The organism is Halalkalibacter alkalisediminis, assembly GCF_028610705.1.
In the GTDB taxonomy this organism is placed as follows: Bacteria; Bacillota; Bacilli; order Bacillales; family Bacillaceae_D; genus Halalkalibacter; species Halalkalibacter alkalisediminis.
On record NZ_JAQQWT010000024.1, the window covers coordinates 1 to 46,911 of the forward strand.

Annotated in this window: 44 protein-coding genes and 1 pseudogene; 19 read left to right on the plus strand and 26 right to left on the minus strand. The window is 37.3% G+C overall.

Features of this window, described 5'->3' with window-relative positions; translation table 11 throughout:
* The 7 genes from PQ474_RS20175 to PQ474_RS20205 all read right to left on the minus strand — a co-directional run.
* Window positions 1-293: aldehyde dehydrogenase family protein (locus PQ474_RS20175; RefSeq protein ID WP_273847214.1), on the minus strand; the 293-nt coding region annotated here is incomplete at its 3' end.
* A 162-nt stretch (window positions 294-455) separates the two neighbouring features.
* Entirely contained in the window at window positions 456-980 is a 525-nt protein-coding gene (locus PQ474_RS20180; protein WP_273847215.1) for a 3-phenylpropionate/cinnamic acid dioxygenase subunit beta, read from the minus strand.
* Window positions 977-2,329 (minus strand): aromatic ring-hydroxylating oxygenase subunit alpha, encoded by a 1,353-nt coding sequence (locus PQ474_RS20185; protein ID WP_273847217.1) that lies wholly within the window; start codon window positions 2,327-2,329, stop codon window positions 977-979. The genes PQ474_RS20180 and PQ474_RS20185 overlap by 4 nt, the downstream gene beginning before the upstream one ends.
* Before the next feature lie 236 nt (window positions 2,330-2,565).
* Window positions 2,566-3,348 (minus strand): IclR family transcriptional regulator, encoded by a 783-nt coding sequence (locus PQ474_RS20190; RefSeq protein WP_273847218.1) that lies wholly within the window; start codon window positions 3,346-3,348, stop codon window positions 2,566-2,568.
* A 146-nt stretch (window positions 3,349-3,494) separates the two neighbouring features.
* Window positions 3,495-4,802, minus strand: coding sequence for a TRAP transporter large permease (locus PQ474_RS20195; protein ID WP_273847220.1), 1,308 nt, complete (start codon window positions 4,800-4,802; stop codon window positions 3,495-3,497).
* Window positions 4,792-5,364 carry a TRAP transporter small permease gene (locus PQ474_RS20200; RefSeq protein ID WP_273847221.1) on the minus strand — a complete coding sequence of 191 codons (573 nt, stop codon included), beginning with the start codon at window positions 5,362-5,364 and terminating at the stop codon, window positions 4,792-4,794. The genes PQ474_RS20195 and PQ474_RS20200 overlap by 11 nt, the downstream gene beginning before the upstream one ends.
* A 31-nt stretch (window positions 5,365-5,395) precedes the next feature.
* Window positions 5,396-6,499 (minus strand): TRAP transporter substrate-binding protein, encoded by a 1,104-nt coding sequence (locus PQ474_RS20205; RefSeq protein ID WP_273847223.1) that lies wholly within the window; start codon window positions 6,497-6,499, stop codon window positions 5,396-5,398.
* 401 nt (window positions 6,500-6,900) lie between these two features.
* On the opposite strand from PQ474_RS20205, the gene PQ474_RS20210 reads away from it, so the two are divergent.
* Window positions 6,901-7,827, plus strand: a complete 927-nt coding sequence (locus PQ474_RS20210; protein WP_273847225.1) for a ketopantoate reductase family protein — start codon at window positions 6,901-6,903, stop codon at window positions 7,825-7,827.
* Window positions 7,828-8,097: 270 nt separating this feature from the next.
* On the opposite strand, the gene PQ474_RS20215 is transcribed toward PQ474_RS20210, so the two are convergent.
* On the minus strand, window positions 8,098-8,823 hold the full coding sequence (locus PQ474_RS20215) for an HAD family hydrolase (protein ID WP_273847227.1): 726 nt from the start codon (window positions 8,821-8,823) through the stop codon (window positions 8,098-8,100).
* 464 nt (window positions 8,824-9,287) lie between these two features.
* Between PQ474_RS20215 and PQ474_RS20220 the strand changes: the two genes are divergently transcribed.
* From PQ474_RS20220 to PQ474_RS20230, 3 genes are read left to right on the plus strand one after another with little or no spacing between them, the layout of a single operon-like run.
* Window positions 9,288-9,746 (plus strand): RNA polymerase sigma factor, encoded by a 459-nt coding sequence (locus tag PQ474_RS20220; RefSeq protein WP_273847229.1) that lies wholly within the window; start codon window positions 9,288-9,290, stop codon window positions 9,744-9,746.
* Window positions 9,743-10,945 carry a hypothetical protein gene (locus PQ474_RS20225; protein WP_273847231.1) on the plus strand — a complete coding sequence of 401 codons (1,203 nt, stop codon included), beginning with the start codon at window positions 9,743-9,745 and terminating at the stop codon, window positions 10,943-10,945. The genes PQ474_RS20220 and PQ474_RS20225 overlap by 4 nt, the downstream gene beginning before the upstream one ends.
* A 21-nt stretch (window positions 10,946-10,966) precedes the next feature.
* Window positions 10,967-11,104, plus strand: coding sequence for a hypothetical protein (locus PQ474_RS20230; RefSeq protein ID WP_273847233.1), 138 nt, complete (start codon window positions 10,967-10,969; stop codon window positions 11,102-11,104).
* A 75-nt stretch (window positions 11,105-11,179) separates the two neighbouring features.
* On the opposite strand, the gene PQ474_RS20235 is transcribed toward PQ474_RS20230, so the two are convergent.
* The 4 genes from PQ474_RS20235 to PQ474_RS20250 all read right to left on the minus strand — a co-directional run bounded on the left by PQ474_RS20235 (window position 11,180) and on the right by PQ474_RS20250 (window position 16,715).
* Window positions 11,180-12,907, minus strand: a complete 1,728-nt coding sequence (locus PQ474_RS20235) for a DEAD/DEAH box helicase (RefSeq protein WP_273847234.1) — start codon at window positions 12,905-12,907, stop codon at window positions 11,180-11,182.
* Window positions 12,908-13,201: 294 nt separating this feature from the next.
* On the minus strand, window positions 13,202-14,032 hold the full coding sequence (locus PQ474_RS20240; RefSeq protein ID WP_273847236.1) for a DUF2935 domain-containing protein: 831 nt from the start codon (window positions 14,030-14,032) through the stop codon (window positions 13,202-13,204).
* A gap of 227 nt (window positions 14,033-14,259) precedes the next feature.
* Window positions 14,260-15,627 (minus strand): MATE family efflux transporter, encoded by a 1,368-nt coding sequence (locus tag PQ474_RS20245; RefSeq protein WP_273847237.1) that lies wholly within the window; start codon window positions 15,625-15,627, stop codon window positions 14,260-14,262.
* 275 nt (window positions 15,628-15,902) lie between these two features.
* Window positions 15,903-16,715 carry a hypothetical protein gene (locus PQ474_RS20250; protein ID WP_273847239.1) on the minus strand — a complete coding sequence of 271 codons (813 nt, stop codon included), beginning with the start codon at window positions 16,713-16,715 and terminating at the stop codon, window positions 15,903-15,905.
* Window positions 16,716-17,375: 660 nt separating this feature from the next.
* Here PQ474_RS20250 and PQ474_RS20255 point away from each other — a divergent pair.
* Entirely contained in the window at window positions 17,376-17,462 is an 87-nt protein-coding gene (locus PQ474_RS20255; protein ID WP_273847287.1) for a YjcZ family sporulation protein, read from the plus strand.
* 80 nt (window positions 17,463-17,542) lie between these two features.
* Here PQ474_RS20255 and pdxR read toward each other — a convergent pair whose 3' ends face one another.
* Window positions 17,543-18,958 carry a MocR-like pyridoxine biosynthesis transcription factor PdxR gene (gene pdxR / locus PQ474_RS20260; RefSeq protein ID WP_273847241.1) on the minus strand — a complete coding sequence of 472 codons (1,416 nt, stop codon included), beginning with the start codon at window positions 18,956-18,958 and terminating at the stop codon, window positions 17,543-17,545.
* Window positions 18,959-19,111: 153 nt separating this feature from the next.
* Here pdxR and PQ474_RS20265 point away from each other — a divergent pair, with 153 nt between their 5' ends.
* Window positions 19,112-20,011: a DMT family transporter gene (locus PQ474_RS20265; protein WP_273847243.1), complete on the plus strand. Its 900-nt coding sequence runs from the start codon at window positions 19,112-19,114 to the stop codon at window positions 20,009-20,011.
* Window positions 20,012-20,296: 285 nt separating this feature from the next.
* Complete coding sequence (locus tag PQ474_RS20270) at window positions 20,297-21,562, plus strand: L-lactate MFS transporter (protein ID WP_273847245.1); 1,266 nt, start codon at window positions 20,297-20,299, stop codon at window positions 21,560-21,562.
* A gap of 75 nt (window positions 21,563-21,637) precedes the next feature.
* On the opposite strand, the gene PQ474_RS20275 is transcribed toward PQ474_RS20270, so the two are convergent.
* Both PQ474_RS20275 and PQ474_RS20280 read right to left on the minus strand, forming a co-directional pair.
* Window positions 21,638-21,778 (minus strand): hypothetical protein, encoded by a 141-nt coding sequence (locus PQ474_RS20275; protein WP_273847248.1) that lies wholly within the window; start codon window positions 21,776-21,778, stop codon window positions 21,638-21,640.
* 666 nt (window positions 21,779-22,444) lie between these two features.
* Window positions 22,445-22,618 carry a hypothetical protein gene (locus PQ474_RS20280; protein WP_273847250.1) on the minus strand — a complete coding sequence of 58 codons (174 nt, stop codon included), beginning with the start codon at window positions 22,616-22,618 and terminating at the stop codon, window positions 22,445-22,447.
* A 388-nt stretch (window positions 22,619-23,006) separates the two neighbouring features.
* Here PQ474_RS20280 and PQ474_RS20285 point away from each other — a divergent pair, with 388 nt between their 5' ends.
* From PQ474_RS20285 to PQ474_RS20300, 4 genes are read left to right on the plus strand one after another with little or no spacing between them, the layout of a single operon-like run.
* Window positions 23,007-23,132, plus strand: coding sequence for a hypothetical protein (locus tag PQ474_RS20285; RefSeq protein ID WP_273847252.1), 126 nt, complete (start codon window positions 23,007-23,009; stop codon window positions 23,130-23,132).
* Between the two features lie 2 nt (window positions 23,133-23,134).
* Window positions 23,135-24,694, plus strand: coding sequence for a spore germination protein (locus tag PQ474_RS20290; protein WP_273847289.1), 1,560 nt, complete (start codon window positions 23,135-23,137; stop codon window positions 24,692-24,694).
* A 30-nt stretch (window positions 24,695-24,724) separates the two neighbouring features.
* Window positions 24,725-25,828: a spore germination protein gene (locus PQ474_RS20295; protein ID WP_273847290.1), complete on the plus strand. Its 1,104-nt coding sequence runs from the start codon at window positions 24,725-24,727 to the stop codon at window positions 25,826-25,828.
* On the plus strand, window positions 25,812-27,011 hold the full coding sequence (locus PQ474_RS20300; protein ID WP_273847253.1) for a Ger(x)C family spore germination protein: 1,200 nt from the start codon (window positions 25,812-25,814) through the stop codon (window positions 27,009-27,011). The genes PQ474_RS20295 and PQ474_RS20300 overlap by 17 nt, the downstream gene beginning before the upstream one ends.
* A 566-nt stretch (window positions 27,012-27,577) precedes the next feature.
* Here PQ474_RS20300 and PQ474_RS20305 read toward each other — a convergent pair.
* The 4 genes from PQ474_RS20305 to PQ474_RS20320 form a co-directional block, all read right to left on the minus strand.
* Window positions 27,578-27,832, minus strand: a complete 255-nt coding sequence (locus PQ474_RS20305; RefSeq protein ID WP_273847255.1) for a biotin/lipoyl attachment domain-containing protein — start codon at window positions 27,830-27,832, stop codon at window positions 27,578-27,580.
* A 42-nt stretch (window positions 27,833-27,874) separates the two neighbouring features.
* The gene (locus PQ474_RS20310; RefSeq protein WP_273847257.1) at window positions 27,875-29,167 is read right to left on the minus strand and encodes a Glu/Leu/Phe/Val family dehydrogenase; all 1,293 of its coding nucleotides are present in this window, start codon (window positions 29,165-29,167) and stop codon (window positions 27,875-27,877) included.
* Between the two features lie 83 nt (window positions 29,168-29,250).
* Window positions 29,251-30,219, minus strand: a complete 969-nt coding sequence (locus PQ474_RS20315; protein WP_273847259.1) for a glutaminase — start codon at window positions 30,217-30,219, stop codon at window positions 29,251-29,253.
* Window positions 30,220-30,539: 320 nt separating this feature from the next.
* The gene (locus PQ474_RS20320; protein ID WP_273847292.1) at window positions 30,540-31,961 is read right to left on the minus strand and encodes an alanine/glycine:cation symporter family protein; all 1,422 of its coding nucleotides are present in this window, start codon (window positions 31,959-31,961) and stop codon (window positions 30,540-30,542) included.
* A gap of 390 nt (window positions 31,962-32,351) precedes the next feature.
* Here PQ474_RS20320 and PQ474_RS20325 point away from each other — a divergent pair, with 390 nt between their 5' ends.
* From PQ474_RS20325 to PQ474_RS20335, 3 genes and pseudogenes are all read left to right on the plus strand, one after another.
* Window positions 32,352-33,656 (plus strand): sensor histidine kinase, encoded by a 1,305-nt coding sequence (locus tag PQ474_RS20325; protein ID WP_273847294.1) that lies wholly within the window; start codon window positions 32,352-32,354, stop codon window positions 33,654-33,656.
* Window positions 33,656-34,588, plus strand: a complete 933-nt coding sequence (locus PQ474_RS20330; RefSeq protein ID WP_273847261.1) for a response regulator — start codon at window positions 33,656-33,658, stop codon at window positions 34,586-34,588. Before PQ474_RS20325 ends, PQ474_RS20330 begins: the two co-directional genes overlap by 1 nt.
* 495 nt (window positions 34,589-35,083) lie before the next feature.
* Window positions 35,084-35,212: pseudogene (locus tag PQ474_RS20335) on the plus strand (IS256 family transposase); the annotation flags it as partial.
* Window positions 35,213-35,445: 233 nt separating this feature from the next.
* Here the strand turns inward: PQ474_RS20335 and PQ474_RS20340 are convergent.
* The gene (locus PQ474_RS20340; RefSeq protein ID WP_273847263.1) at window positions 35,446-36,237 is read right to left on the minus strand and encodes a Cof-type HAD-IIB family hydrolase; all 792 of its coding nucleotides are present in this window, start codon (window positions 36,235-36,237) and stop codon (window positions 35,446-35,448) included.
* Between the two features lie 255 nt (window positions 36,238-36,492).
* On the opposite strand from PQ474_RS20340, the gene PQ474_RS20345 reads away from it, so the two are divergent.
* Window positions 36,493-36,939, plus strand: coding sequence for a universal stress protein (locus PQ474_RS20345; protein ID WP_273847265.1), 447 nt, complete (start codon window positions 36,493-36,495; stop codon window positions 36,937-36,939).
* A 167-nt stretch (window positions 36,940-37,106) separates the two neighbouring features.
* Window positions 37,107-37,352: an HPr family phosphocarrier protein gene (locus tag PQ474_RS20350; RefSeq protein ID WP_273847267.1), complete on the plus strand. Its 246-nt coding sequence runs from the start codon at window positions 37,107-37,109 to the stop codon at window positions 37,350-37,352.
* Window positions 37,353-37,397: 45 nt separating this feature from the next.
* On the opposite strand, the gene PQ474_RS20355 is transcribed toward PQ474_RS20350, so the two are convergent.
* The 5 genes from PQ474_RS20355 to PQ474_RS20375 form a co-directional block, all read right to left on the minus strand.
* Window positions 37,398-37,712, minus strand: coding sequence for a transposase (locus PQ474_RS20355; RefSeq protein ID WP_273847269.1), 315 nt, complete (start codon window positions 37,710-37,712; stop codon window positions 37,398-37,400).
* A gap of 133 nt (window positions 37,713-37,845) precedes the next feature.
* The gene (locus PQ474_RS20360; protein WP_273847271.1) at window positions 37,846-38,454 is read right to left on the minus strand and encodes a Phr family secreted Rap phosphatase inhibitor; all 609 of its coding nucleotides are present in this window, start codon (window positions 38,452-38,454) and stop codon (window positions 37,846-37,848) included.
* Between the two features lie 223 nt (window positions 38,455-38,677).
* The gene (locus tag PQ474_RS20365) at window positions 38,678-38,971 is read right to left on the minus strand and encodes a hypothetical protein (protein WP_273847273.1); all 294 of its coding nucleotides are present in this window, start codon (window positions 38,969-38,971) and stop codon (window positions 38,678-38,680) included.
* A 252-nt stretch (window positions 38,972-39,223) separates the two neighbouring features.
* A complete protein-coding gene (locus PQ474_RS20370) occupies window positions 39,224-42,316 on the minus strand; it encodes an AAA family ATPase (protein WP_273847275.1) in 3,093 nt (1,030 codons plus the stop codon).
* On the minus strand, window positions 42,313-43,470 hold the full coding sequence (locus PQ474_RS20375; RefSeq protein WP_273847277.1) for an exonuclease SbcCD subunit D: 1,158 nt from the start codon (window positions 43,468-43,470) through the stop codon (window positions 42,313-42,315). The genes PQ474_RS20370 and PQ474_RS20375 overlap by 4 nt, the downstream gene beginning before the upstream one ends.
* A 199-nt stretch (window positions 43,471-43,669) precedes the next feature.
* Here PQ474_RS20375 and PQ474_RS20380 point away from each other — a divergent pair, with 199 nt between their 5' ends.
* The 3 genes from PQ474_RS20380 (at window position 43,670) to PQ474_RS20390 (ending at window position 46,492) form a co-directional block, all read left to right on the plus strand.
* Window positions 43,670-44,365, plus strand: coding sequence for a DUF1287 domain-containing protein (locus PQ474_RS20380; RefSeq protein ID WP_273847279.1), 696 nt, complete (start codon window positions 43,670-43,672; stop codon window positions 44,363-44,365).
* A 122-nt stretch (window positions 44,366-44,487) separates the two neighbouring features.
* Window positions 44,488-44,856, plus strand: a complete 369-nt coding sequence (locus PQ474_RS20385; RefSeq protein ID WP_273847281.1) for a hypothetical protein — start codon at window positions 44,488-44,490, stop codon at window positions 44,854-44,856.
* Window positions 44,857-45,499: 643 nt separating this feature from the next.
* Window positions 45,500-46,492, plus strand: coding sequence for an aldo/keto reductase (locus PQ474_RS20390; RefSeq protein ID WP_273847283.1), 993 nt, complete (start codon window positions 45,500-45,502; stop codon window positions 46,490-46,492).
* A 118-nt stretch (window positions 46,493-46,610) separates the two neighbouring features.
* Here PQ474_RS20390 and PQ474_RS20395 read toward each other — a convergent pair.
* The coding region (locus PQ474_RS20395; protein WP_273847285.1) for an EamA family transporter at window positions 46,611-46,911 on the minus strand (301 nt) is incomplete at its 5' end.

Consider the following 46,911-nt stretch of genomic DNA (forward strand, 5'->3'; position numbering starts at 1 on the left):
CTTCCTCCTGTTTCGCGCCCAATAACACTGACGATTTCTTCTCGATGTTCTTTTAAGTAGTCGGCTGCTTTGTGCAACACTTCTCTTCGCTCTTCCACTGTACATTTTGCCCATTGTTTCTGAGCCGCTTTAGCCTTATCAAAAGCTTCTTCTATTTGTTTAGATGTAGCCAATTGAATCGTTGTAATAAGAGAGTTATCGTAAGGATTAACGATATCATAAGAACGTTCGCTACCTCCCTTAACCCATTGACCATTAATAAAACTTTTGTTTAATTCTTCATAGTTTTGCATGTATCGCACTCCTCATAAAGTGAATTAGGATCATATTTTGAACTAACTACCCCAAAATTTGTAAACGTTTACATTCATCATAACGTTACAGGTTTTACTTTGAAAGAAGGTCGTTCCTGTAGGTGCAACACTCAGAAAAATTATTCATTTTATTATAAGAATCTATAGAAACATACTCATATTCATAGTTGTAATGACTGATTGATCGGGAATAATCGTGCGCGAAGTCACTTTCCAGTCTCCATTGACTTGTTTTATAATGTCATTTCGCTGGCCAAACATTTCCTCTATATCAATCGTTGAGCCTCTACTTCTTTTAAATAAAAAATAACTTCGAACACGATATTCATTGGTTTGATCACCTGGTTCAATCATTACGTTGGAAATAAAATGACGTTGACGTGTTGCTGGATTCTCGACCCAAGCAGATTTTGTATAGAGTCTAAGAACCCTAGTACGTAGAGAGGCCTTCGTTTCTTCATAAAACGCAGAGTCAACTGAGATGTTATCGATATTAACCCCTTCGACCGTTTCACGTAAAGGCATTTTATACTCAATCTCATCCGATAATAAATCCAACCATTCCTTGTACATACGATTATCTAAATAGTAAGCTTCTTGATATAGGAGATTCGTAATCTCTTCTTTTATCTCAAGAGAAACCTTTGATTTCACCTCGTTACTCATTTGCTTTCCTCCTTTACAGAGTTGTTTGCTGTTAGTAAATCTAGCCAATGCTCGTGCATTCTTCTTGATAAAGCATCACAGTATGTGGTTGGATACGCAACACCTGGTCCAGGGAAAGTTTCATCTTGCTTAACATGACTAAATCCCATTAAATAGTTGCTGACATTATTGTAATTTAACTCTTTATCGCGCATCATCGAGGCTCCGCTTACTTCTACAATTCGTGCCCATGTTTCCGTGTCATCTTGCTCAAGCGTTCCTGTTGGACCAAACGAACCAAGATACCCTCTGTATGCATCTGCTTTATATTCTTCTGGAGCAGCCTTGTCAATCATAAACCAACACCAAACTTCTACTTTGTCAGGACCAAGTGGTCGCCAAACTCTAAAATTAAGATAGTTGTGTAAATGTCCTTCCGTTCCATGGATCGGGCTCACAAAAGACAGATTCGGATAAACGCCTCCTACAAAAACGGTAACTCTTTCTAATATATCCGCTTGTTCAAGCGTCAAATTACGCTGAAACATCGGCCACATCGATTGAGGCATTCCTTGGAACTCTGATCTTGAACGACCTGTTTTGGATGTAATCACATTAATTCCATGCGCATTCTTCATCACAACTTGATGGCCATAACCTGCATAAAGAGGGTCTTCTGGACTGATTCCCATCTCAACCGTAGATCTATGGGTCGTTTGGACATGATAAGGGTCCGCTGCAAAGTTCTCCGCTGTTGATTTCCAATTCGCTTTTGCCACCCAGCGTTGCGGTAGGCCTATGACCTCCATTCCACCATCACTTCTTCCTAGCATCATATCAAAATACCATTTCATTTCCCCTAAATAGTCTTCTAAAGTCTCTGCATGAGGATCGAGACAACCAAATATCATGCCACGGTAATTTTCTAATCTAGGAATTTCACGCAAGCCCCACTCGTCTTTACACATTTCCTCTCCATACACTTTGTTACCAGCAACAATCCCAACCAACTTGCCATCTAAGTTATAGCTCCAACCATGATAAGGACATGTAAATGTTTTCTTTTTCCCTCGGTCAGCTGTACATAGTTGAGTCCCGCGGTGCGTACAGGAGTTCAAATACGCTTTGATTTGTTTCTTGCTGTCTTTCACGAGTAAAATGGGGTCATTCACCATCCACCTTGTTACATAGCTGCCCGTCTCCTTTAATTCCGTTTCATGACCTAGAAACTGCCATGTCTTTCCAAATACTTTCTCCTTTTCGAGTTCATAGATATCTGGATCTGTAATCACCCATTGAGGTAGCAACCCTTCTAACATTTTATCCTTTAGTTGTTGAATAAGCTTTTCATCTAACTCTCTCTTGATCATTAAAAGTCCCCTCTCTTTAAACACACATTCTAAAGCGCTTACAATTCATATTGTGAACTAACGGTTTTCATAATGAACTCACAACTTAAACTTAACCAGTTTCTTCCGTTTTGTCAATATTAAATGAAAATTCAAAAATATTTTTATTTCATAAATCTATTGAACGCCGACCATAAAAAAACGAGGTGAAACCTTAATGATTTCACCTCGTTTTAAACGCTTTTTATTCCAAAATTTTAAAGGGTTGATACGGATTGACCCATCTCTATTGAAATGTCTAAAGCCGCTTTTTTGATTTTTTCAATTAGCTGTTCCCGTCTATCTCCCTCCATCTTAAAAGTTGGACCAGAAATACCAATAGAAGCCACAACCTGTTTTTTCCCTTGGAAAATAGGTGCCGCTATCGCCGTATAGCCAATAAAGGTCTCATCTTCATCGACATAAAAACCGTTGTCTCTTATTTTTATTAGCCTCTTCAGAAAAACTTGCTCGTCGGTTTCCGTTTTAGGTGTGAATGACTCAAGGGGAAAATCTTGAAGCAAATTTTGGACAAACTCTTCATCCATATAAGCAAGCAAAACAATCCCAAGTGCCCCGTTATGTATGATTCGCCTCCGCCCCACAAAATTATTTGGCTGAAGTCCTTCATCACTATCAAACCTTAGTACATATTGGATCGTTTCCGATTGAGGTTGAGCCAGAATGACAGAATGACCTGTTTCTTCATACAATTTAAGCATAATCGGTTCAGCCTCTCTGCGGATATCGAGATGTTCTAACACAATTCCTCCATATTCTAGTAACCTCGTCCCAAGCCGATATTGATTTGTTTTTTGATTATATTGTATAAGATAGTTACGCTCTAACGTCCACAGTAAACGGTAAGTTGTTGTTTTAGCTAGTTTTGTTTTTTTCATAATTTCATCAATAGACAGTTCTGTTTTCTCAAAGCTAAAACAATTTAATATCTGAATAGCTCTTTCTAGTGATTGAATTGGTTCTAAATTAAGATCTCTCATCTTTAACCCCAGTTTCTGTATACGATTGATACTAATATTTAACCACCAATCATCTTTATAATCAAATCAAAAAACCTTCTCACTATATCACCCATAATGGAAGTATTAGGTGGCTTATAATAAGGAAGGTTTTATAAAAGAATTCATTAAGCTCGCGTTAGACTTGGTAGGTACGTCACAATTTCTGGGAAAATGATTAATAGAATCGTAAAGAAGATCATGACAATGACCATTGGTGCTACACCCCTAAAAATCTTTTGAATAGGAACATCTTTCACAACACCACTAATGATGTATACACTTAGGCCAAGCGGTGGGGTGAGAACTCCAATGTTTATGACCATGACCAAAATGATCCCAAACCATAAGCCGTCAAACCCTAACTGGGTAACCAGCGGATAAACGATTGGTAAAGTTAATACCATAATCGCAATACCTTCCATAAACATTCCTAAAATTAAATAAATGAATAAAATTAAAGCCAAGACCACAAATGGCGAAACATCAAGCGAGCCAACAAAAGAGGTTAGTTTCATAGGAATCTGACTTAATGCTAAAAATCGACCAAAGATACTTGCCCCAATTAAAATTAAAAAGATCATAACAGACAAACGAATCGTATCATCTAAGGAAGACAATAATTTTTCCCATGTTAATTTTCGAGTAATTAACGTGACGAGAAAAGCTCCTATTGCTCCAATTCCTCCAGCTTCTGTTGGTGTAAAAATACCTAAGTAAATCCCACCAATACTAACCATAAAAATAAGCATAAACGGCCAAATCGTCCCTAATGAACGAATTTTTTCATTAAATTTGGCTGATTCTAGCGATCTTGGTGCAATATCTGGTTTTAAGCGAACTTGTATATTAATCGTAATCATAAAAACAAGTGCTAACAAAATACCTGGAATAATACCGGCTATTAATAAAGGACCTATTGGTTCCTGCGTTAACGCACCGTACAAAATTAAAATCACACTAGGAGGAATCAAAATACCTAAAGTTCCACCAGCAGCTACAGCCGCCGTTGACAATGACGATTTATAACGATAATTATTCATTTCAGGGATCGCAATTCTGGCCATCGTTGCTGTTGTGGCATTGGTTGAGCCTGAAATTGCTGCAAAAATAGAACTCGCCCCAATGGTAGCAATCGCTAAACCACCTCGTGTATGTCCTAACCATTTATCGACTGCCTTAAAAAGGTCCTGACCTAACCCTGTATTAGACATAAACATTCCCATTAATATAAATAACGGAATGACACTTAAACTATAGGCATTAGCCGTACCAAAAGCAGCTGTTCCTAACTGAGCTAAACCAACGCTCCAATCAGTCAATAATGAGACACCAAGAAACCCCACTAAAAACAACGAGAGCCCTACGGATACATTTAAAAGAATAAGCACTAATAATAAAGCAATGCCCAATCCTCCAACTAATTCAGGACTCATTTTTCCGCACCACCTTCATTACTGAATTCCACATCGTAAGCACGATAGTTAGTGCATAAAAAAGGACACCGATCGCTGCTACAATCGCAAAAATATTCATCGGTATACCAAGGTCTCCACTCGTTTGATTACCAAATCTCCTTGAGTATTCAAACAATTGCCAAGAAGTTAAGCTAAGGAGCACTAACATAATAAGCGATGTGATAACATTAAGAGTACTTTCAAGCTTAACAGGTAGTTTACTAGTTAGAAAATCAATAGAAATGTGCTCTTTTTTCAATTGTGTCTTACCTAAACTGAGAAAGATGACAATGACCATCGCCAACCCGGTCAATTCATAAGTTCCTGTTATAGGTTTATAAAAGAAATACCTACCTATAACATCACTTGTTGTTAGAAACATCATTAAGAAGAGAACAAGCATGGAAACTCTATGCGTCACATTATTAAGAGAATGGACAAATGCCTCAATTTTATTTGTTTTATTTTCTGAAGAAGTAGAGTTGTTGGGATCCAGAGATCCCGACAACTCCTTTTCTACTTCCTTTGCATTAGAGCTCATTTTTATCACCCCAGAAGGATTATCATTGGTCTTAATTTTCTTGCATTAATTTAAGTGCTTCATCTAAGATCGTTTGACCGTCAATCCCTTTAGATTCCATACTTGCAAGCCATTCGTCTGTCACACCTTGAGCTGCTTCTCTAAAGCGTTGTAATTCTGTTTCATCAAGTTCGATAAATTCAATTCCTGCTTCTTGTGCTTTGTTCAAAGCTTGCTCTCTTTGATAATCAAAAGCTTCACCAGAAGTTCTCGCCATTGGCTCTCCTATCATTTCTTCAATAATTGCTTGATCTTCTGCTGGAACCTTACTCCAACTGTTTTTGTTCATCGTGACATAGAATAGAGCTGTATTGAAATTACCAATCGTTACGTAATCAACAACATCATATAGATTAAAATCAGCTAGTGCGGCTACTGGAAGCACCCCTCCATCAATAACTCCCCGTTGCATCGAATCGTAGATCTCTGGTGCAGGCATCGAAACTGGTGTTGCTCCCCAAGATTCAATCATTTTTCCGCCCTCAACTGAAGGAGTTCTTAATCGTAAGCCTTTTAAATCTTCTAAACTAGTGACCTGTTTGCCACTTGTGATAATGGCATATGGGTCAGCAGCATGAACCCAGAACAATTTTACATCATCGTATTCAGCTTGAATCTCTGGGAACGTATCATGTAACTTTTGCGCAATGACACTTAATTTAGCTGCATCGCCTTCTGCTAAAAATGGCAATTGCATGACAGAATGAACTTCCCATTTCCCAGCGTTATACCCTTGTAGCCCCCAACCTGCATCCATAATACCTGTAACAATATTATCAAACGTTTCAGCAGGAGATCCTAATGCTCCACCTGGGTAGATCTGAAAATTAATTCGACCATCTGTTGCTTCAGCCACTTCCTCACTAAAAGGTCTCATTGACATCGAATCTTGAACATGATCTTGTGAATTCATATGACCCATGCTAAATGTGACAGCTTCTTCTGCGGACGGAGTAGATTCTGTTTGTTCAGGTGTTTCTGAACTACCTTCCTCTTCATTCATATTTGTTGAAGTAGAACCACTGCACGCTGATAAAAACAATAAAAACAAAATAACTAAACCAATAAATGGAAATTTTAAAGTAAACCCTTTCATAATTTAATTCCCCCTAAATTTTTTTATGAACAAAAAGAAAACGAGACACTTCATTAAGCGCTTACATACCTCCTTTTAGAAAAAAAATCTCGTGGGTGTCTGATTAAATTTGAATTTTCATTAATTTCTAATCCGATTGTAATATGGGTTTATTATCAAAACAACTGATCTGTGCCGTTATATGCAACACAATATTTTTTTTGTGAAATAAAAGAACTTATCTATGGAGGTTACTCATCCGAAGAACTGTCCAAGTTTATCGCAATGTTTCGTTCTCCTTATCTGATTCAATCCCTCAAAGCGAACTCATTCAGTAATTCATAAACTTCATGTAGGAAATAGTCCATTTATCTAGAATTTATAAAGTATATATAGTAGCTAATTTAGATGGAGGAAAAAACATGATAAGAAAAGTTTCACTAATTGGACTAGGAGGAATAGGAGCTGCTTATGCAAGCAGGTTGCATAAAATGGATCCAACCTGCCTACAAGTTATAGCAAATGAAGAAAGAATTCATCGTTATCAAGAACATGGGGTCACGGTGAATGGGGAGCGTTACGATTTTAATTATAAGACGCCTTTTGATGAAACGGAACCTGCCGATCTTCTTCTGATCTCAGTCAAATATGACGGACTTGATCAAGCTTTAGAGGGCGTTCAAAATCACGTTGGTCAAAATACCATCATCATGTCTTTAATGAACGGCATTGCCAGTGAAGACATAATTGCTGAGCAATTTGGCAGTGATCAGATTTTGCATGCTATGTGCGTCGCGATTGATGCCCTTCGAACGGGGACATCAATCACGTTTACAAACATTGGTAGAATCTGTTTTGGAGACACAAAAAACGCTACCGTATCCCAAAAAATCGACAGCGTCAAAGAACTATTTGATCGGGCATCCGTACCATATGAAGTTCCGGAAGACATTCTCCATTCAATGTGGTGGAAATTTATGATTAATGTTGGAGTCAATCAAACGTCTGCGATATTGAATGCACCTTATAAAGTGTTTCAGCAAATACCAGAATCGAGGGAATTAATGAGTTCAGCTATGAAAGAAGTTGTTCATTTAGCGCAAAAAAAGGGGATTCAGTTGTCTAAAGGTGATTTAAACAAATTCGAAAAAATTTTGTTAGAAGACTTGTCTCCCGAAGGAAAAACGTCAATGCTTCAAGACATCGAAGCAGGTCGAAAAACAGAAGTCGATTATTTAGCTGGAACCGTAAGTAAATTAGGCCAAGAACTCCAAGTTCCCACACCTATTAATGACATGTTTTATCAAATTATTAAAGTGATAGAAAAGAAGAATATCCACTTTTCTTAATAGACGAGTTTCCAATAAAAAGACAAAAGACCAAATTAAATTAGGTTTGCTCTTTCATGTATGTAGCAAACTCTGAGTACGTGGGCGGTATCTGTTCCATTATAATGAAGATAACCGTTATTTTTAAGTGCCTTCCGGATATAGGTTCCTCTCTTTTCTGATACAGTTGCCTTTCCTCACCCATTTACATGAATAGCTGCATAGTATCCGGTCACCGGCGATGACCTTGATTTTCAACGAAAATAAGAGATCTGATGTCCGCGACAGACTTTATTTACTAAACAGCCCTTCTTGCTTCTTTAGCTTATTATATAAGTCTTCTAATGTTCCGTAATCATCTATCAAAAAGCTCGGTTCTCCTCGATCAATAACATGTCCCTCCACTAAAAAGGTCTTCATCCCTATTGAGCTTGCAACCATATCCTCTTGTTTATCGTTTCCGATCATCATGCATTCTTCTGGCGTTACACTTAAACGGTTTGATATTTCTTGATAGTATTCTTGATGTGGCTTTGTGAAGGCCATGTTCTCATAGACAGTGACTAACTCAAATGGAAGTTCATCTATTTCAGCCCATGTCAGGCGGTGGTAAATCGCTGACTTGGGAAACAGAGGATTTGTTGCCACAGCTACTTTATAACCTTGTTTGATCGCTTCCTCGACTACTTGTTTAGCCAATTTAGTCGGCTTCGTTAAATGAGAAAAGGTCGGGAAGATGGATTCATAAAAATCATCTAACACGGGCCAGATTTCTTCTTTTTGTAATGACGTCAAAGGTAAAAAGGTCTCTTCAAACACTTGTTCATTCGTTTTGGTAGACTCTCTATTTTTTATCATTGCTGCTGTACCAGTCAGAAGTGCTTTTACAAATTCATTAGGGTCCATGAGAGATTCCATTCTTTTTGCAAGCTCTGCTATGTAATGTTTAATAAATTGATCAGTATCCATCGGAAGCAACGTTCCGTCTAGATCAAATAATAGTGCTTTTGCCAACATAATCGCCTCTCATTTCCAAGATGTAGTGTAACCAAATTATACCATAAGTTTATAAATAACGTTTAACATTAACCTCGTTCAAATGATACTCCCACGAGTTCATATATTAACATCTTTTCAACTTGTAAAGAGAAAACAATCTAAAGATTTAGTGAAGTGGGGAACGACACCGAAAAAATGAGGTTGAAAAATAGAGGAGTAGAGGATTAATAACGCTAAATTCTATCAATAACGAATTTTTCTACATTTTGGGCCGTTTGGATACAAGAGATCTATCAATTTCACCTTCAAAATGAATGATATTATAGAGGGGACGAAACTTTATGCGTCAAAAAATTTTTTATGCGTCACCATTACATCCTAATTACGAATTATATTGTTTTAAAAAAATTTAAAAAATTCCCCCAACACTTTCCCCTTCTCAGACGTTATCTTTATGAAAGTGATAATAAAAGGTAAAGTGAGTGATTCAAGTGGAAGCGATTGATTTGTATGAGAGGTTCAAAAATGACCTTTTGCGGTTTGCCCGTTCAATCGCAAGACATGAACAAGAAGCAAACGATCTCGTACAAGATGCTGTTATAAAGTCGTTAAAAGAGGTCAGCCTCCTTCAATTACCAGAGCATAAACAACGAGCGTGGTTTTTTCGAGTGATGAAAAATCAAATGATTGACGAACGCAGAAAAGAAAACCGTCAGACCACATGGGAAGATGAGTTGGATTTTCCAGTGGAAGCAATCGCATCCACACATCTAGAAATGGCCGAACTCATGTCTCATTTACCAGAAGAGTTAAGCAATCTCGTCTTTAAGCGTTACTGGTTAGGATTTAACAGTCAAGAGATTGCGAAACAACAAGGCATCCCAGCTTCAACCGTACGCTACAAACGATTAAGAACAAAATTTGAGGAGGATTTAACATGAAACAAAAAATTGGAAATGTTGGGTTATTAGATTTACGAAACGCTACTACTGAAAGTATTAAAGGAATCGAACGGATTAACAACGTCGGACTCGTTTTTTACAAAAAAGGCAATGCTCATTTGCTTTCTTCATTGAACATCGGCAACATTGGAAAAAGCTTGGAGATCCCAGACGATCACCAATTTATTAACGGATCCCTTTCTATTGATGAGGCTTTTCTCATTTCTTTACAAGAACCTAAAAAATATTTTGTGAATGGGGCTGTTATCATTGCTCCAGATGTATCAGAAGAAAAAATCAAAAAGAACCTTCTCACCTTTCAAGTTAACGGGGCAATTTATTGTCCCACATCACTTTCTGGCATCGTAAGAGATCTCGTTACTGGCTCTATGGGAGAGGTTGTCACCTATGATGAGGCCTTACCTCGTTTTGAGTTAGGAGAATTCACTTTAACAAATGCTTTCCTACAAGCAATAGAACAACCACTTCATTTAGTCGTTGCCGGTGTTCTGCGTCTCTCAGCTGATTTAAATATGAATTTATTTAATGAAAGACTAAGTAAACTTGAAGTAAAAGGGGTTGTTTCCCTACACGAAGAACAAGAACCTTCCTTCCACAAAAAAATCTCTTCCTTATTAGGTTGTGTCCTTCAAGTGACACCAGCAGGTTTTCAGTCATTTAAAAAGCAACTACGCTTAAATGGCCGTTCCATTAAACGATTTAAACAAGCAAAAATTCATACAAAAAAACCAATTCTTCTTGAAAAAGATATTACAAGAGAAGCATTTACTAAGGCAATTGATCAAATTCATACGAAGTCGATCATCATTTGCCACGAAGATCTTGAAGATCTAGTCTATGAGCGCTGCAATGTGTTAGATACAGAAGTAATCACCTATGCTCAGGAATTTGTGTTCGTTGAAGGCGAACAAGTTTGGTCAGAGGATCAGATTCTAGCATTTGATTCCCCCATTACGTTAATAGTTGATGGAACCCTTACCTTTGAATCTGGAGTAAAAGGAGAAAGCCTGAAACAAAAAATGGCAGACATCCATCTATTTGGTCAAATCAATGTAGCTGAGAAAAAACTAGCTGGGACACTACAAAGTTTCATTGGAATCAATCATGGCGAAATTAAAGAAGAAAGTTTAAAAGAAGAAGCCACCTACCTTGCAAATATAGGAGAACTCTCCCTCTAAGGTAGAAAGGAGTGAATCAAAATGTTTCATTGGAATGATATTTATATGACTAGCTGCAATAAACAACGTATGACAGAGCTTCAAAGTGATGTCACCAAACAGAAACGACGAGTTTTCGCTAAACGGAAAGAATTAAACATTAAGAAAGAACGGGTTTAGTTAACATAAAGTGGGACTTGGCATCTTTAATTTATAAGATGCCAAGTCCCATTTTTAGTGAATAATCACTAGAGCCTACACTCCAACCTCTTCATTCTCCCAAAACCGACTAAACCGCACGTAAGCAAGTGGCTTCCCTAAACGCAACAAATTATCGGCAAAATCAATAATCGTACAATACTCCGTTCCCCCAAACTTTGGACCACGTAATCCCCTTCCAACAATTTGCTCGTACAAAACCACACTCGTTGTCGGGCGACAAATGACGATATACTCTGTTTTCGGAGCATCAAAACCAGTCGTCAACACTCCATAGTTAAATAGAAATTCAAGATCCCCTCTTTTAAAGGCATCAATATACATCCGGCGTGTTGCCTTTGGTGTATTTGATGAGATCATAGCGGACTTGCGGCCAATGGCATTCATCGCCTGAGAAAGAAATTCTGCATGTTCAATCGTACAGGCATAAACTAGTGTTTGCGCTCGATTTGGAATTTCAGTTAAACGCTTAATAATTTGATAGTTTCGATGCTCATCTTCAGCTAAAACTCGTAACAGCTCCGCATTAATTAAATCCTCATCTGCATCCACACTTTGTTCGTCGACTTCAAATCCTCGTCCCGAATCGTAAACAATGTGCTTGGGTTTTGCTAAATAACCTTGTTGCCTAAAGTATAAAAGAGGGTTCCTCACAAACTCTGGGTCATCTGAAATGTGCGGCTGAAGCAAGTAGGCTTGGAATTTATCAACTAGTTTCGTTGTTTCACCGTCACTTCTACCCGGCGTTGCCGTTAATCCACAGATCGGAAATAGACTCGGTCCACAAATATCATGAGCTTTTTCTAAAAGTTGGTTGTACATCGGTGCGACCGCATGATGAGCCTCATCAATAATCATTGCTCCACAGTTCCTAAGAATTTCTTCTAAGACAGGATCATTGTTTTTGACTCTTGAATAGAGCTGTTGAATACTCGCAATCACCGCACCACCAATTAGTTGTTCTTCTCCTATGTTCTTCCCTGCAAAATAACGGTAGATACGTAGAGATTCAGGATATTCTTTTTCCTGCCACATGTCAGAAATACAAGAGATCGCTTGTTCACACAATTCTTCACTTTGGGCAATCCAAATTAAGTACTTCCCTTGCGAAAAACCAGCATGCATCCACTCTATGTAGCTTTCAACAGCCACTCTCGTTTTTCCTCCACCTGTTGGTAGAGTGACCACACATCTCGTGTGTTCTCCTTCTGAACTTAAAACCCTTAGCATCTCTTCTTTTAACCCTTGTTGAAAATCAGCAAGGGGGGGCACAACTTTCCTCGCTTCAATATCTACGACCGCATCTGTAGCTGCAGGTTTCGGTACTGAAATTCCTGAAAAGACCATTGGAAAACCTAATGTTCTCACAAAATCACGTGGCCAAACTCCTCCCATCATCCACTTTTTTGTCACTAATGGTGTCAGCATATAAGTAGGTGAAGTAATCACTTTATTCGTTGCTGGATTTCGTTCATATAAGTTCGTTAACTCAGATTTCGATAATTGCCGTAAGAGATGTTTTCTCAGCTCTCTTACCGCATCATCACTCCCTGCAAAAAGATAGGCTCCTTTTTCCATGATTAACATTTTTGTCAACTCCGTTGGATCAATCCTTTTCTTTCCAAGTGAAGTAAGGAGGGTATTTAATCTATTAAAATTCGTATGACCAAACATAGTTTTAATGATTTTCTCTGGTACTTTATATTGATTACACAATAAATCTAGACATCGTTGTACATCGCTCTCTGTTGGGAATGCGTTCATTGTTATGATTCCTCCTGGTGCTAAAGCCGTTCGCAAATTTTCACATCCTATTATTTTAAGGTTTTATGCGAGAATTTGCACGCAAAGCCTTTAATGAAATAATTAACAATGCATGATCTGAAAGCTCATGTAGTCCATATGCCTTTAAACTTTTCAAAATTATTATCGTGAAGAAACATTTTGTTATCGGGATCACACGATTTATTACCCTAATCTCCTATTTTATTATACCATTCACTTGATCTCTCATAACAAAAAGCCTCCCTTTAAAATACTAGAAGACTTCACGTGTGACTAATCAAACGACGGCTTTGTTAATGGGCATTGTGCAGCTTGAGGAGCGAGCTCTGGTGCATACATACTTAATTTCGCAATAAAGTAGCAGCTTTCTGGAAAATGATGTTCTAAAAAGCGTAATGTGGTGCGTGTTAACAGCTCTATTCCCATATACATTCGAACAACGTTAATAATAAAGTTATACATATCAATCGTCACTTGCCCAACTTCTCTGGAAAAGCGTTGCTGTCTTTGAATGCCAGGTGGTGAGAAGCGCAAAAAACCTTTCATTTGCTCATTTTGCACAATAAATGCTTGAAATTGTTGGATGTACAGATCGGTTTGTGCGGTAATTTTTAGTTCAACTGGATCCAATATGTTTCTGAGCAAAACCGCGTGCCCTAACTGATCCTCTAACCATAAATCAAGAAGGTCAACTAATGGAAGTGGGGGAAAGTTTTGGCCTTTCATATAGAAAGATAGAATTCTCAAATATTCCTCGTTTTCACTTAATGTACCGTTTAAGTACGTTGGGCTTAAATTTAAGTTAACTACATTTTGCATTCGTAAACTTTGCATTTGACCTTCGAAACGATAATACCCTTCAGCTACCGGAAAGACTTCTTTGGCAAATTCAACCATCACTTGAGTTTGGACGTCTTCTCCTCTGTCTAACCCTCTTAGCTTTTCTCTTAGATACGTAAAGGATTCAATGTACTGTTGGGCGATGTTGATATACTGTTGTTCCGTCGCAGCCAAATGATCTCTTACAAAATAAGCGTGATCCTGCAAAATTTCCAGCCAAAATGCATGTTCTTCCCAAGGACTAATTTCATAAGTCTCCCTCACTTAAACATTCTCCTCTCCATTCGTACGAAAATATGCTCTTAAATCATATGTTGGCGTTTAACCATTCATTCATTTTTCCTTTCTACTACTTTCACTCATAATTTCCTCTTTTATCAATTCAACAAGACCTCACTTTACTGAGCCTACCCACTTGTTGACAACAAAAAAACCTCCTAATCTAAAGGAGGTTTGGCTAAATGTAGTAAATTTATTAAAGCTTAGTCACTTTAACCTAATTCTAAGTTTCCCTCAACGGCTCGCTTTTGAACGATGATTAACCGGACTAAAAAGCCAATTGCTGCACAAGTCAACCCTAGTATAATCCCAATCCAAAATCCAAATGGACCAAGCGGAGTATAAGCAGCCATTATATAGCCTGAGGGAATCCCCACCATCCAATAAGAAATAAAAGCGGTTATAAAAGGAATTTTCACATCTTTATATCCCCTTAAAACCCCTTGCAAACCAGATTGGGCAGCGTCTGAAATCTGGTAAAAAATAGCAATGATAAAGAATTGTCCTGCTAGTAAAACCACCTGGCGATCCTGCGTATAAAGATAGGCAATCGGTTCTCTAAGTACATAAAGAAAGACAGAACCAATAATTAATATTCCTATTCCCCCTAGTACACCAAGAAGACTATATTGTCTAGCTGCTTTAAATTTCTTTCCGCCCACCGAAAAACCAACTACAATCGTTAAAGCCATAGAAATGCTTAACGGGATCATAAAAATTAACGACGTGAAGCTGAGTGCCACTTGATGTGCAGCAATCGTAACCGTTGTGAACATCATACCTATTAACAATGTAACAACCGCAAAAATACTCGCCTCAAAGAAAATGGAAAGTCCAATTGGAATGCCTATTGAAAGCTGTTCTTTCCACGCTTTCCACGAAGGCACTGCCCATTTGATAAATATTTGATATTTTCGAATCGCTTCTACTTTAAACGTCATCCAAATGCTAAACAGAAGAATAATCCAATATGTGATTGCCGTTGCGTATCCAGCTCCAATTCCACCGAGTGCCGGCAAACCAAATTTCCCGAAAATAAAACCATAATTCAAAAGAACATTAAAGGGAACGGCTAAAACCGTAATAATCATCGTAATTCTCGTGTACCCTTGTGCATCAAAGAAATAGCGAAGAACATTAGCAGCGAACAAAGGAATAATTCCAAGCGCAAGTCCAATTAAATAATGAAAAGCTATATGATAAACGTCTGGATTTAAGTTCATTATCGTTAGAATAGGTTCAAGGACAAAAATTCCAGCAATGACGACAACAATAGCCAACACGACTGACAAATAAAGCCCTTGAATAACTGAACCTGAAATTCTATCTCGTCGGCCACTTCCAATTAAATGAGCAACTATAGGGGTTACCGCAAGTAAAATACCATTTATTCCAGAGAAAACGGGCATCCACAAGCTCGAACCAATTGCTACTCCTGCCAAATCATTCGTCCCCACTCGGCCAGACATCATTGTATCTACTAGGTTCATTGCATAAAAGCTAACTTGAGTTACCATAATTGGCCATAAAATGGTTAAAAACAATCCTAATTTTTCTTTCCATGTTTCCACATGATACATGTTTCTTCCCCCGTTATGTATGATCGTAGTAGTCGATTCTATTTTAAACTATAGGGTCTATGTAAATTGAATTTATCATAACAGTTTATTTTATATTCAACTGTTCGTTGACTCTGAACACAAAAGGCTCCTGACTTTTCGAGTCAAAGGAGCAACCTCTATTGTACACCTCATATTATAAATTGTCTCTGCTTTTGCTCTGAGATCCAAATTTTCACAACAAAAGAACATAAGAAAACGACTAACGTCATTCCCTTATGTTATAATTACAATGCTTATATGGAATCAATCGTTGTTTTCTCCTGCGATTGAATTTGTTTGATTTCTGAGTTTACTTTTGCCAATGACTGATGAAGGTGTCTGTTCGTTTCCCCCGATACGGCTTTTAGCTGAATTAATTCAGTGTATAGGTCTAAGTGCATCTTCTCTTGATCTCTATGTTGTAAAACTAATGTCGCAGTTCTTTCAATTAGCTCCTCGACCTGCAGCTGAATTGACTTTTGTTCTTCTTCATTTTCCTTCACCTTCTTAAGTAAATCCCCATGATCAATTTCTTGCAATCCAACTTGTTGAATTAATTCATCATGTCTTTCCTTCTGCTCCAATTGCTCACTTTCTACCTTTTGAAAATGAAACTCTTGTTCTTGCAGGAAAGTGCTATGTTGCTTGATTTCGGCATAGAGGTCCTTTTTCGCTGTTTCCAATTGAAGGACTTGATCTGCTAATTTATTTTTTGATTGGTATAGGTCTTCAAACTGTTTTTGTAGGACACGTTTCTCTTCTTCATATTTAGTTACTTTCATGACTAACTCTTCTTGTATTTCACTTTTTTCCTTCACGGTTTCTTTTAGTTCTTCATAGATCTGATCAAGCTTTTTTGTATATCCTTGCTGCTCATTCAGCTTGTTTGCGAGCGTTTTATGGACGTCTCCATGTTCTCTGATCGTTTGTTGTAGTTCACCAAAACGAGAATTGATCTCAACCATTCTACTGTTTCTATAAAAGAATGGTTGATTAACATGGTCGGTTTGCTTCTCCACAAACACTTTCGGCTCACCATTGTTCCTTGCGTCATATTCTATGCCCATTAGAATCACGCCCTCCTATTCATGTTATCATTAGCTTATGAAAGACTAGGCATGTGCGTGCATGAACAATATGACTTTTACCAACGTTTTAGGTAAATAAAAAACGACCTCCTATCCAAATCGGATAAGAGGTCGCTAAACTATCGACTCTTCGTTCATGAAATTCGTTAATCCCTTTCTTACACATTGATGGATGTATTTACTTTCCTTATCCCCCGTGTATCATCTGATACACTTCGCTAACGCTACGTCATTGGAATCAGTCCTTTCATGGTGTTCATTTATGGTGATGCACCCGCTGAGAAGAACCGCTTCATTTCCTTAACTCCTTTCTTTTGATTTGAATCAATTAGGCTTTTGCCTATCCTTATGATAGTAAATAATTTAATTTATGTAAATATTCAGATTAGTCTGTTTTTGTTTGGTTTTATTGTTTATTCTCTGTTTTTCTCAAGTAATCTACGTATATCTAACTATTTTACTTTATACAATTGCTACATATTTTTTAGGAAAATAGAGGAAACCTCTATCTTGTTTGAAGAAATATATTTTTAATTAAGGCGAAAGCCCATTCTCGAGCAAAGCAAGACATTCGCCCAAACGATTTATTTCTATTTTCATACGGTATGGATGTAGTCAGTTAAAAAGGAGGAGTTCTTCATGAGTCATGGTATCGGGAATAGCTTTGCGTTAATTGTTGTCCTTTTCATTTTATTGGTGATTGTAGGCTCTGCTTACGTACTATAATTTTGAATAGCTTCTTATCAGAAAAAGGCTTGAGGTTCGCTCCTCAAGCCTTTTTAATAGTTTCATCTAAATCTTTTCGTTCATACTAACGTTTTTATTATTTTCCCCAAGCGTTTAATCCCCTCTTGTATGTCTTCAATAGTAGCAAATGCATAAGACAGACGTATATACTGATTGGATGACTGTGCGTAAATATTACCCGGATTTATTAGAATCCCCTCTGATAGTGCCTTTTCAAATAGATGCTTGTTTTTTAATGGAGGATATATTTTTACCCATATAAAAAAACCGCCCATAGGTACATCCCAAGTTGCTAATCCTGTAAGGTTTTTCGTTAGCGCCTTCAGCGCAACCTCTCTGCGAATTTTGAGCTGTTCCCTGACTAGTATAAGATGCTGCTCATATAACCCACTAGCTAACCATTCCAATGCCACCTTTTGAGATAATGAACTTGAACCGTAATCTGTTTGCATTTTTAAATCAGCTAACCTTTCAATAACCGATTCTGGACCTACCATCCACCCGATTCGCAAGCCTGGACTTAACGTTTTTGATAGACTACCAAGATATAAAACATTCCCATATTTATCACTCTTTTTTAAGGGGGCAGGTGGGGGCGTGTCCATCCATAAATCACCGTACACATCGTCTTCAATAATCGGTATTTGTTCTTTCTCACAAATCTTCATTAACTCTTGGCGTCTTTGTTCACTCATTAAAATACCAGTTGGATTATGAAACGTTGGAATCGTGTATAATACGGCACTTTCTTTTATAGTCTTTAATTCTGTGATCTCTTTTGGGATTAATCCTTCCTGATCGATCGATAACCCTTGAAACTTCATTTCCGCCGATTGAAACACAGACAAGGAATATAGATACGAAGGCTTCTCAAGAAATATAGTGGACCCTTTGCGTAAAAGACCAATAGAAATGAGTTGTAATGCCTGTAGTGCGCCAGATACAACTAACACAGATGACGGTGAAGTATAAATACCTTTCTTTTCTAAATAACTACAAATCGCTTTTCTTAATTCAATACTCCCTTTTGGCTCTTCATAACTAAGTGATGAAATCTGATCCGTCACTTTCCCCATTATTCGCTTCATGTCCTTTAATGGAAAAAGTTCAGGCGACAACTCACTTTTACCTAGTTGAATGTAGTGTTTCTTTGCCTCGGCTTCATTAATATCCTTTACCATTTTCATACTCGCTTTGTGCAGTCCAAGTGTGACATTTTCAGCCCAATTAATTGGCTTCGTTACACTCATAAGCGTCCATGTATTGTTCGCAATAAGTGTCCCTTTCCCTATTTTAGTCTCTAGCAGTCCATCTGCGATTAATTCCTCTAATGCAGTGACGACGGTGCTTCGATTTACCTTAAACAGATTTGCTAATTCTCTCTGACTAGGAATCTTCGTTCCGATCGACCATTCTCCTCTTGTAATTTTCTCTGTTATGTATTTGATAATTTGATTATATTTTGTTTTACGCATTCGGACTAGTCTCCTGATAAAGTGGTTGGTTTTTATTTCCCTAACTGGTTGAGGACATTGTATCAATTCAGGAATATAATTGAAACCACTTAAACTATAAGAAGGAAACTGGTTGGTCTTTTATCGATCAGGGCTTTAAAAGGAGTGATCACATTGAATACAAAAGCTTTTATATTGGCATTTATGACCATCCTTATCTGGGGTTCGACTTTTGCTGCTATTCGGGCAAGTCTACAAGGCGGTTACGAAGCGGGTCATTTAGTACTAGTTCGTTACCTCATTGCATCCGGGTTATTCCTCCTTTATGCCTTTTGGCCAAAGGTTAAGTTCCGATTGCCTCAAAAAGGAGACTTGCTTCGGATCATCATCCTTGGCTGGGTTGGGATAAGTGTCTATCATATCGGAGTAACTTTCGGTGTACAGACGATTACAGCAGGCACAGCAGGAATGCTTATAGGCGCAGCCCCCATCTTCACTGCCATCATTGCCATTGTAGTATTAAAGGAGCGATTAACCTTACTTGGCTGGATCGGTCTTGGCGTTGGATTTTTAGGAATTATTTTTATTACTATGGGGTCAGCAGGCCCAACCTTTACTCTTTCTTCAGGAGCTCTTTTAGTGTTAATGTCCGCCATCGCCACATCAGCCTTTTTTGTTTTCCAAAAACAACTTTTAACTCGATATAGTCCAATTGAATTGACTGCTTATTTTACGTGGGCGGGCACACTTCCGTTTTTCTTTTTTTCACCAGGGTTATTAACCTCCATTCAACATGCGACATTTGAGGCCCACTTATCTGCCCTTTATGTAGGCATTTTTCCGGCTGCGATCGCGTATGTCACTTGGGCAATTGCTCTCTCTTTAGGAAAAGCAAGTTCGGTTACGAGTATGATGTATCTTGAACCAGCTATTGCCATTTTTGTGGCTTGGCTTTGGCTAGACGAATGGCCGACGACCCTTTCATTCATTGGAGGGATTATTGCCCTTTCGGGAGTGATGATTGTGAATGTGCTAGGTAGAAAGCGCCGAGTCATCGTGAAAAAAGCCACGTGATAGAGGTACTGAAAAAGGTTGCTTTCCTTTTTCAGTAGCCTATTTTAGTTTTCATTTTTCTACCGGACACAAGTCCCAATATTTCTTTTAAGTTTTTCGATACTTGTAATAGCTACTTGTATCTCCTAAACCTCTAACATTCACTTCAACCTTACTCTAAAAGATCCCTATCTTTGTTACTTAAATTTACAAATTGTTTAAATTTATTGATTTTTCTCTAAATGAGTTATATCCTACTATATATGTAAGGGTTTTCAAAATAGTTTATTTTAAAGGAGGACGAACATGAATACACCTAAAAACAGATGGTTCATCGCTTTATCCGCTATTGCGATTCACCTCTCAATCGGGGCGGCCTACGCATATAGCGTCTATACCTATCCAATTAGCCAAGCTATGGGTTGGTCCGCAACAGAAGTAACCATTGCCTTCACCATTATGATGGCACTTGCAGGATCATCTGCTGCCTTATTTGGTAAGTTCGTCGAGCGTAACGGACCGAGAAAATCAGCCATGCTGGCAGCCGTATTATTTGGAATCGGTCAGGCTGGATCTGGTGTTGCCATTGCCATTGGCTCATTACCACTTTTCTTACTTACATATGGAGTAGCAAGCGGGCTTGGTCTAGGTATTGGTTATATATCACCCGTTTCAACCCTTGTTAAATGGTTCCCTGACAGAAGAGGCTTAGCAACTGGAATGGCTGTACTCGGATTTGGTACAGGAGCTTTAATAACGGCTCCGATTGCCGCTTATTTGATGGGTACAATCGGCATTTCAAATACGTTCTATCTTTTAGGAAGCTGTTATTTTATTCTCATGATTCTTGGAGCCTCTTATATTGCTCCTCCTGTAGAGGGTTGGATGCCAGCTGCAATGAAGAAAGATATTGCCTCCGGAAAGAAAATCGTAAAAAAGGACTTACAGCAATTAACTTCTAAAGAAGCGGTGAAAACGAAGCGTTTTTGGATGCTTTGGACGATGATGCTCATCAATACAACAGCTGGGATCATGATGATTTCCGTCGCTTCTCCAATGGCTCAAGAAGTCGTCGGTTTATCAGCTGCTGCCGCTGCTACATTGGTCGGAATTATGGGGATCTTTAATGGTGGAGGAAGACTTGGTTGGGCAGCGGTTTCCGATTATATTGGGCGCCCTACCGTGTTCGTCATTTTCTTCTCGATTCAAATTGTAGCGTTTTTAACACTTCCTTTTATAACAAGCGTTATTTTGTTTCAAATTCTTATCCTGCTCGTCGTGAGTTGCTATGGAGGCGGATTTTCAAACCTTCCCGCTTTCGTCGGAGACTTATTCGGAACAAAACAGCTTGGAGCCATTCACGGCTACCTCCTAACGACATGGTCTTTAGGTGGCGTATTCGGTCCAATGATCGTTTCTCAAATTAGAGAGAGAACCGATAGCTACATCCCTGTTTTCTACGTATTCTTTGCTTTAATTCTTATTGCATTCATTGTGTCAATAATGATGAAGCTAGATATTAAAAAGAGTGAGAAAGCTCTGCGAGAAAAACAAGAACATGCTGTTTCTTAATAGGGAGTGAAGACTAACTAGTCGGTCTGAAATGATATAATCGAAAAGGCAAGGAACTCCTTGCCTTTTTCTTTCTTATCCTTTAATCCCTTCTAGCCAATCACTATAACAATCAGGGCAAAGCGGTTTATCTACATGTTCATTTTGGTGAATAAACAACCCATGATGATATTTATCTTCAAACGTTTCTTCACAATAAAAACACTGCTCATCCATTCTCGTTTCCCCCTAATTGATAAGCTTGTTTATATCTTGGCCAATCAGCTTAAAAATACAAGGTGCATTTCATGTTAGTTTTGAGAAATAGTACCATCAGTGATTTCACATGATAAGCTATAAATTTTTCTTTTTTTAACAAACTAACAACACATTATCTTTCCTGCAATTCGACTAATACATGTTCCACAATCATTTCATTTAAAAGGTTTGCCAACGTTTCCTTAACCATTTCTTTAATAGACTGTTCCATATACTACTTTCGAGCTCCTTGAATGCTACTAATGTATTGTTAATGAGTTCTGTGTATTGATCTTTTCGTAAACACGCCCTTTTTAATGTTGCGCATAAAGTTTCTCCCCGATTCATCATATTGGATAACCCCTTTAAAATTAGTAAAATCATTTGCTGAAAATCTCTCAATAAAGTCCAAAATTCGAAACGCATGGTTCCAGCACTATGGTAATCGATTTTTTAAGCTAAGCTTTTAGAGGCTGAAAACATCTTCCTTTCAGATAAATTGGGAGCAGGGCTTTCTTTCACCACCTTTTGTTATGGCGTTGGTCTAACAATCACGTTCTTCTATAAGTAACCACTTCTCCAAAAGCATTTCCAAAGATCTATATTTCAACATGGCGCCTTAGTCTAAAAATAAACCACTGTTTTTTAAGTTTGTTTCAGCAAGGTGACAAACGCCTTCACATGCCGAATGAGTCGCTTCTCGTTCTTACAAACTCGCATACCGATTCCACCACCAGCTGTACTAAAAAAAGGATAAACTTCATTTGGTTCGACTAGCGCTTCCTCTAGCTCAGAAATCAAACTCTTTTCTGGTAGCAAAGGGACACTCACTTTAATTTGTAAGTAATTTAGCAGTATGTTTCATATCAAATATTTTCATTTTTTTTGCTTAGATGTCGGCCCTATAAACACTCTTCCGTTGTCACCACATGCACGTGGACGTGCAATCCTAATCTCCTCTGCCCCTGTTTCCAAACATTTTAAGTATTAAATCAGTCTCTGCCGGACCTTCTTTTATTAAGTAGCTTATCGGCATAATCAACATGAAGACTATCTTGATCGGCTTCTGATTAAAATCATCATTTTTTAATTGACCTACTTTTTAGGTCACTAGTTTTTTGAATAAAAATACCATATAGGGAAAAAATGACTTAAGAACCTCAAAGAATCTAATGGACGTACTAGAATGTTTTAAGGGGGTTAAAATGTGAAACAAATTGTTCACTATCTTCCAGATTGGGAAGTTTATATGCAAGCTTTTTTCGTATTTTTTGTACCTTATGTTATTTGGAAATTATTCAACCATATTCCTGTAGCTGAGGAAAAAAAATGAAAATGAGATCGTTAAAGAAAAGAGTAAGACAGCAACCGGCCCCTCTGATTGATAACAAACAGGACCCTAAGTCCTTAACTGATTATTTTACAGGTGACCTTACTAAAGATATAGAAATAATTAGACTCGAAATCGGTCATAATTCGGATGTGAACTTTCGGGAGTTTCTCCTTGGTCAAACAGGCATTCGGGCAGCGATTGTTTTTGTGGACGGGCTGTCTGACAAAGAACTCATTGATAAACATATTATAAATTCACTCATGCAAGGCTTTCCCGAAGAAGATGAAGCAGCACCATATTTAGAGAAAGATTCCATATCAACAGACTTTATTAAAAATCATGTGTTATCTATTAGTCAAATAAAAGAAGTACGAAATATTAAAGATTTACTGTTAGAAATATTGGCAGGTTCAACTGCACTGTTGATTGATGGTTCACCGGAAGTAATAAATCTCGGTACCGCAAAAGAGAAGTCACGTAATATTGAAGAACCGATTTCAGAGCCATTAGTTAGAGGGCCAAGGGTTGGTTTCACTGAAGTTCTAAGTGAGAATACTGCCATGTTAAGAAGTAATGGTAAAAGTGAAAATTTATCATTCGAAAAGTTTCTCGTAGGAAAACGTACAAAAAAAGAACTAGTAGTTGCCTATTTTAAAGATATTGCTAATCCAGAATTAGTGGAAGAGGTAAGGTCAAGAATAAAGAAAATCGACATTGATGATGTATTAGAATCAGGTTATATAGAGCAATTGATCGAAGATAATTATCTCAGCCCTTTTCCTCAAGTACAGAGTACAGAACGTCCTGACCGGGTGATCGGTGCATTGCTGGAAGGACGGGTGACTATTTTGTTGGATGGGACCCCTTTTGCCTTGATTGTTCCAGTTACATTTAGCATGTTGTTGCAATCACCCGAAGATTATTATGAACGTTGGATTCCCGGTTCACTCATCCGTCTATTACGTTTTGGGGCAGCATTTATTTCGCTAATAGGACCTGCATTATATATTTCCTTTATCTCCTTTCATCCGGGATTGATCCCAACCAAGCTAACGATATCTATTATCGGAACACGTGAAGGCGTCCCATTTCCTTCACTTATAGAAGCACTGTTTATGGAAATAGCCATCGAAATATTACGGGAAGCAGGGCTCCGTTTACCGAAGCCTATTGGCCCAGCCATAGGGATTGTAGGTGGATTAATCATTGGTGAAGCTGCCGTACAAGCAGGAATTATAAGTCCTATTATGGTTATCGTAGTTGCAGTAACCGCCATTTCATCCTTTGCAATCCCTCAGTATAATGTAGGGATTACGCTACGTTTCTTACGCTTTATAGCCATGTTTAGTGCTGCTGTGTATGGATTGTATGGATTGATTCTATTTTTCCTCTTCCTATGTAGTCATTTGGTGAAGTTGAAGAGTTTTAATGTACCTTATGTTAGTCCGGCAGTTCCTTATCAAATAAAGGATTGGAAAGACTTCATCATTCGTATGCCACTCAAGATGATGAAGCGCCGACCGAAGATGATGCATACGAAAGATTCAATTCGTAAAGGATAACTCTCCTACTAAAGGAAGTGAATGAAACCGATGATCTCTAATCCAAAAGATAGAATTACTACTGCACAAACAGTTATTTTTATTGTCAGCTATATCATTGCGGTTGGGATTCTCACCCTGCCTAGAGTTACTGTGGAGGATGTAAATACACCTGATGTTTGGATATCCGTTATTTTAGGCGGTCTGATCGCGATGATAGCAGGGATAATAATGGTGAAATTAAGCCAACAGTTTCCTGAAAAAACCTTTTTCCAATACAGTCAGGATATTGTTGGGAAAATAGTAGGTCGGATCCTAAGTATACTTATTATTTTTTATTTTTTAACGACTTCCGCATTTCAAATCCGAGTACTTGGAGAAGTAACAGGTTTTTATTTATTAGAAGATACCCCCACTTCGGCCATCATTATACCAATGATGTGGATTGGTATCTATTTGATTTCGGGAGGCATAAATTCGGTCGCTCGTCTACTTGAAATCATTTTTCCCTTTACAGTTATTATTTTTTTGCTAGTGCTCTTCATGAGCTTCGAACTATTTGAAATCAATAATTTACGTCCAGTATTAGGAGTAGGAGTAATGCCTGCGTTAAAAGGGGTTAAGACAACGGCTCTTAGCTATACAGCTTTTGAAACGTTGTTATTCCTTTTAGCATTTATGAAACAACCAGATAAATCTGTAAAAGTTGTGCTCATTGCAACGGCTATTCCCTTAGTGTTTTACGTGGTTACGGTCGTAATGGTTATCGGAGCCTTTTCAATCGATGGAGTGGTAACAAGAACATGGCCAACGATTGACCTCATTCGAAGTTATGAATTTTCTGGGTTGATATTTGAAAGATTTGACTCTTTGTTACTTGCGGTATGGGTTATGCAAATATTTGCTACCTTTATTATCGGCTATTTCGCGGTTTCCCTGGGATTTGCTCAACTCTTCAAAAAGGACATGCTCCCATTTTCATTTGGAGTACTTCCGATTATTTACATCATTGCTATGATACCGAAAAATATCAATCACCTATTTACATTAGGGGATTGGATCGGCAATGCTGCGCTGTTTTTATTTGGTATCCTTCCATTGCTACTTCTGATTATCACTAAAATTAAGGAGAAAAAAAATGACGCAAACCCTTAAAAAAATTTGGTTCTTTTTAGCTTTTGGTTCATTTCTTTTTCTTACAGGGTGTTGGGATAGTCATGAAATTGAAGAACGGGGCTTTGGAGTCGCTATGGCGTTCGATATGGGGAAGGAGTCGCAAATTGAAACGAAGCTAAAAGAAGAAGGCGCGGGATTTCCAAAAACAGACCTTATCACACTTACCTATCAGTTTATTAATCCAATAAATACGGGTGGGCAGCAAAATAATGGTGGTGCTGCACAAAAACCCTACATAAATGTTTCTCAAACAGGTGATTCCACCCATCAAATCATTCGTGAAATTGCAATGAGAATGGATCGTCCCGTATACACTCCACACTTAAAGGTATTAGTTATAAGTGAAGAGCTTCTAAACAAGCTCAGTTTACAAAAGTTACTCGATTTTGATCTCCGTGATGAGGAGATGAGGCTAAGCGCTTTTGTACTCGTTAGCAAGGGAAACGCGAGTGAGACACTCGATGTTAAGGGAACAGGAGACATTCCAGCGTTTCATCTGATGGAAATCATAGAGAATCGATATAAATCAACTAAGATTTTGCCTCCCATGCCTCTAGTAAAATTAACGGGTAAAATACATTCAGGCTCCAGTTTTCTCATACAAAATGTAGCCTCAGCAAGTGGAGAAGTTAAGTTAGCAGGTGCTGCTATAATCAATGGGAAAACAAAAAAATGGCATGGTTTTTTAAATGAAGCGGACGTAGAAGGGTTAACTTGGTTAACCGGTGAGGGAGAAGGAGGTGTGTTAAAAAGTTTCGATGAGCAGACAGGTCAGATCGTCCTATTCGAGGTAAATTCAATGAAAAGAAAAATTACATCAACTATTGATGGAAACAAGATCTCCTTTGATGTGAACATCGAATCAGATGGGAGATTATCTGAAAATTGGGTCGTTACTGAGAAAGATTATGAGAACGAATTTCTAAAAAGGGTGGAAAAGGTAGCAGAAAAAGAGGTGGAGGGCTTAGTGAAGAGTGTACTAGAAAAAATGCAAGAGGAATACCAAGTTGACGTTGCGGGTTTTGGAGAACATTTAAGAATTGAGCACCCTAAGGTATGGGAAAAAGTCAAAAAAGATTGGGACCAAACTTTTAGTGAGATTCCTATCACTTATAACGTGAAATTAACTATTACAGATTATGGTACAGTAACTTCTAAGTAAAGAAAATGTAACAGGTTATTTAATAACAATAAATAATGAACCAGCTGATTTAACTTTTATCATACATAATAAATGCAGTAATGGGAAACCATAGCTTGTCTACTATTCATGATGATGGTAGTGGTGGTCGTTACAGTTCGGTCTCGATACCACTACCAAGATTGTTAGAGCATTCGGGTGAAGAATTAAATGTAGCCAGATTAGAATGACTCATGCACTTAAGGTCCACTTTCTTCTGTAGTCCTTTCCAGTGGTTCTTAACTGCCTGTTTCATAAAAAGTACCAGTGATCGACCAAATAAAAACCACCCCGTATGCAAACAAGGTAAGAGCAAAACAAACAATTATTTAACTCGATTGAATTGACGAAATTACATTACCCTTCTACCTTTTTATGGTTCCTTTCGTTGATTTTGCTGAGCTTCCCATTGCGATATATGCTTATCGCTTTTCTCATTTGAATATCTACTAACTGTATTTTTAAAAGATCGTGAATAACGTAAAGTTGTTAAAACCAAGAAAAGTCAAGTTGTCACAAAATCAAAAAATTTCTCTAATCATAAGCTCTTAATCACTACCTGTTATTAATAAATCATCTACTAAACAAGCTAATATTTTATTAGGCGTGACTTTATCCTTTTCGTTTACGTAAAGAGAAGTAATAACGCCACTTGCTCCGATAGAAATTTCTTTTAAATCACCTTCCAAAGTTTTAATTAAAATTAATTTTTCCCACTCATAGACATAGGAATCCTTTTTTATAAAAACTTTTTCAATGGTTCCCTTATAGGGACTTACTATTATATGATCTATATGATTCATGGTTAATACCTCCCTTATTTAATCAATGTTAATACCATGTTATTAAATCCAACCCCTAAAGCGAGAGGCTTCTGCCATTCTACGTACACCGGTTATATAAGCTGCTAGACGCATGTCAACTTGATAGAGTTGTGATGCATGATATATATTTTCAAACGAATTTTCCATAATTGTGCGTAATTTATTATCTATATCTTCTTCTGTCCAATAATATCCTTGATTGTTTTGTACCCATTCAAAATAGGAAACAGTGACTCCGCCAGAACTGGCTAAAACATCTGGCACTAAAAATATGTCCCGATCGGTTAAAATTTTTGTTGCTTCTAATGTTGTTGGTCCATTTGCAGCCTCAACGACAATCTTTGCCTTTATTTCATGAGCATTTTCCAATGTGATTTGGTTAGAGATAGCAGCAGGTACAAGGATATCACAATCAGATTTGAGAAGTGCTTCATTGGTTATTGTATTTTTATAGAGCTTGGTCACAGTTCCATAACTATCACGCTTACTTAACAAGTGAGTGATATCAAGTCCTTCTTTATCATATAGAGCCCCATATGCATCGGATATTCCAACAATCTTTGCTCCGGCATCATGCATGAATTTAGCTAGGAAGCTTCCAGCGTTGCCAAATCCTTGTATAATCACTCGTGCCCCTTTTAATTTGAGGCCTTTTTTCTTTGCAGCTTCTTCAATACAAATGGTTACCCCTCTTGCTGTAGCACTTTCTCTCCCTTGTGATCCTCCAAGGGCAAGTGGCTTTCCAGTAATAAAACCTGGTGAATCAAATTCTCGAATGCGGCTATATTCGTCCATCATCCAAGCCATAATTTGTGAATTTGTAAATACATCTGGTGCTGGAATGTCTTTTGTTGGACCGACCACTTGACTTATCGCTCGAACATACCCCCGGCTTAACCCTTCTAATTCACGAAAAGACATGTTTCTAGGTTCACAAATAATACCGCCCTTTCCACCTCCATAGGGGAGATTGGCAATACCGCACTTTAAACTCATCCAAAGAGATAATGCTTTAACTTCTTCTTCGTTTACATCTGGGTGGAATCGCACCCCACCTTTTGTTGGGCCAACTGCATCATTGTGTTGTGCACGATAGCCCGTAAATATTTCCACTTTCCCATTATCCATACGAACTGGTATACGTACAGTAAGCATTCTTAATGGTTCTTTAAGCAGCTCAAACATCTCATCTGAATAACCTAATTTATCTAAAGCTTCATGAACCACGTTTTGTGTAGATTTAAACAGACTTAATGTTTTTCCATCTTCATTACTTTGGGATTGAAGACGATTTAACTCCTTTGTTGTACTCATTGTTCATTCCACCTTTATTTAGTTTTCATTAGCATTTACATAAATGTTTAATGATTGTATATAATTGAATGCGATTGTAATCATTAAAAAATACTAAAGTCCCACACCTCAGCAATATGTTTTAATAGCTCAACACCTGCAAGGCTATTACCATATTCATCTATAGCAGGTCCGTAAATACCAATACCACAGCCCGTTTGAAAAGGTAATTCCTGGCGGTATCTAGCTGGAACTGATGCCATAATCCCACCGGACACTCCGCTTTTTGCTGGTATTCCAACAAATGCTGCAAATTTCCCTGAAGCATTATACATTCCGCAAGTTAACATTAAACCTTTAATTAGCTTGGCTAGTTGTTTAGGAAAGATTTGTCTCTTGTGAATGGGGTCGTATCCATTTTGGGATAGAATTAAACCAATTAGCGCAATATCCTTTGTATTTACTTCGATTGAACATTGTTTTAAGTAAACTTCTAACGCCACCTCTACTTCTGATTCTAAAAATCCACTTTCTTTCAAATAATAAGCTAAAGCTCTATTTCGATTTGCTGTTTTCCACTCAGACTGAAATACTTTTTCATTCAAGGTTGGTCGTTTCCCAACCATTTTTTCTATTAATGCATATATTGATTCTAACTTTTGCTCTGGCGATTCTCCATAAAGAAGAGACGCTACTGTAATCGCTCCCGCGTTAATCATTGGATTAAACGGTTTACCCGGTTTATGCATTTCTAATCGAACGATAGAGTTAAATGCGTCCCCTGTAGGTTCTACATCAACACGTTCTAATACATAAGAAATTCCACGGTCTAAACATGCAGCAATAAAACTAATGACTTTTGAGATACTTTGCAAAGTAAACGGGATTTCCCAATCTCCTGACTTGATTTCCACTCCATCGGGATTAATCATGTAAACTCCTAAATCCGATAGATTTGACTCCTTTAAAGCAGGAATATAGTCAGCACATTGGCCATTAATGCCTAACGAACGATAGTTCATGACCCATTCGTCAAGGTATTTTTCCTCCTTAGAAATCATTTTTAGATTCATCTCTGCCCCCCTTGTAAGCGTTTTCGTTATTTTGTTTAATAGATATAATTCAGTTTAGAATTTAAGCTACGAAAAGAATCAAAACACTACAAATTAATCAAAAAATTATTTTCTAAATTATTATTTATTCCTGTTTTACATCGTTACATTAGGCTGAACAGATAGGGGGGAATACATCGATAGCTATAACTGCTTTTTGCTAAGCTAAAAATATGAATGATAAACAAAATAATCCAGTCTTAATCAAAAAGAAGACTGGATTATTCCAAAATGAGCATTTATTAAATTCGTTTCCGGTAGTCAAAGAGCTTTCTTGTCTTTTATGCTTCTTTACGTTTCTCGACTTCTTCCTCTTTCCAGCATTCTACATTTTTAAGCCCCTTAATATTACTTGCATAAAATACAGGATCTCTTCCCTCTTTTTTCTGTTTTAAGTAATCTTTTAATACGGCTATTGCGATTTTCCCAATGAAAGCCAGGGCGATTAAGTTCGTGATGGCCATAAGTGCCATAAATAGGTCAGCTAAATTCCAAACCATGCTTAAACTTGAAACGGAACCTAAAAGAATCATCCCTAACACAGCTAGTCGGAAGACAAAAATGGCTGCTTTATTTTCCTTAATATATCCAATGTTAGATTCCCCGTAGTAATAATTTCCAATAATTGAACTAAAGCAAAATAATAGGATCGCAATAGCGACGAAAATACTTGCCCACGGTCCGACGTGGCTGGCTAATGCACTCTGAGTAAGCTGAATGCCACCCATTCCTTCTCCAGCAATTCCAGATAATAAAATAATAAACGCTGTTGCACTACAAATTAATAAGGTATCAACAAAAACACCTAGTGTTTGAACAAACCCCTGTTTTGCGGGGTGACTTACATCCGCTGTTGCTGCTGCAACAGGTGCACTTCCCATACCAGCTTCGTTAGAAAATAATCCACGTTTTACACCATTCATTATGGCTGCACCTATTCCACCAGCAACTGCTTCGTTTAAGCCAAATGCGCTAGATACGATAAGACCCATGACTCTTGGAATTTCACCAATGTTTAAAATCACTATATATGCAACCAATATTAAATAACATATAGCCATGACAGGTACGATCACCTGAGACACTTTAGCAATACGTTTAACACCTCCAAAGATAACAAATCCGGTAAGTATGGTTAAACCTATACCGATTATAAGGCGATTCGTACCAAATGCTTCCTCAAATGCAACTGTAATGGTATTTGCTTGAACGGAATTGAAAGCTAGTCCAAAACAGAAGGTGATTAAAAGCGCAAATAAAACGCCCATCCACCTTGCCCCAATTGCTTTTTCCATATAGTAGGCTGGACCCCCTTTGAATCCACTTGTATCTTTTACTTTATAGACTTGAGCTAAAGTACTTTCAATAAAGCTTAATGCTGCACCGAAGATTGCGACAATCCACATCCAGAATACAGCACCTGGACCACCTAATGTAATCGCAATGGCTACCCCAGCTAGATTACCTGTACCAATTCTTGAAGCTGCACTAATACAGAAGGCTCCAAATGATGAAACTTGAGTCTTTCCATTACTAGTAGTAGGACTATCTTTCATCAAACGAAACATTTCTCTTAGATTTGTAACCTGAACAAATTTTGTTCGGAAAGTAAAATAAATACCTAAACCAACAAGTAAAGCAATTAAAACATAGGACCACAGAATTGTATTACCCCAATTAATCAAACTTTCTACCACAAGGATCACCTCTTTGTTTTTTTATAAGCCAAAGCAGCATCTTTCTACGTTTATACCTTATTGAGGTATGCATAACTTCTCAAAAGCAGATTTATTGTCGGTTATCTCCTATTTGCTGCTGTACGAATTCATCCTGATATTTCTCTTTAATCGATTATCCAATTCCTTCCTTTTTAAATTGAAGATACCTCCTTTGTATGCGCTTTCACCAGAGAACCTAACAAATATACTTTAGTTTAGAATCTAGGCTACAAAAAGAAACAGAATACTACAAATAAAACGAAAATTTTATTTAATATTTGTAGATGTGCTATAGTAATTGAATAAAAAGAATCTTTTATATAAACTAACTTTAATTAGTTGGAATTTTCACATGGGAAGTGACACATTTTGAATATGAATCCTTTACTAAGGAAAGAGCGGACTATTATTCTATTCATGATATTTTTTGTTCCATTAGCAGGCGAAATTAACTTTTATCCGATTAATGAAACGTTTCGAGTTAGCTTAGGACCACCAACTCTTTTCTTATTCCTTCTATTTTTAAGAAAGTCTGCCATTATCCCAGGTTTTTTAACAGCTGTACTTGTTGTGTTGTTTCGAATGCTACTAGATTTCATGATGCAATCAAACTTTAACTGGTTAATTTCGTTTGAAACTCATTATCCGACTTTTTTCTTTTACTTCACTTATACTTGCCTTTTTTATTTCGCAAAAGTTAATCGTTTTCACCATCGTCCTTGGATCATTGGTTTATTTGGTATAATCATTGAAATATTGTCCGACTTTGCAGAGTTACTCATGCAATATATTGTATTTGGAGTTCGCTTTCCTTCAGGCTTATTGTCCGAAATAGTTCTTATTGCTCTTTTTCATAGCTTTATGGTATTGGGTGTTTTTAGTATGATGAAACTATATGAAGCACAATCTCGAGAAATCGAAGTTCGAAAGAGAAATGAACATATGTTATTACACGTTTCTAATTTATATGAGGAAACGATTCATTTGAAAAAAACACTTCAAAATTCAGAAACGATTACTAGAAAAGCTTACGAACTATATAGAGAATTAAATCAACATCATCCTATAGAAGACAAACTCCTAAAAAAAACTCGTCAACAATTACTTGAAATTGCTGGTGAAGTACATGACATTAAAAAAGATAGTCAAAGAATTTTTGCCGGATTATCAAAACTTATTTCAAATGAAAGCTTTACAGATTACGTCAATATTACCGAACTAATTAAAATAATTGTTCGAGCCAATGAAAAATATGCTAGTTTATTAGAAAAAGATATTCACTTTAGCTTTATCATTAAAGGGGTTCATCCCTCTTACCATATATATACCATTCTATCGATTGTCAATAATTTAGTCGCAAACGCTGTAGAAGCCATTCAAGAAAAGGGAACGATCAAAATAGAGGTTAGTTCTCAGCCGCCGAATTCAGTTGAATTTCGGGTTGAAGATGACGGACCTGGTATCTCAGAAAAGTATAGGGAATTAATATTCAAACCTGGCTTCACTTCTAAATATGACGGTATGGGTAATCCCTCGACAGGTATTGGGTTAACCTTTGTAGAAGACATGGTCACAAAGCTTAATGGAAACGCTACCTTCCAAAGTGACACAAGAGAAAAAGGGACAATATTTACAATTTGCTTGCCAGTTGAGAATTTAATTGAAAAGGAGGATTCATAATGAATTTTTATATAACAGATGATGATGAAACGATTCGTTCGATGCTGTCTCAATTTATCGAGGATGAAGATCTAGGGGAAGTTGTTGGTGAATCCGATGATGGAGCATTAGTCGAGGGAGAAGCATTAAATTTGAAAAAGGTCGATATTTTGTTGATTGATTTATTAATGCCTAATCGTGATGGTCTTGAAACGATTCGATCGATCCAACCGACTTTTAAGGGAAAAATCATTATGATTTCTCAGATAGAATCAAAGGAGCTCATTAGTGAAGCGTATCTACTTGGAATAGATCACTATATTATAAAGCCGATTAATAAAATCGAAGTAATAGCTGTTATCCGAAAAGTGATGGAACATACACGCTTAGAAAAATCGATTAACGACATTCAAAAGTCATTAAACACTGTACTTCAAATGGATACTGGATTGAGTCAAAAGAAGTCATCTTTTAAGGAATACAATATTAAGAATTATGGGGAGTTCCTTTTGTCGGAATTAGGCATTTCGGGTGAAAATGGAAGCAAAGATTTAATAGAGATTTTGGTTTTTTTACTTAATTATGAAAAGAAGAATACGTTTGATCACGGATTCCCTTCTCTGAATGACATTTATAAGTATTTGGCAAATAAAAAGCTTGGAGCTTCAGCAGACGAAGCAGACTTAAGAAGGGAAGAAAAAGCGTCTAAACAACGTGTTCGTAGAACGATTTATCAGTCATTGAAACACTTAGCCTCTTTGGGACTTACGGACTTTTCAAATGCGAAATTTGAAAAGTATGCTTCCTATTTTTTTGACTTTACTATCGTTCGCAAAAAGATGACAGAATTAAAGAACGAATCAAAACCATCATTCACTTCAACACGAATTAATATGAAAAAGTTTATTCAAGCTTTATATTTTGAAGCAAAACGAATGATGTTAGACGGATAAAATCAGATAAAAACAGCTATCTGTTACACTCAATGCAAAATCGTACGGAAATTGAATATTTATCAACGTTAAACATGGAATAGTAACACTTCAATGAAAATTGTCTGACAATGTAAAAAAGTGTCTTGGAAAAAAGGAGTGTGATATTAAAGAAGTCGATGATAAAGTGTTAAAAGAAGTAGTGTATTCCTTGTTAAACAATATATAAGTAGTAGAGCAGATATATAATATTGCAGTGTAGAACCAATGTAACATTTAATGCATAATTTCAAATTAGACTGTAAGGAGTTAAGGGATCGTTTTTATTTCTAAGTTCCATAGTCAGGCACTAATCAAGAGGATAAACTAATGTTTATATATACTATTCTTTTTTGTCCTTTTCTTTAAAGGAAAGCGTAAGAAGTTTTGTGTAAATGGTCATACTTTCCAATAAAGAGATGACCATTTATGCAAGACTATGCAAACAAAACGATTATTGTTTTTTGATGCAATCCAGTGTGTAAAGATAATCAAATCATCAATAAGGTAGCCTACAGTGTTTTGGACATCCCCATGTCCGGGCAGAAGGAAACCTCAGAGATTGGGATTGTTGAGAATGAGAGTGCCAGTTTCTGGCTAGAAGTTTATACATACCATAACCATGAGAGTTAGTGATGAAAACAGAGTTTAAATCAAGTCCGCCTTCTATAATTTTAACTATTCTATTAATAATAATCGTATTTAACGTAATAAATCCCTACAATTCAATGATTTTGCCCCCCATAATAAAATAATTAAAATTGTAAAAGTTGAACTTAAAAATAAAAAGGAAGGTAACAACTTAGTAATCTAAGCATTACCTCCCAGGCCTTTATCCATTATTCAACCAACCCCAAGCTTTTCAACCCGTTAAACACACCTGAATTCCTGACATCCGTTGTTTGATGCTTAGCATATGGAAGAAGCTCCGGCTGCGCATTTCCCATAGCAAATCCTTCTCCTACAAAGCTAAGCATTTCTTTGTCATTCATTCCATCGCCAAAGGCAATCGCCGTTTCCTTTGACAGCCCAAGGAAATCTAACACTTTTGATACTGCAAATCCTTTATGAACCTTGTCACGGATCACATCAAAAGCATGATCCTTAAATCCTTCTACATTTATCGGTGACAGATGAATGATGCCCGCTTCTTCATAAAGAGCTACATCATTTGCTTTGAGGTTCATTAAGGAGATTCCTAAAATATGATTGCGGTAAGAAGAATGATACCTTTCATTGTGTTTTAAATGAAATTGGTTAATGAATTTCCTCATAACCGGAGCTTCATTTGTAGTGAGCAGATTTTTTTCATTTGTGTATAGGATCGCTTCATGACCTTTGTCTTCCATGATATTGAGGAAAGCTTCTACTGTACTAGCCTCCATTGGCTCCATACACACCTCTTTTCCCTTATGTATAGCAAAAGCCCCATTGTAACCAATAAAAGATTCAATTTGTAACTCTTCCCCTATTTCATTAATTTCATGTAATGGTCTCCCTGTTGCGAGGAACACCTCTAACCCCTGTTGTTGAACTTGTTTTATGGCTTCTTTTGTTGATTGTTCAATCTCGTCTTCTGGCGTTATGATCGTTCCATCGATATCAAGGAACAAGATAGTATGTTTTCTCATTCAAACTCTCCTTTTTTACTTTCACAAAATGTCACTCGCAAATAAATATGTTTAGAGATGAATTGAGTATAACATGACTTTATTTTTCTATTTCATTATCTAGAAAAATGGGCTAAGTAGTTTTTATTAGAAAAAGGAAAAAAAGAAAAATTGTGATTCATGTCACAGTTAAATATTAGTAAATCTCTTATTCTGTAATTAACAAAGGACTTAAACAAGAAGTCAACCTTATTTAAATTCGAAGGAGTGATTGACATGACCATTTTAAATTATCAAACCATCCTTGTTGCAGTTGACGGGTCCACCGAGGCTAATTATGCCTTAGATAAAGCCATTTATCTAGCAAAGGAAGACGATGCACAATTGATCATTTGCTTTGTTCTCGATAACCGTTCGACAGGAACGATAGCAATATCAGATCATTCATATGTTGAGCATGCCAAGCAATATGGAAACTCGCTTCTAAATGAATGTCAGGAAAAAGCTGTTCAAGCAGGTCTCACCAATGTCAAAAGCGTTCTTGAATTTGGAACCCCTAAAATTACAATAGCAACTGAAATAGCTCCAAAACACAACGTAGAATTAATCGTCGCCGGTGCAACTGGTTTAAATGCGGTTGAGCGCCTGATTGTTGGTAGTGTTTCAGAAAATATCGTAAGACGGGCTAAATGCGACGTTCTGATCGTTCGTAAACGTGATTAATATAAACGTATTACAAAAAACTCGTAGGAAACCATTCTACGAGTTTTTTGAACTAATAAAACACATTATCCTTATCCCTTTAGTCTTTCTAAACATTTATGAGCCACTTATTTCATATAAATATAAACGCAAAATCCTTTGCAAAAATATATATGGGAGCGTGCATAATGAGAGTAAAAGTCTTACAACCGATTTTTGGAGAAGCAGCCAGTCGTCTAGTAAATAAAGCAAGTGAATATCCAGAAACCATTTTGATTCGAAAAGCACACTGGGTCGTTGATGCCAAAAGTCTTTTAGGCTTACTGGCGATTTCATTACAACCAGAGCAAGAAATCGAGTTCGAAGTTAGAGGTAGTAAAAGTCAAGAAGGGGTCGAATCTATTGTAAACCTTGGTTTATTTGAAAAAGTGTAGGAGGAGGTTACTCAAAAGGTCTGTTGGCCTTTTGAGTAACCTTTTTTATTTTCCTTTCACTCCAACTACTTCTTTTCTATCCTTCATGATGATAAGAAGTAATTGATATAGAATATACCACCCTAAATAAGCACCTGTTATAAGAAAAAATCGGTTTAAAAAGATTCCATGAATAGTCGTCATAAAGACCTCATTTGTTTCTAAAATGAAGTAGATCGCATTCGCTGAAATGGAGCCAAAAATGACCGTAGCCGTAAAAGCTACTAGGCTGAATAAAAACCTAGCTCGTTCCCATACCTTTTGAACGAAAAACATAACAATTGGAACGATAAGGACGGCACAACCAATCCAGAAATTCACTAAAAATCACCTTCTTTAGTTAGTAAAAATGCATTTATCAGTATAGACCATTTCATAGATTTTAAGCCGGTCTCTATTTTCAACACAAAAAAAGAACTAATGCGATTTATGTAAACCGCATTAGTTCTTTTGACTAGTTATCAACTTCAAATTTATAAGTAGTTCCATCGAGCTTTTCGATTTGAATATCAATTTCAACCGCATGAGGATTCATTTGAAATTCTTCGAGCCATTGCTCTGCAAGCAATGGCAAGTCCTGTGTCTCTTCTATATCAACCGCAGAAAACATTTCTTCAATAAACTCCTCGGCTCTTTGATCTTTTAATTTCACTTTTTCATTTTTCCACTCAATTTCTACTTCTGATTTCACTTTTTTCTTTTTTCGTTCCTGCTTAAGTTTAATCTCAGTTTGATCACTTTCTATAGTGATTTCTAGCTTTTCAAGCTTCTCTAAAAAAGGATTCCCTGCTACAATCAGTTCTTCATTAACTAATGAATCTTCCTTCTTTTTTATCGGTTCGCTTGTATTGACATGTACCGCCAAGACAGGGCTTTCCTCCACCACATGTATAAGCTCTTCCCCTAGTTTGCTTTCTTCAAGTATGAAGTCAGTTTGAAGATCTGTTACTTCTTCGAGCGTTTCGTTATTAAAATCGGTTTCACTATCTGCAAACGATAAGAAACCAATCGATAAAATAAGCGTGAATAACGCACCAATGAACATGTATCCAAATTTCTTCATAGTCCCTCCAATATTCAAAATCTACTCCATTTATTATATAGGAGATCCCTTGTCATTCAAGATACAAGAGGAGTAAGTATTTTGAACTAGAAAAACCTAGCAAACCTCACCTTTGTTAGACTAAAAGGTGGGGTTTGCTTTTTGATCGAGCCTTAAGAACCATTTCATCTATATCGACTCTCGATAAGAGAGATAGTTTGTTCGGATAAGATCGTTTTTAGTCTTATAGTCCGTCTTCTTCCGTATCTTCTGTTTCTGCATCGAATTCCGTATCAAACTCTTCTGTCTCATCCATTTCAGCATCAAACTCTGTATCAAATTCTTCTGTCTCATCAAATTCCGCTTCTACATCTGTATCAAATTCTTCGGTTCCTTCACTTTCGTCAAATTCCATCTCTTGCTCAAAGTCTTGTTCTTCTCCTCCTAGAGTCGGTTCGTCTATACCATCATCACCACATGCTGCTAAAATCCCTAATGATAAAACTGCAGAAGCTGTTGTTAATAAAATCTTTTTCAAAGTAAAAACCTCCTATGTGTTTTTGTTTTTCGTTTACAATTGTTATCCTATCTCGTTTCATTTTCAATGTATAGGGCTTCCACGACTTTAACATCTCATTAGGAGTTTTTTACTTTTTTTGCGATATCACTCTTTAAATCTCATACAATCTTCGTGGTTTTATAGAGATTTTTTGAGATTTCAAACCGAAAACACCCTACAAATCTACCGAAAAAGTCTTTTTTCAGTAGCCCTTGTAAGGTGTCCACTTTCTTATTTAAGAATAAAGGTTGTTTGACTGTGTCCTTCTCTTGTTTTCTTTACATCTAAAATCGCTGGAATGGCTTGCTTCAACTCTTGTACGTGGGAGATGATTCCAATCAACCTCCCTGATTGTTGAAGGTCAATTAGCGTATCAATTGCTTTATTCAACGACTCTTCATCTAACGATCCAAAGCCTTCATCAATAAACATCGTTTCAATTGAAATCCCACCTTGATGAGATTGAATTACGTCAGCCATACCAAGTGCTAGACTTAAGGATGCATGAAACTTCTCTCCACCTGATAAAGTTTTCACATCGCGATTATGTCCCGTATAATTATCAAATACATCAAGACCAAGTCCACTTTGTTTTCCTCTCTTTTCAAGTCGCTCACTGCGAATGAGCTGGAATTGACCATTGGATAAACGATTTAAACGCTCATTGGCAGCTTGGACAATCTGTTCCAAAAATTCTATTTGCAAATACCTTTCAAATGACATCTTTTTCGAGTTTTCTCCTCTAACGACATCATAAAGGTCTTTATGAAGGTAAAACATTTCTTCTGCTTCTTCCACCTGCTCGTGGGCCAGCTCAATGTTGTTTTTCCCCTTCATGGCAGCTTCGTAGAACTGATTTATTTGTGTTAACCCTTGGTGAATCCCTTCAAGCTCTTGCTCTAATTGCTTCAACTGTTCAACTAAGACGTGTAAATCTTTTTGTTCCTTACCTTGAAGCTCTTTCTCTGTATTTTCAATTTGTTGAGTAAGAGAGGAACGATTTGCCTTAAATAACTCGACTTCGTTCTGTATAGCTTCACGACTTTGTTTCGGAAGTTTACAATCCACATAATCTTCTTCAGAAGCAAAATTTGCTTCTAGAAGAGCTTCCTTAAACGTACGAAGTGCCTTTGCTTTTTTCTCGAGTGTTACCTCAAGCTGTTGAACAACGTTTTTCAATGTCATATCAGCTGTTAATTGACGTTCCTTTGCTTGGGTTAGCTCTTGTTGAACGTCCTGCCATCTTTGTTCAAGCTCTTGTTTAACTTGTTGTGCTTTTTTTATTTCCCCGGCAAGTGCATCAATGGATTGCAGGTGTTCTGGGATTGTGTTCATTTTCTGTTCTAGTAGTGCTTGTTCCGTTTGGTAGCTCGACTGTTTTTGATGAAGTGAAGACTCTGTGTACGTTTTCTCTGTTTCTAAATCTTCAATGATATCTTCTAATTTCTCTTGCTTCATTCTCAGTCCATCTACTTTTTCTTGATCCGATTTTAAACGTAGCAACTTGGTTTCAAGCTCTTGTTCAACCTGTTTTAACTGCTCAAGATCGACCTCGTTTTGCTCGACCTTTACCCCTAAGGTGATCAATTCCTGTTTTTTTTCATTAGTCTGAGAATAGACAGCACTTAGTTCTGCTTGCAAAGTTCGGTAGGCACCATCCATTTGGTCTTTTTCGAAACGCTTTTGATCAAGCAAATCCTTTGTTGGGATTTCTGCTGTAGATTCTGCTCGATTTGGATGTTCTTCGCTTCCACATACTGGACAAGGTGCACCCTCATGGAGATGCTTTGCAAGCAAACTTGCCTGTCCTTCTATCCAAAGAGTTTCTAACTGTTCATAAGTCTCCTTCACTTTCCCTAATTCTACTTCTTTTAGGAAAACTTGATTCGACAGTTTGACTTGCTTCGCTGATAAGGATAAATAGGCTTTCCCTGCTTTAACTTGCGCCTGTACAATCTGTAAATTTTGACTAGTTTCAGGAATTCCCTTTATGTTTTCCTCAAGCTGCTTAATTTTTGTAACTAAACTTCCTTTTTCATCTTTCTTTTCTGTTCGTGTTTTGTTAATATGCTCCACTCTATCGTGAAGTGCTAATACTTCTTGCTTGAACAGAGTCACTGTTTGTTTTTTTTGATCGAGCTCTGATACATCAGGAAGATATTCCTTAAGCTTATTAACCGTTAAGTTAGCTTCTTCACGGACTTGTTTGTTTTCCTCTTCCGTTAAATAAGCCTTTTGAGCTTGTGATAGCGCGGTTTCAGCTTGTTCAAATTCAAACTTAGCGGCTTCTTGATTTTTTTGTAGATTGATTTTTTCAGTGGTTACATCCAAAAGATAGTTCTCATGAATTTCAATTTGACTCGCTTTCATGGCTTGACTCAGTTTCTGTTCTTTTTCTTGTATAATTGGAAGCTGTTCATCTAACTTTATCTTTTGTTGACGCTCTTTTTTAAGCGCGTTAAACCGATCATTCACTGCTTTAGCTAGATGATACTGTTCTGTTTTTTCTTTTAACTGTTCCTTAGTTTGGTCTAGTCTTTGCTGCTGTTTGTTTCGTTCCTCTAAGTAAAAGCAAGTCTCTTCAGCTAATGCTTCGAGCACTTGATGGGTATTGTAATTTTCTTGTTCAAGCACTTGAACAAGAGTCGAACCCTCTCTTTTCGGGAGAGTTTTCTCTACATTTTTTATATAAAGATCTCGCTCTTGTCTTTGTTTTTCATATACCTTTTGCGAGACCAAGCGTTTCTCATTTAACCCCTCTGCCATTTGCTTAAAATGAACCGTTCGAAAAATTTTGCGAAGAATCTCTTCTTTATTTTCGGTATCTGACGTGAGCAACTTTCGAAACTCACCTTGTGGCAGCATCACAATCTGTCTGAACTGATCTTTTGTTAAGCCAATAATCTCTTGAATTTTTTGATTGACATTCCCAACTGTTAAGCGATCTACTAATAATATTTCGGATTGATTAGTTGTTTCATATAGTTCATACTTGTCTCCCGTTGGTGTTTTGTTTGTGCCTTTTATATGGGGCATCTGCCTGAATACTCTGAACGAGCGTCCACGTAACTCAAACTCAAAATCTACAGACGTATGAACGTCATCTTCAGCAAACTGACTTCGTAACATCCGTGAATCACTTCTGTCTTCTCCACTTGCGTCACCATACAACGCAAAACAAATCGCATCAAAAATTGATGTCTTCCCTGCTCCTGTGTTTCCTGAAATAACAAAGAGTCGGTGATCTTTTAAATCTTTAAAATCAATCGTTTCTTCGTTTTTATACGGTCCAAAGGCCGTAATTGTCATCTTTAATGGTTTCATCCTCGCTCACCTTCTTTTTGCAAAGTTTCTTGTAAAACGTCGCGAAATAACTCCTCGGCATCCGCCTGTATTTCTTCGTTTTTGACTTCTTTGTAAAAAGCTCTAAATAAAGAGAGTTCATCCATTTTAGAACGGGAAACTAAAGGGAGGGTTTCTTCACTTTGAGTAACCGCTTTTATGGTTCTTTCAACATGCATTGCATTCGGATAAACCGTTCGAACACGCTCCATTGGGTAAATGACCGGGTTATCATCTAGCAATTTGATAAACACATAATCATCATTACGTTCATGTTTTTCAATCTCATCTATTTTGCCTTTTACCGTACGAATATGGCGTCTTGGTTCAAGTAGTTTCTTTTCAACCGTTGCTTGTCCGTTTTGATCTAATTCAACAACATAATATCCCTTTTTATGGTGCTCTTCCGAAATCGAGTATTTTAAAGGTGAACCCGCATAGCGAACATTTTCAATGCCGACGTGATGCGCTTGATGTAGGTGTCCAAGAGCCGTATAGTGAAACGGCTCAAAATGGCTTGCATTCACATGCTCAGCACCTCCAATCGCTAAAGGACGCTCCGAATCACTCGTGTTCTCTTTTGTTTCACCACCTGGTGTGACAAATGCATGCCCCACAAACACATGACGAACACCTGAGTCCATCGACTTTGACACTTCTTCAACGATCACACGCATCGCTTCGTCATGCGTACGAATTGCATCATTTTCTAGCTCATAACGAACTTTACTTGGTTCTGCATATGGTATGAGGTGGAAATGAACGTCTCCATGTTCATCTTGTAAAATAACTGGTTCATGTAGCTTCGTGAACGAGCCTTTAATATGAAAGCCCGTTGATTTCATCATTTTACTCCCAAAGTCTAATCGCTCAGGTCCATCATGATTTCCACCTACGGCTAGCACAGGTGTCTTCAACTTCACAACAATCGTCTCTAAAATTTCATCAAGTAAGTCGACTGCATCTGTTGGTGGAATGGACCGGTCATAAAGGTCTCCCGCAATAATGACAGCATCAGGCTTTTCTTCTTCGATCGCTTGTACAAACTGTTGTAAAACATGCTTTTGATCTTCTGTCATATAAACACCTTGAACAAGCTTTCCAAGATGCCAATCAGCTGTGTGAAAAAATTTCAAATCGAACACCGTCCTTTTTCCATTTCATGGTATATTTATCATAATACCTTGCTAATCATCTATGATCAGTATGTTAGAAAGGTATACCAAAAACAGTATACCCTTTGACTGTTACTTCTCTATGATCCTACTTTTTATAATAAAGAAAAACGAAAGATTTCTCTATGGGAAAGTCTCCTAAACAAATGAGGTGTAAAGAATGAAACGCACATTCGCAAGACGATTACTATTTGTCCTTATTTTAACCCTCCTATTATTTACCCTGTTCTTTAGAGATGGAATTATTCTTGACTCACTTGGGGTTCATATGAAACGTCCGTTTGGAAAAGTCATCAATATGCCTGAAGAATATTCAAATGTGGATAAAAATAACAACGGCATTCCTGATCCTATTGACATCGTTCAAGCCGCCAGAAAAGAAGTCGAACAACGAACAACTTATAAAAGCACTTATTATGCTGGTGGATATCCTCCTAACGATGAGGGGGTATGTACTGATGTTATTTGGCGCGGGTTGCTCGGGGCAGGTGTGGTTTTGAAAGATTTGATTGACCAGGATATTAGTGAAAACACAGCTTTATATCCACGCGTTGCTGGTACTCCTGACGCTAATATTGATTTTCGTCGTGTCCCAAATCAATTTGTTTACTTCGACCGTTTTACGGAGTCTTTGACTACTGACCTAATACCGAAAGACATAAACAATCTGAAGGAATGGCAACCAGGAGATATAGTTGTTTTTATAGATGGATTTCACCATGTTGGTATCGTTTCAGATAAGAGAGACAAAGACGGTGTCCCGTATTTAATCCACAACAACCGTCCATTTGCCGCTGAGGTGAAACTGAGCTCGTTTACAACACCGATCGCTGGGCATTATCGTTGGAACTATTAACACTTTTACAGCTGACAAGCCTTAAAGTCTAAAAAATTCGATTGAAAATATGAGCACTCTCCACCTTATTTACATAGGTTATTAGGAAATCATAATCCCAGCCTTAAAAGGAGAGTTGTCAAATGAACCCCTATCACTATCACGGGTATACACCTCAACAGTTCCATTCGTACGTACCAAATTCTCATAACGCTTTTTATTCGCAGACAGAACCACAAGGGTTCACACGCCAGCAGCCTCAAAGAGAAACGATCGAAAACAGAGTCAATGAACTTGAAAGACAAAATCAACAGCAGGTTACTGAACTAACCAGAATCAATCAAGAAATCATTCGGATAAACGGGGAGTTAAATCGCATTAATGGAGAAATCAGTCGTCTAAATCAAAACGACGAACTTCATACAGGAAGGCTTAATCGGTTAAATCAAAGACTTCGGACTGTTGAAAGGAATTTAAACCTTCCTTATACAGCAGGGGAAGATGGATTTTAATTTAACTATAACGCTAGCAGGCTTGGCTCCAAAAGAATAAACCATTATCGTCACTTTTCATATGATCAAGTTAGGATCAGTTCTTGCGAGTACAAATAGGACTTAAGGAGAAAATCCTTAAGTCCTATGCATTGCTATATGCACACCAATTGGCTAATTTTTTCTCTCAATTTAATTTCTTCTTCTTTTAATTGATCCTCTTTATTTTCATTAATCCCATCATAATCAAACCTATGAAAATAGCATTAAAAGATAGATTCATCCATATTACAAACCTTATTCAGATAGGCCGATAAAATGGCTCCGAGTATCATTACAAACAGAATTCGTACGGACTTCTATCTTTTCGTAAGCAATGTACTAGACTTCCTTCTAATATGATTACAATTATTTTTCAACGTTTATCACCACCTGTTTTCTGTTAGGCGCTTTCTAATGAATCTTTTACGCTAGTATAAAAGACTTTCCCCCTACGAATCTGAATTTTCAGCTGAACGATCACCCTAGAATATATTTTGGATAGTACTAATTTTCTTAACAACTTCTATATTATAAATTAATTGAGCCCAACTATTTTCCAATTTTTCAAACATCATGCTAAACTATTTATATCTACATAATCTTTTGCGAAGGAGTTTTCATCATGAAATATAAAACACTTGGAAGAAGTGGTTTAGCCGTTTCAGAGTTATGTCTAGGAACGATGACTTTTGGCAACACCACTTCAGAGGAAGATTCCACCACAATGATTCATCGTTTTCTTGACGCTGGTGGGAATTTCATTGATACTGCTGACGTTTATGTCAGTGGCGTGTCAGAAGAAATTGTTGGAAAAACCATTAAGGATTTCCGTCAAGATGTCATTCTTGCTACGAAAGTAAGGATGAGAGTAGGAGACAAGCCTAATGATGTAGGCTATTCAAGAAAAAGAGTGATCGACGGTATAGAAGCGAGTTTAAAAAGACTTCAGACCGACTATATAGACCTTTACCAGCTTCATGTTTGGGATCATTTAACCCCCATTGAAGAAACATTACGTACACTAGATGACCTGATTACTTCTGGAAAAGTTCGTTACATTGGATGCTCCAATTTCTTAGCGTGGCAATTAATGAAATCATTATCTCAGAGTGAACTAAAGGGCTATGCAAAATTCATCTCGATTCAACCGCAATACAGCTTAGTGAACCGTGAAATGGACCGAGAAGTCATGTCCTTATGTATAGAAGAAGGAATTGGTGTACTTCCTTGGGGTCCTTTAGGTAGCGGTTTTTTAACGGGTAAGTATGAAAGCCTGGAAAAGCCTTCATTTGGTCGCCTCGCTACGGCAGTAAGTGGTGAATCTAGTTGGGAAAACAAAGGAACTGAACGTAATTTTAAAATAGTGAACACCGTAAAAGAGATAGCTGCACAAATTGATAAAACACCAGCCCAAGTAGCACTAAACTGGTTATTAATGAAAGAAGGCGTTACGTCCCCTATTTTTGGCGCTCGAACACTTGAGCAATTTGACGAAAATATCGGAGCGGTAGACTGGAGATTAACAGAAGATCAATTCAACGAATTGGATCAAGTAAGTAGCCTCCCTTCTGAATACCCGACTCGTTTCTTAGAAAAGTTCCGCCGGGAGATTTAAATAGACTTCTCTCCGTCAACAAGGTAGATGCAATGATTAGTAAAAGAGATTGTTCAAAGCCGGATTACACTTTGAACAATCTCTTAAGTTTGAAGAGGTTTTATTGATGAAAATGATATTAGTTACTACTATTCACGAATGCTTCTTTCGTTCGAATATTAACTACACTTACTGATTTCCCTCTCCAATTCACTAAGAAGATCCCAATAAAAATTAACAGTCCTCCAAGCATTACATACCATTCGATGGCTTCACCTAACAACACCCACCCTGATAAAACACCAAAAAATGGGGCCAAAAATAAAAATGCGCTTACCTTTCCAGGATCCCCTTTTTCTAATAGACGAATTGTAATATTAAGTGCGACACCTAAAAATAAACACAAAAAAGCCCATGATACTTCGTGTAAAATGAAGTTA

Excerpts from the sequence above, each read along its gene's own strand:
- PQ474_RS20180 (WP_273847215.1), bottom strand. The coding sequence starts at position 980 with ATGAGTAACGAGGTGAAATCAAAGGTTTCTCTTGAGATAAAAGAAGAG.
- PQ474_RS20185 (WP_273847217.1), bottom strand. The coding sequence starts at position 2,329 with ATGATCAAGAGAGAGTTAGATGAAAAGCTTATTCAACAACTAAAGGAT.
- PQ474_RS20190 (WP_273847218.1), bottom strand. The coding sequence starts at position 3,348 with ATGAGAGATCTTAATTTAGAACCAATTCAATCACTAGAAAGAGCTATT.
- PQ474_RS20195 (WP_273847220.1), bottom strand. The coding sequence starts at position 4,802 with ATGAGTCCTGAATTAGTTGGAGGATTGGGCATTGCTTTATTATTAGTG.
- PQ474_RS20200 (WP_273847221.1), bottom strand. The coding sequence starts at position 5,364 with ATGAGCTCTAATGCAAAGGAAGTAGAAAAGGAGTTGTCGGGATCTCTG.
- PQ474_RS20205 (WP_273847223.1), bottom strand. The coding sequence starts at position 6,499 with ATGAAAGGGTTTACTTTAAAATTTCCATTTATTGGTTTAGTTATTTTG.
- PQ474_RS20210 (WP_273847225.1), top strand. The coding sequence starts at position 6,901 with ATGATAAGAAAAGTTTCACTAATTGGACTAGGAGGAATAGGAGCTGCT.
- PQ474_RS20215 (WP_273847227.1), bottom strand. The coding sequence starts at position 8,823 with ATGTTGGCAAAAGCACTATTATTTGATCTAGACGGAACGTTGCTTCCG.
- PQ474_RS20225 (WP_273847231.1), top strand. The coding sequence starts at position 9,743 with ATGAAACAAAAAATTGGAAATGTTGGGTTATTAGATTTACGAAACGCT.
- PQ474_RS20230 (WP_273847233.1), top strand. The coding sequence starts at position 10,967 with ATGTTTCATTGGAATGATATTTATATGACTAGCTGCAATAAACAACGT.
- PQ474_RS20235 (WP_273847234.1), bottom strand. The coding sequence starts at position 12,907 with ATGAACGCATTCCCAACAGAGAGCGATGTACAACGATGTCTAGATTTA.
- PQ474_RS20245 (WP_273847237.1), bottom strand. The coding sequence starts at position 15,627 with ATGTATCATGTGGAAACATGGAAAGAAAAATTAGGATTGTTTTTAACC.
- PQ474_RS20250 (WP_273847239.1), bottom strand. The coding sequence starts at position 16,715 with ATGGGCATAGAATATGACGCAAGGAACAATGGTGAGCCGAAAGTGTTT.
- PQ474_RS20255 (WP_273847287.1), top strand. The coding sequence starts at position 17,376 with ATGAGTCATGGTATCGGGAATAGCTTTGCGTTAATTGTTGTCCTTTTC.
- pdxR (WP_273847241.1), bottom strand. The coding sequence starts at position 18,958 with ATGCGTAAAACAAAATATAATCAAATTATCAAATACATAACAGAGAAA.
- PQ474_RS20270 (WP_273847245.1), top strand. The coding sequence starts at position 20,297 with ATGAATACACCTAAAAACAGATGGTTCATCGCTTTATCCGCTATTGCG.
- PQ474_RS20275 (WP_273847248.1), bottom strand. The coding sequence starts at position 21,778 with ATGGATGAGCAGTGTTTTTATTGTGAAGAAACGTTTGAAGATAAATAT.
- PQ474_RS20290 (WP_273847289.1), top strand. The coding sequence starts at position 23,135 with ATGAGATCGTTAAAGAAAAGAGTAAGACAGCAACCGGCCCCTCTGATT.
- PQ474_RS20295 (WP_273847290.1), top strand. The coding sequence starts at position 24,725 with ATGATCTCTAATCCAAAAGATAGAATTACTACTGCACAAACAGTTATT.
- PQ474_RS20300 (WP_273847253.1), top strand. The coding sequence starts at position 25,812 with ATGACGCAAACCCTTAAAAAAATTTGGTTCTTTTTAGCTTTTGGTTCA.
- PQ474_RS20305 (WP_273847255.1), bottom strand. The coding sequence starts at position 27,832 with ATGAATCATATAGATCATATAATAGTAAGTCCCTATAAGGGAACCATT.
- PQ474_RS20310 (WP_273847257.1), bottom strand. The coding sequence starts at position 29,167 with ATGAGTACAACAAAGGAGTTAAATCGTCTTCAATCCCAAAGTAATGAA.
- PQ474_RS20315 (WP_273847259.1), bottom strand. The coding sequence starts at position 30,219 with ATGAATCTAAAAATGATTTCTAAGGAGGAAAAATACCTTGACGAATGG.
- PQ474_RS20325 (WP_273847294.1), top strand. The coding sequence starts at position 32,352 with ATGAATCCTTTACTAAGGAAAGAGCGGACTATTATTCTATTCATGATA.
- PQ474_RS20330 (WP_273847261.1), top strand. The coding sequence starts at position 33,656 with ATGAATTTTTATATAACAGATGATGATGAAACGATTCGTTCGATGCTG.
- PQ474_RS20340 (WP_273847263.1), bottom strand. The coding sequence starts at position 36,237 with ATGAGAAAACATACTATCTTGTTCCTTGATATCGATGGAACGATCATA.
- PQ474_RS20345 (WP_273847265.1), top strand. The coding sequence starts at position 36,493 with ATGACCATTTTAAATTATCAAACCATCCTTGTTGCAGTTGACGGGTCC.
- PQ474_RS20350 (WP_273847267.1), top strand. The coding sequence starts at position 37,107 with ATGAGAGTAAAAGTCTTACAACCGATTTTTGGAGAAGCAGCCAGTCGT.
- PQ474_RS20360 (WP_273847271.1), bottom strand. The coding sequence starts at position 38,454 with ATGAAGAAATTTGGATACATGTTCATTGGTGCGTTATTCACGCTTATT.
- PQ474_RS20370 (WP_273847275.1), bottom strand. The coding sequence starts at position 42,316 with ATGAAACCATTAAAGATGACAATTACGGCCTTTGGACCGTATAAAAAC.
- PQ474_RS20380 (WP_273847279.1), top strand. The coding sequence starts at position 43,670 with ATGAAACGCACATTCGCAAGACGATTACTATTTGTCCTTATTTTAACC.
- PQ474_RS20385 (WP_273847281.1), top strand. The coding sequence starts at position 44,488 with ATGAACCCCTATCACTATCACGGGTATACACCTCAACAGTTCCATTCG.
- PQ474_RS20390 (WP_273847283.1), top strand. The coding sequence starts at position 45,500 with ATGAAATATAAAACACTTGGAAGAAGTGGTTTAGCCGTTTCAGAGTTA.